Source organism: Microcoleus sp. N9_A1 (genome assembly GCF_036701795.1).
Classification (GTDB): domain Bacteria; phylum Cyanobacteriota; class Cyanobacteriia; order Cyanobacteriales; family Microcoleaceae; genus Microcoleus.
In genome coordinates this window covers 1-57,671 of record NZ_JAUBRI010000022.1, presented here as the reverse complement: position 1 = coordinate 57,671, position 57,671 = coordinate 1, and the positions used below count along the sequence as shown (strand labels likewise).

The 57,671-nt window shown below is 45.9% G+C and carries 36 protein-coding genes and 1 tRNA gene (1 of these 37 running past the window's edge); 27 read left to right on the top strand and 10 right to left on the bottom strand.

Annotated features, from left to right (window positions below):
- The 5 genes from QUA58_RS12945 to QUA58_RS12925 all read right to left on the bottom strand — a co-directional run.
- Positions 1-124 carry the 5' portion of a response regulator gene (locus tag QUA58_RS12945; RefSeq protein ID WP_333394380.1) on the bottom strand. 1,151 nt of this gene lie to the left of the window's left edge, so only the first 124 of its 1,275 coding nucleotides appear in the window; it begins with the start codon at positions 122-124; the stop codon falls past the left edge of the window.
- 18 nt (positions 125-142) lie between these two features.
- Complete coding sequence (locus QUA58_RS12940; RefSeq protein ID WP_333394379.1) at positions 143-2,890, bottom strand: ATP-binding protein; 2,748 nt, start codon at positions 2,888-2,890, stop codon at positions 143-145.
- Positions 2,891-3,504: 614 nt separating this feature from the next.
- Entirely contained in the window at positions 3,505-8,988 is a 5,484-nt protein-coding gene (locus QUA58_RS12935; RefSeq protein ID WP_333394378.1) for an AAA family ATPase, read from the bottom strand.
- A gap of 153 nt (positions 8,989-9,141) precedes the next feature.
- Positions 9,142-10,635, bottom strand: coding sequence for a UDP-N-acetylmuramoyl-L-alanyl-D-glutamate--2,6-diaminopimelate ligase (locus tag QUA58_RS12930; protein ID WP_333394377.1), 1,494 nt, complete (start codon positions 10,633-10,635; stop codon positions 9,142-9,144).
- Positions 10,636-10,666: 31 nt separating this feature from the next.
- Positions 10,667-10,972, bottom strand: a complete 306-nt coding sequence (locus QUA58_RS12925; RefSeq protein WP_332970331.1) for a glutaredoxin family protein — start codon at positions 10,970-10,972, stop codon at positions 10,667-10,669.
- 439 nt (positions 10,973-11,411) lie between these two features.
- Here QUA58_RS12925 and QUA58_RS12920 point away from each other — a divergent pair, with 439 nt between their 5' ends.
- The 3 genes from QUA58_RS12920 (at position 11,412) to QUA58_RS12910 (ending at position 15,029) form a co-directional block, all read left to right on the top strand.
- The gene (locus tag QUA58_RS12920; protein WP_333394376.1) at positions 11,412-12,686 is read left to right on the top strand and encodes an ATP-dependent DNA ligase; all 1,275 of its coding nucleotides are present in this window, start codon (positions 11,412-11,414) and stop codon (positions 12,684-12,686) included.
- Positions 12,687-13,063: 377 nt separating this feature from the next.
- Complete coding sequence (locus tag QUA58_RS12915; protein ID WP_333394375.1) at positions 13,064-13,708, top strand: SMI1/KNR4 family protein; 645 nt, start codon at positions 13,064-13,066, stop codon at positions 13,706-13,708.
- Between the two features lie 67 nt (positions 13,709-13,775).
- A complete protein-coding gene (locus tag QUA58_RS12910; protein WP_333394374.1) occupies positions 13,776-15,029 on the top strand; it encodes an exonuclease SbcCD subunit D in 1,254 nt (417 codons plus the stop codon).
- A 128-nt stretch (positions 15,030-15,157) separates the two neighbouring features.
- On the opposite strand, the gene fmt is transcribed toward QUA58_RS12910, so the two are convergent.
- Both fmt and QUA58_RS12900 read right to left on the bottom strand, forming a co-directional pair.
- Positions 15,158-16,168, bottom strand: coding sequence for a methionyl-tRNA formyltransferase (fmt, locus tag QUA58_RS12905; RefSeq protein ID WP_333394373.1), 1,011 nt, complete (start codon positions 16,166-16,168; stop codon positions 15,158-15,160).
- Between the two features lie 482 nt (positions 16,169-16,650).
- Positions 16,651-19,845, bottom strand: a complete 3,195-nt coding sequence (locus QUA58_RS12900; RefSeq protein WP_333394372.1) for an SUMF1/EgtB/PvdO family nonheme iron enzyme — start codon at positions 19,843-19,845, stop codon at positions 16,651-16,653.
- A 50-nt stretch (positions 19,846-19,895) separates the two neighbouring features.
- Here QUA58_RS12900 and QUA58_RS12895 point away from each other — a divergent pair, with 50 nt between their 5' ends.
- The 15 genes from QUA58_RS12895 (at position 19,896) to QUA58_RS12825 (ending at position 40,732) form a co-directional block, all read left to right on the top strand.
- Positions 19,896-20,033, top strand: coding sequence for a hypothetical protein (locus tag QUA58_RS12895; RefSeq protein ID WP_333250585.1), 138 nt, complete (start codon positions 19,896-19,898; stop codon positions 20,031-20,033).
- Positions 20,034-20,715: 682 nt separating this feature from the next.
- Positions 20,716-21,210, top strand: a complete 495-nt coding sequence (locus tag QUA58_RS12890) for a hypothetical protein (protein WP_333394392.1) — start codon at positions 20,716-20,718, stop codon at positions 21,208-21,210.
- 184 nt (positions 21,211-21,394) lie between these two features.
- Positions 21,395-22,735: an ABC transporter substrate-binding protein gene (locus QUA58_RS12885; RefSeq protein WP_445243655.1), complete on the top strand. Its 1,341-nt coding sequence runs from the start codon at positions 21,395-21,397 to the stop codon at positions 22,733-22,735.
- Positions 22,736-23,456: 721 nt separating this feature from the next.
- A complete protein-coding gene (locus QUA58_RS12880) occupies positions 23,457-25,970 on the top strand; it encodes an MASE1 domain-containing protein (RefSeq protein ID WP_333394370.1) in 2,514 nt (837 codons plus the stop codon).
- 1,123 nt (positions 25,971-27,093) lie between these two features.
- Positions 27,094-30,813, top strand: coding sequence for a response regulator (locus QUA58_RS12875; RefSeq protein WP_333394369.1), 3,720 nt, complete (start codon positions 27,094-27,096; stop codon positions 30,811-30,813).
- A complete protein-coding gene (locus QUA58_RS12870) occupies positions 30,806-31,180 on the top strand; it encodes a response regulator (protein WP_015177895.1) in 375 nt (124 codons plus the stop codon). The genes QUA58_RS12875 and QUA58_RS12870 overlap by 8 nt, the downstream gene beginning before the upstream one ends.
- Positions 31,177-32,235: an adenylate/guanylate cyclase domain-containing protein gene (locus QUA58_RS12865; RefSeq protein WP_333250575.1), complete on the top strand. Its 1,059-nt coding sequence runs from the start codon at positions 31,177-31,179 to the stop codon at positions 32,233-32,235. Before QUA58_RS12870 ends, QUA58_RS12865 begins: the two co-directional genes overlap by 4 nt.
- A gap of 309 nt (positions 32,236-32,544) precedes the next feature.
- Positions 32,545-33,063, top strand: a complete 519-nt coding sequence (locus tag QUA58_RS12860) for a Ycf51 family protein (RefSeq protein ID WP_333394391.1) — start codon at positions 32,545-32,547, stop codon at positions 33,061-33,063.
- A gap of 180 nt (positions 33,064-33,243) precedes the next feature.
- Complete coding sequence (locus QUA58_RS12855; protein ID WP_333394367.1) at positions 33,244-35,418, top strand: tetratricopeptide repeat protein; 2,175 nt, start codon at positions 33,244-33,246, stop codon at positions 35,416-35,418.
- Positions 35,419-35,567: 149 nt separating this feature from the next.
- The gene (locus QUA58_RS12850; protein WP_333394366.1) at positions 35,568-35,930 is read left to right on the top strand and encodes a type II toxin-antitoxin system Phd/YefM family antitoxin; all 363 of its coding nucleotides are present in this window, start codon (positions 35,568-35,570) and stop codon (positions 35,928-35,930) included.
- 263 nt (positions 35,931-36,193) lie between these two features.
- Positions 36,194-37,396, top strand: a complete 1,203-nt coding sequence (locus QUA58_RS12845; protein WP_333394364.1) for a tetratricopeptide repeat protein — start codon at positions 36,194-36,196, stop codon at positions 37,394-37,396.
- Positions 37,397-37,475: 79 nt separating this feature from the next.
- The gene (locus tag QUA58_RS12840; protein WP_333250567.1) at positions 37,476-38,999 is read left to right on the top strand and encodes a carboxypeptidase M32; all 1,524 of its coding nucleotides are present in this window, start codon (positions 37,476-37,478) and stop codon (positions 38,997-38,999) included.
- A 128-nt stretch (positions 39,000-39,127) separates the two neighbouring features.
- A complete protein-coding gene (locus QUA58_RS12835; RefSeq protein WP_333394361.1) occupies positions 39,128-39,292 on the top strand; it encodes a hypothetical protein in 165 nt (54 codons plus the stop codon).
- Positions 39,293-39,728: 436 nt separating this feature from the next.
- Positions 39,729-40,439, top strand: a complete 711-nt coding sequence (locus tag QUA58_RS12830; protein ID WP_333250565.1) for a peptidoglycan-binding protein — start codon at positions 39,729-39,731, stop codon at positions 40,437-40,439.
- A 211-nt stretch (positions 40,440-40,650) separates the two neighbouring features.
- Positions 40,651-40,732 (top strand) — tRNA-Leu (locus QUA58_RS12825).
- A 565-nt stretch (positions 40,733-41,297) separates the two neighbouring features.
- Here the strand turns inward: QUA58_RS12825 and QUA58_RS12820 are convergent.
- From QUA58_RS12820 to QUA58_RS12810, 3 genes are all read right to left on the bottom strand, one after another.
- Positions 41,298-43,607: a DNA phosphorothioation-associated putative methyltransferase gene (locus QUA58_RS12820; protein ID WP_333394358.1), complete on the bottom strand. Its 2,310-nt coding sequence runs from the start codon at positions 43,605-43,607 to the stop codon at positions 41,298-41,300.
- A gap of 207 nt (positions 43,608-43,814) precedes the next feature.
- Positions 43,815-47,231, bottom strand: coding sequence for a response regulator (locus tag QUA58_RS12815; protein ID WP_333250561.1), 3,417 nt, complete (start codon positions 47,229-47,231; stop codon positions 43,815-43,817).
- 125 nt (positions 47,232-47,356) lie between these two features.
- Positions 47,357-47,788 carry a response regulator gene (locus QUA58_RS12810; protein WP_333076249.1) on the bottom strand — a complete coding sequence of 144 codons (432 nt, stop codon included), beginning with the start codon at positions 47,786-47,788 and terminating at the stop codon, positions 47,357-47,359.
- A 257-nt stretch (positions 47,789-48,045) separates the two neighbouring features.
- Here QUA58_RS12810 and purC point away from each other — a divergent pair, with 257 nt between their 5' ends.
- The 9 genes from purC (at position 48,046) to QUA58_RS12765 (ending at position 57,526) form a co-directional block, all read left to right on the top strand.
- Positions 48,046-48,774 carry a phosphoribosylaminoimidazolesuccinocarboxamide synthase gene (gene purC / locus QUA58_RS12805; protein WP_333250560.1) on the top strand — a complete coding sequence of 243 codons (729 nt, stop codon included), beginning with the start codon at positions 48,046-48,048 and terminating at the stop codon, positions 48,772-48,774.
- Positions 48,775-48,964: 190 nt separating this feature from the next.
- On the top strand, positions 48,965-51,346 hold the full coding sequence (locus QUA58_RS12800; RefSeq protein WP_333394356.1) for a BamA/TamA family outer membrane protein: 2,382 nt from the start codon (positions 48,965-48,967) through the stop codon (positions 51,344-51,346).
- A 20-nt stretch (positions 51,347-51,366) separates the two neighbouring features.
- Positions 51,367-51,489 carry a hypothetical protein gene (locus QUA58_RS12795; RefSeq protein ID WP_333394354.1) on the top strand — a complete coding sequence of 41 codons (123 nt, stop codon included), beginning with the start codon at positions 51,367-51,369 and terminating at the stop codon, positions 51,487-51,489.
- Between the two features lie 240 nt (positions 51,490-51,729).
- Positions 51,730-52,584: a UDP-3-O-acyl-N-acetylglucosamine deacetylase gene (gene lpxC / locus QUA58_RS12790; RefSeq protein WP_333394352.1), complete on the top strand. Its 855-nt coding sequence runs from the start codon at positions 51,730-51,732 to the stop codon at positions 52,582-52,584.
- Positions 52,585-52,666: 82 nt separating this feature from the next.
- Positions 52,667-53,188, top strand: a complete 522-nt coding sequence (fabZ, locus tag QUA58_RS12785; protein WP_333250552.1) for a 3-hydroxyacyl-ACP dehydratase FabZ — start codon at positions 52,667-52,669, stop codon at positions 53,186-53,188.
- Positions 53,189-53,437: 249 nt separating this feature from the next.
- On the top strand, positions 53,438-54,232 hold the full coding sequence (lpxA, locus tag QUA58_RS12780) for an acyl-ACP--UDP-N-acetylglucosamine O-acyltransferase (protein WP_333250550.1): 795 nt from the start codon (positions 53,438-53,440) through the stop codon (positions 54,230-54,232).
- Between the two features lie 41 nt (positions 54,233-54,273).
- Positions 54,274-54,873, top strand: a complete 600-nt coding sequence (locus QUA58_RS12775; protein WP_333250549.1) for a Uma2 family endonuclease — start codon at positions 54,274-54,276, stop codon at positions 54,871-54,873.
- Between the two features lie 22 nt (positions 54,874-54,895).
- Positions 54,896-56,053: a lipid-A-disaccharide synthase gene (gene lpxB, locus QUA58_RS12770; protein WP_333250548.1), complete on the top strand. Its 1,158-nt coding sequence runs from the start codon at positions 54,896-54,898 to the stop codon at positions 56,051-56,053.
- Positions 56,054-56,260: 207 nt separating this feature from the next.
- The gene (locus QUA58_RS12765; RefSeq protein ID WP_333394350.1) at positions 56,261-57,526 is read left to right on the top strand and encodes a DNA cytosine methyltransferase; all 1,266 of its coding nucleotides are present in this window, start codon (positions 56,261-56,263) and stop codon (positions 57,524-57,526) included.
- Positions 57,527-57,671 lie beyond the last annotated feature (145 nt).

Below are 57,671 nucleotides of genomic sequence, written 5' to 3'. Positions count from 1 at the left end.
CATCTTCGCCATCCACTGCCATGCGAACTTTGTAATTTGCTGATTTTAAGGTTTTGGAGAGGACAGACAAGTTAGTTGCATTGTCATCTACAATCAAAATAAAGGGATCGGTTGAGTCAACCATAGTTTATATTCCTTTTAATTAAGCGAGATATTGCTGAATAAATGCCCGCAGTTTTTTGATCTCGAACGCTTCAGTAATCTGGATGACTTCTCGGACAAAAGCGACATTATCCCCATCTGGGATTTGCTGGGCGACTTCTATTACTCCATCTAGATCGCCGGCTTTGGCCAGTTCCGAAAGTTGGGTCAAGATGGCGTGAGAGGGTGGCTTAATTTCTTGAGCGACACCATACTCATTTAGCCGATCGCCTTTTTGATCCTTGTATAGCCAATCCAACTTTAAATATTTTTGTATTTGTTCTAGCAACGTTTCAGCTTGGATGGGTTTGGGCAAGAAATCATTGCCGCCTGCCTTAATACTATTGTGGCGATCGATCTCAAAGACACTAGCGGAAGAAACCAGCACGATGTGATGTTGTAGTTCTGGTTGCGATCGCAACTTCTTCACAAATTCAAACCCATCCATTACGGGCATTGCCAAATCGGTAATAATCAAATCCGGCGCTGTCTGTAAAACTTGTTCTAGTCCTTCGAGTCCGTTGCTAGCTTCAATAATTTTAAAACCAATCGGTTCTAAAAGATTGAGCAACACCGAACGATTTTCCCAGCGGTCATCGATCAATAAAATTTTACGCCGTTCTCCTGCATAGCCGACAATCGCCGCTTGTTGCACCACCAGCAAAGACTCCGCCCAATCCTTAGCTTCGGGCAATTTCAGCTCAAAGGAAAAGGTGCTACCTTCGCCTGCAATGCTCTGTACCTGAATTTCACTATCCATCAAGGAGACAATTTTATGGCTAATTGCTAGTCCTAATCCAGTACCTTCTGATTGTTTATTGATATTACCTACCTGTTCAAATGGTAGGAAGATTTTTTCGACTTGTTTGGGGGTCATGCCTACGCCGGTATCTGCGATCGTAAAGCGAATATGTGTCTTCTTCCCCTCATCTATTATATCGAGGATCTCTACTCTGAATGTCACTTTACCCTGTTCTGTGAATTTAATGGCATTGCCCAACAAGTTAACTAATACCTGACGCAAACACTTTTCATCGGCAATGACTCCGATAGGCAAGTTGGCATCTGGAAGGAAGTCGAAGCTAATTCCTTTTTGTTCTGCCCGAATAGAGTTGATTTCTACAACGCTTTGGAGAAAGGAAGGGAAGTAGAATGACGCGGGATAGAGTTCTAATTTGCGGGCTTCGATTTTAGATAGGTCAAGGATATCGTTAATCAGGGTGAGAAGGTGGGAGCCGCACTGGTAGATGATGTCAACGCCGTTATTCTCTTTGGAGGTGAGGGATTCGCTGCGTTGCAGGATCTGAGCATAGCCGAGGATGCCGTTGAGGGGGGTGCGGAGTTCGTGGCTCATGTTGGCGAGAAATTCGCTTTTGGCTTGGTTGGCGTTATCGGCAGATTCCTTAGCCATTTGTAACTCAGTTGTGCGCTTTTCTACTCGATATTCGAGTTCTTGATTGGTGTTTTCAAGGGCTGTAAATGAATCACGCAACTGTTGAGACATACGATTAAATGACTTAGCTAATATTCTTAATTCTCTTACATTCGAGAGTTGAACTGTTTGTTCTAAGTTGCCTTCTGCAATTGCTTTTGATGCTTGACTAAAACGGAAAATGGGAAGCGAAATCCAGCGAGAAGTGTAAATTCCTAAAGCTATAGCTAATAGTAAGGCGGCAATACACAGCAAGATGGTAGTACGAGTATTGGCATTGATTTGTGCCATGAATTCTGATTCAGGGATTGCCACCACAGTCAGCCAGTCAAGCCCTGGTTTTTCTTGAAATGGAGAAACTTGCACAAACTGCCTAGCACCTTTGAGATCGAAGTCCAAGATTTGAGAGGAGTTGATTTGACTCAGATTACCAAATTTACGAATTAAATACTGGGTGGCAGCTTTTGTAAGCAAGTCATTGCTATCGGCTGCGGCAACTCGTTCTAGTTTACCTTGCCGATCGCGAAACAGCGATTCATTAGTTGAGGTCGCAAGCAATTTACCAGTTCGTTCAATGATGAAGATTCTCCCCTGTTGACCAACATCGAGCTTTTGCAGAAAATCTCCGACAGTCGATAGGGTTAGTCTAGCGATCAGGATTCCTTGAAATTGTTTAGTTTGATTATATATAGGATGCACATTCAGAAAGATCAGCTTTGGCTGATCTTTATGTTTAATCACATTTGTCCAGTAAGGTTTATCTGTGCTTTTAGCTTGCCGATACCAAGGCTCAGGGCGGAAGTCAACATTTTCGGTGCGCTTCAACAAAGTGATGCGATCGCCTTTTTCGTCCAAGCTATAGGTCGAAAATGCAAAATCAGTCGATCGATCGTAAATAAATAAAGTGGGGCGATCGCCTTCGTGTGGAGATACCGTAATAAATTCTCGTTCCTCGTTGAGAATTCCAATGGAATCAATTGAATCAAATACCTGAGTTTGAGCGAAGAGGTGTCGCTGCCAGTCTTTTAAGGAAGTTGTTTTGAGCCATCCAGCATTAATGGCATCTTGGTTAATTTGGTTTGCCTGCTGTGGAGCTTTTAGATAAGTTTGTAAATTTTGATTAACACGTAACGTAATTTCGTTGCGTAACTGCGTTGCTACGTCATTAACCGCCCGTTGTCCATTTCGCAGCGACAGATAGCCAGTCAGTCCCACTGCGCCAAAGATTTGCAACACGAACGGAACTATTAGTAACGCTTGTAGGGGTAAACGATGGGTAAAGGCGCGATCGTTATGTGTTTTTGCGTCGGCGGACATATCGGCATTCCTTCCCAAAAGTTAAATTAGATAAAAATATAGTCTATTTAATATTTTTTAAGACAGATTTTGATGGCAACGCTGTAATTTAGGTCACAAGCCAACCTGTGCGATCGTCTATTTCCAGATTCTTGACACTTTTGCTAGGAGAGAACTACCCAGAATAGGGCTAACGCCTAGGTTTGACTCTTAGGCGGTTTCAACCCTAGTCTTATCTAGGGCTTACTGAAAAAGTCCACAAATCGAATCTAGGTGCCAAACAGCTTGAAAAATGGGAGATTCGGAGATGGGTTCCCAAATTTACTCCACAATTTTCCACCGAAATCCAAGGATTTTGAGCCGACAAAGGTCATAACCTTACACTTTTTTATCTTTAAAAATCTTGAAATCCTTGGCAGTCATAGCTTCTAATTCTATTCATCAAGCCCTCAAGTAGGAATACGAATGATGACTGCGGACTAAAGTCCGCACTACGAACCTGAATTAAATCGGTCAATCGACCGGACACGAACTCAAAAGTAACCGTACAAAAATCCAGAATTTTTGTAAATAATAGTTTTGGGCTTTGTATATTTAGCTGTTCATATTCTAACTCAGCAACGCCAAATTATTTACTAACTTTTTTTATAAATAGGAATGACGATCGTAAATTCTGTTCCTTCTCCAAGCGTTGAATTAACTTCGATCTTACCTCCATGCTTCTCGACAATAATCGCATAGCTGACTGAGAGCCCTAAGCCCGTACCCTTGCCCACAGGTTTTGTGGTAAAAAACGGTTCAAATATCTTATTGAGCGCCGACGGTTCTATCCCTATACCATTGTCTGCGATACGAATCACTGCATTGCGATCGCGATCGACCGAAGTCTGAAGCATCAGAGTCAGTTTTTTCTGATTTTTCTTAAAATTAGCTCCGTTCTCCTGTTGTCGCAAAGCGTCTATGCCATTACTCATAATATTCATAAACACCTGATTGAGTGCCGATGCGTAACAGTTGACTAAAGGCATTTTGCCATAGTCTTTAATTACTTGGATTTCCTGATGTTTTTCGCTAGCTTTCAGTCGATGCTGCAAAATTAATAAAGTGCTATCAATTCCTGAATGAATGTCGATCGGTTTAATTTCAGATTCATCAAGGCGAGAGAAGTTCCGCAGAGATTCGACTATTTGGCGAATGCGCTCGGTTCCTGTGGTCATCGAAGCTAGGATCATCGGTAAATCTTCAATGATAAACTCTAGGTCGATTTCATCAATTTTAGCTTGAATTTTGGGTTGGGGTTGAGGAGAAAGTTCTTCATATAACCCAATTAACTTAATTAAAGATGTAATATATCCATGAGCATAGGTAAGATTGCCGTGAATGAAGTTAACAGGATTGTTGATTTCGTGAGCAACTCCGGCAACCAACTGTCCTAAACTTGACATTTTTTCTGTTTGAATGAGTTGGGATTGAGTCGCGTAAAGTTTTTGGAGGCTGGCTTCGAGTTGAGTGGCTTTTTCTTGTAACTGCTGGGTGCGTTCTTCCACCTTTTGTTCTAGGGTGTAGGAATAATCCTCTAATTGGCTGTAGAGTTGGGCGTTTTCTAGGGCGATCGCCGCTTGGGCCATCAGCAGTTCGATCACTTGCAGGCGATCGCGATTAAATACCGCTTGGGTTAAGCGATTTTCTAAATAAAGAATTCCAATTAATTTGCCTTTATTGACGATCGGAGTACACAATAAGCTTTTGGGCTTGTGCTTTTGAATATAAGCATCGGAGGCTAGATCACTCTGAGTAGCATCATCAATGACTAAAGTTTCCTGAGTGCGAGAGACATAGTTAATGAGAGAATGAGGGATATTTTTACTTGATTGAACAGGAATTTCTCGCCTTACAGAAAAATTATTATCTGTCGTTCGATCGCCTAAATCAGCCGTGGCTTCTATAACTAAATTCTCATCCTTTAGTAAAATTAAATCGCATTTATCTGCTCCGGCATTTTCCATGACTATTTTCACTAAGGTAGAAATCAATTGCTCCAGTTGAATTTCACGAGATAAAGCTTGGGAAGCTTTGAGGATGCTGGCAAAATCTAGACACTCAGAAATGCTACTGCTGCTAGAATGAGTGCTTGGGATAGTTTGATGAGAAATAGACGAGCGATTGCTGTTTGAAATCAGAGTTTCCTGGAGGATCAATTGATTTTGTGGGTTCTGCAAGATAGCAGTCAAAAGCTGGGGATAGCGTTTTTTTAAGTCATCTGTTTTGGATTTTGCTCCCCAATGGGCATAGCAATAGTAGGCTTCTTGTAGATAGCCTGTTGCAAATTTTTCTTTACCCCAGCCGAGGTAGAACTCGGCCGCTAGTTCGTTGGCGAGGGCTTCTTCTTGAAGATATCCCGTATCTTTTGCACCTTGAATTGCTTGGTCATAATACTCTATTGCCTCAAGCACATTCCCAAATACTCGTGCTTGTTCTGCCTTAATCAACAAATACTTATGCAGAAAATTATGCGGAGCACAATCAGACCATTCTCGGAGGTTTGCTTGATTCTGTTCGATCGCCAGCATATATTGTTTCTGCTGGCTCGGTTCAGCTTGAGGGTAGACGGCGAGCAGAATCAATGAGTGATAAAAATTATAAACACCGCTCGCGAGCGATCCGATCGCAGCTTGTATGTATTTGCCAGCCAGCACAGTACAATCTAAAGCACTCGCATATTCCTTAAATAAATATAAAATATTTGCTTTGGCAACACATAGCGCAAATAAGGACATATAATTGTTCGTATTTTGCCAAAGTGGCAGGAAGTGCAATTCATCAAAATGCTCTCCAATCAATAGCAGCTTGTCAGCCGATTTGCCTTGTAAGTTCAAGGTAGCTTGCGCCCAGATTTTTGCGTAAGACAAGGCAAAATCATGCTTGTTTTTGAGTAGTAATTCGAGGTAAGGAGCTTGTTTAGACTCGACTATTTCTAGTCTCTCTCCAGTTAAAAAGAGATTCTTACAATAGTGCATGGAGTTATAACTAGCCCACTCCAAATCCCCAGTCTCTAAACCACTTTGGCATCCTTCTATATAAGCGGGTAGTGTAGCTTGGGCTGGTTCTTTCCACGATCGAATCAGAGCATTAAATAAATTATAAACTCTAGCTTTAAGTGCGGTTTCCTGAAATTGTTCTAACAACTTCAATGCTAATTTTCCGGCATGATATCCTTGATCGATGCCTCCAGGTTCGACGCAGAGAATCGTGCCATAGAGCACATAAGCATAAGCTGATAATGCAGAATGTCCACCTTCAATGGTAAAATTTACTATCGTTAAGATCAGGGGACGAGTCATATCGGGTCTGGCGATATAAATGGAAGGAAAAAGTGCCATGAGAATCCGCAACGTGGCGAGTTTCTGCGGATCGGTCATTTCTGGAATCTTGTCTAAATCTTCAAATCGTGGTAATTCTGGCATCGCGCGATCGCCGATACTGGCATCGATGTTAATTCCCAACTTTTGCAATGCTTCCAAACCTGTATCAATCGCTTTTATCATCATACTTTGTGACTGAAGAGATTGAATTTGCAACTCATATATTTTGAGACTATCTAGTAAATTTAGAGCTTGGGATAAAATCATTTGACCCAATTTTTCCACCCGATTAAAGTTACCATTCAGATATTCTACTTCTGCTGTTTCGAGACAAACAGCCAGGGTCAAATCGTACTGATTTTGCCAACTATCAGATTCTAGTAATGCCCAACTAATATTTAAATATCTAGCAGCATCTGCATAGGCTGTAGCAGCTTTGGCTTTCTTTCCTGCCAGTAGATTTAGTGAGATGAGATGATTTAATTGCTCTGAATCTGTTATTATTTCAACACCCCTATTGAGTTGATTAACAATATCAAAAATATGGTCTTTCTGGGTTGATTGAGGTGTTTTTGTCAACAAAAGCTGACCAATTTTAAAATGTGTGGCTTTTTTATGTGATTCTGGAATCAGGGAATAGGCAGCTTGCTGAATCCGATCGTGTAAAAATCGATATACTACGGATTCATGAGTAGTATCGGTGGTCTGAACTGTTCCTAAATAAAACTTATAAACTTCATTTTGGGGTAGAATCAGCCCTTCTTGCAAGGCTTTCCATAGGTGAGTGGCAGCCTCGGCTTCTGTTTGCTCTGAAACGATCGCCAAAGTAGACAAATCAAAAGAGTTGCCAATACAAGCTGCTAGTTGGAGGATAGTTTGGGTCGCTGTTGGTAGTTTCTGTAACTGCAATGCCATGAATTCCACGACATCATCGGTCAATGCGGCCGATCGCACTTTGGCGATATCGCATTCCCAATGCCCTAATTGAGCATCAAAGTTAATGAGGCAATCTTGATGCAGAGCTTTCAGAAATTGGGTAGCAAAAAAGGGATTACCTTGGGTTTTTTGAAATACCAAATCCGTGAGTGGTTGCGCTAATGCACTCGAACAATTCAGCGTATTGGCTACCAACTGATTCAGGCTGGCATGACTCAGGGGTTGTAACGTAATTGTATTAACTATCGAGTCGCTTTGGGCGATCGCTTCCAAAGTCAGCATCAACGGGTGCGCTGCAAACACTTCGTTATCCCGATAAGCACCTATCACTAACAAGTAGCCTGCTGTAGATTCAACCATCAAAAGTTGCAGCAACTTAAGAGATGCCGCATCGGCCCATTGTAAATCGTCCAAAAATATTACCAGAGGATGCTCTTGGGTTGTAAAAACTTGGATAAACTTTTGAAATAGTAAATTGAAGCGATTCTTAGCAGATGTTCCCGACAGTTCCACCGCTGGCGGCTGAGGACTAATAATCCGTTCTAATTCGGGAATGACTTCAATAATGACTTGTCCATTTTCACCAATAGCTTGCAGAATCTGCGTTTTCCAAACCTGCAACTGAGCATCACTTTCGCTCAGCAATTGTCCCATTAAATCTCGAAATGCTTGGACAAAAGCGGAGAAGGGAATATTGCGGTTAAATTGGTCGAATTTGCCTTTGATGAAATAGCCGTGCGCTCCGACAATTGGTTTGTGGACTTCGTTGACAACGGCGGTTTTTCCAATGCCGGAAAACCCGGCGACTAGCATCATTTCGCCCCCCCTGTGTACCCCCTTGGTAAGGGGAGATGAAAGGGGGTACGCTATGCGATTAAAGGCCTTGAGTAGGGTTTCTACTTCCGTTTGGCGACCGTATAATTTTTCAGGAATGGTAAAGCGATCGCTTAAATCTCGTTCTCCCAATTCAAATAAAACAATGTTTCCTATTTTTTGCCACTGAGACAGACATCTTTCGAGGTCATGCTTTAATCCTAATGCGCTCTGATAGCGGTCTTCAGCATTCTTCGCCATCAATTTGCTGACAAGTGCCGAAAGTACCACCGGAATTTCTGGATTAATTTCATGCAGTGATGGCGGTTGTTTTGCAAGATGAGAGTGTACCAATTCCATCGCATCGTGAGATTGAAACGGCAATTCTCCTGCTAGCAATTCGTAAAAAGTCACGCCCAAAGAATAAAAATCTGTACGGTAGTCTACGCCGCGATTCATCCTGCCCGTTTGTTCGGGAGACAAATAGCCGAGTGTGCCTTCTAATAAGTTGGGACTCATCAGAGTTTGAGTGTCTCGCGGCAGCAAAGATGCGATGCTAAAGTCAATTAGTTTGACTTGTTTTGTTTGGGGATTAATTAAAATATTGGCTGGTTTAATGTCTTTGTGAATTATCCGGTGATGGTAAAGTAAATTTAATGTATTGCTAATGTCGATCGCAATTTGGAAAAACTCAATCAAAGATGGCACGGTTTTCCCTTTCCCCGTCCATTCTTTCAGAGAAATTCCCCCGAAGTCTTCGACTATCAGCGCATAGCCGTTGCGGTAGGGTTCCAAGCTGTAAGTTTGGATGATTCCGGGCAAATCCAGGTTTTTAGCAATGGTATACTGATTGCGGAATTGCAACAGTTCGCTGAAGCTGGGATACTCGTTCCGCAAGACTTTGATGATGACTGGTTTTCGATCGCAGAGGCGAGTTCCGCGATAAACTAGGGTGCGAGTGCCGGAATAAATGCGATCTAGAATTTGATACCCTGTTAGTTCGATCATAGCGATAGCTATTTTTTTAGTAAAATATTTAGCGTTACTATTATAGTAGTGCAAATCAGATTTTGCCATCGTATAAATACTCAAAAATATAACAAATTTGCTACCCAACGAACAGGTAACGGTTAACGGTTAACCGTTAACCGTTAAGCGAAATTAATTCATTCGGGCTTTTAAGGCATCTCGCGCTTGTTCTCGATCGTCAAAATGGACTTTTTCGGTGCCCAAAATCTGATAATCTTCGTGTCCCTTTCCGGCAATCAGCACGCCATCTCCGGGTTTAGCGTCCATAATAGCAGTACGAATTGCTGCGGCGCGATCGCACATCACGACGGGCTTTACGGTGGCGGGGATACCTGCTAGAACGTCTTCTAAAATGCGATCGGGATTTTCGGTACGCGGATTGTCGGAAGTAACAACGGCTAAATCGGCAAATTCTGCAACGATTTTACCCATAATTGGGCGTTTCGTGCGATCGCGATCGCCACCGCAACCAAACACACAAATCATTTTACCGGGAATAAACGGCCGCGAAGCCTTCAACAAGTTCTCCAAACTATCAGGAGTGTGCGCGTAATCAACAATAACGCTAATATCTTGATCGGGACTAATTTGCACCCGTTCCATCCGTCCCGGTACTCCCGAAAACTGAGATAAATTCTCCACAATTGCGGACAAATCTAAACCCAATTCCAAAACAGCACCGACAGCAGCCAACATATTTGATAAATTGAATTGACCGACTAAAGGCAAAACAAAAGCAATTTCGCCCTTGGGAGTGTGCAGCATTCCCTTAACTCCGTCTGGCTGATATTGTAAATTTGAAGCATACAAATCAGCAGTTTTATCGGTTGTGCTGTAACTCCAAATTTTCTCCGATTTTAAGCTTTCCACAATCCGCCGTCCGTAGGCATCGTCAATATTAATTACAGCGCGATTCTTGAGATAATCGGAACCGAACAACAGAGATTTTGCCTCAAAATAATCCTCCATATCCCGGTGATAATCGAGATGGTCTTGAGTCAAGTTTGTAAACACAGCAACTTCAAAAGTACAGCCCAAAACTCGCTGCTGCGCTAAAGCGTGGGAACTGACTTCCATCACGCCGTATTTGCATCCGGCGGCGACAGATTCTGCTAGTTGTTTTTGCAGGTCAACCGCAAAAGGTGTGGTGTAAAGTGCAGTTTGTTGGAAACCGGGCCAGCGAGTGTAAAGCGTGCCAAAAATCGCGGTTGGCAACTGCATTTGATTGAGCAAAAATTCGATTAAATGAGTTGTGGTAGTTTTGCCGTTGGTACCGGTAACGCCGACAAGTTTTAATTTGTTAGCTGGATTGCCATAAAATGCGGTTGCTATTTGACCGCAAACTTGAGACATATCGGCTGCTGCGATGACGCAGGTACTCCCGTCTTTGGGTGGTGTTTTCTCGGCTGCTTGGGTGGAAATTATGGCGGCAATTGCACCACTGGCGATCGCGCTTTGCCAAAAATCTCCCCCATCGACGCGAGTTCCCGGCATTCCCAAAAACAAATCTCCCGCCCCACAAGCGTGGGAATTAGTCGATAAACCCTTGACTTCTGCATCGAGGGCGGGATGTTGGGTGTCAAAGGAAATGCCGGGAATTGCTGCTAATAATTCTCTCAAATTCATGTCGATCACTCCTGGCAAAACTGGGTTGAATCTATTTTGACTGATCGGTTTGCAAATATTTCTGTAACATTTGCTCCAATTGTCGGACTGTGCAGCGGGGAGAAGGACGAGGTAATTGTTCTTCTGGGGAGAATGCAGCATCGCCAGCAGAATTTATTGGCTGAGGCTGCACTTTAAACAAAACTGGCACTTCGTACTGATAAGCTTGAAACCAGTCATCGCGTTCGGTAATGTCTCGTACTTCCAATTGAAACTTGATGCTTTCAATCAGTTCGAGTTTTTCTTGCAACCCTTCGCACAAGTGGCATCCGGGTTTGCTGTACAAAATTAATCGCATCATAACAGTACAATTAGACTTGATCTTAAATGCTCGATCGTGCGATCCTCTTCGAGGGCTTCGCTAACGGAAGTTGGCGAACCAGACTTCGCAAGCCGCAAGCCCCGGCATGATTGGCATGAATGCGCGATCGACGTTATCTTAGCATTGGCGGCGAACCGATTACTGCAATTTGCCATCTCAATGTAAATACCAGCCGATGGATCTCTTGCTTCTCTTCCTCTGTGCCCTCTGCGCCCTCTGCGGTGAAAAACTAAATCTAGTTCACAAATCAAATAGTTAGGTTTATTTCTTAATAGTGCTGCATAATTAAGAGAAATCACAGAATCTCTGCGATTGCTTCACTCCACTTCGTTTCATTCGCAATGACATCTATTTACTTGACTCATGAATCAAGCTTGATTATAGTGTACAAATAGCCCTACCAAAAGGAGGCATTATGGACTGCACCGAATACGCCGAAGCCAAGCGAAAAGCAGCCAAAAAAATTAGCGCCGACATTCGAGAACGCTGGAACAATCGCATTGTTCAGCGGGAATTGCACTTGATGGGTGAAGCGGGGGCGGTGCAGTATTTGGCTGATTACGGGCGCAGCATCGGTACGGCAAAAGTTATTGGTTTTGCACTGTGCGCGGAGTCGGAAGGATACCCGGAAATGGCGCTGGGATTTTGGCAAAAAGCGTTTGAGTTGGAAACTGGAGAAAAGCCGACTAACAACACTAAAAGCAAGTCTATCACCAATGTTGTTCCTGCGGCAAAATCAAAGGCTGCTGCCAAAATAGAGACTGCAAACAATCCGATTGTTCCCGAATTGCCTGCGAATTTGCAGCCGGGAAGGATTGTGACGATGCAGCCGGTTGATGCGCCGGTGGAACGTTCTTATTACATCGAAAATCCCGATTATTGGGGACAGCCAAAGCGGGACGGCAACCGAGTTGTGGTTGTGGCGACGCCAGATAAAGTATACTATCAATCGCGATCGACTAACCTGCGACAACAAGCATCAATTGCGATCGATCGCGCCTTAACAGACACAGCCGCTCAAATTGGCACCTTTGTTTTAGACGGCGAACTGTATTACAAAAGCTGTACCGGTAGCGAACACCGCACGGGCGCGCAAGCTGCTACAGTTAATATTGAAATGGGTTTCCCGACGACCCAACCAACCGCCGTTTATGCGATTTTCAAATGTTTGTTTTCCCACGGCAAAGACTTGACTGGGTTGGCAGAATCGGAACGAATTGCCGCCGGGGTTGCAGTTGGTGAATTGCTGGTAAGTTTATCTTCAGAATTTGAAATTGTACCGACTTATCGCACCGCCGCTGAAAAACTTTTATTAGCAAATCAGCAGGAATCTGAAAACAGAGAAGGCGAAGTTTGGATTTTGCACAACTGCTGTTATGTCGGCGGGAAAGATGTTAAGAAGTTTCCGATGGTGCGGACTAAATACTGTCAGGAATACGAGTTGTTGATTGTCGGGCTGACACCGACAAAAGTTGCGGGGCGGCCCTTTAGTGCGATCGAAGTCGCGCAAGAAGTTGGGGGCAAATTACTGCGGGTAGGAACAGTGGGAACGGGCTTTAGCAGCGGGGAAATGCAGGAAATTGCCCGACTCTACGAGGCTAACCCTCGCGGAGTTAAAATTAAAGTGCGATCGCAGGGATTGACGGAAAGTGGCAAATTGTGGCACGCGCGATTTCTAGAAATTTGTTAAAATAGGACGGCGGTTGAAACCGCGTCTACATAAACGATGTCTGCCTCCGCAGACTGAAGAAAATAAGACGAATCAATGTTTTTCAGCAAAAACAATTTCTACATCCTTATCAATCAATCTGAAATCAAAATTGAATGTTTTCGACTCAATGCTGAGGGAACTTGGGCAAATCGGATTTACAGACAAGGAGATGGGTTATATCGTTTCCGGTTGCATCGGAATCATTTAACCACAGAGAACACAGAGAACACAGAGAGGTCAGAGAGAAATGAATAATTCCGATGCTAACGGAATTGATATTAGAGTTAACAAGTATAGATTTTGGCTGCCCGATCGCCCAAATTTATCAAAAAGTTCCTGGCATGATATTATGATGTATGAAACAACTTTTTCAGCCCCGCAATCCTCTGGTTCGTACCTTCGCACAAAGCTTAAAGCGCTACTGTCCCGACGCGCAAAATTTGCTAAATTCCGGTGCAATCGAAACGGAAATCGACTTGTTTAAAAAACGTTACCAACAATCGCTTCCCGAAACTTTTTATGATTTTTATCGCTGGTATAACGGTTCGGCTTATGAGAGTTCAGAAAATAAGTGGCTGTTGCCTTTTGAACATGGCAGGAGTATTTTATCTTTGGCATCTATTGTGAAGGAGAAAAAATCTTGGGACACCCAGAGTCAAGTTAATTTTCAAAAATGGCAGCCCGGAGAATATTGGAACAAAGCATGGATTCCGTTTATGAAAGTAGATAATTTGTGGCTGCGGGTTGTGGATACAAAAGGCTGTTTTGACGGCACTCCCGGACAAATTATCAGTTTTGAGTGCAAAAACGAACCTTTGAGAAGCATTGAGTGCGATTCATTTGATAAGTGGCTGGAAACTGTTATTGCAAAAATTGAGTTAGAATGTTTGTTTAAAGAGTTTCACGAAATCGGGTTGGAGGAAGAAAAGGCAATTTTTGCGATCGATAAACGCATCAATCCCAATCGACACAGCGTCGAATTAGCACCTATAAAAACATAAAATACTTGGTAAGCTGAGGACTGAAGTCCGAACGATAGAACCTCAATTACAACTCACAAAGAAAACAATGATTAAAATTCTTCACCTTTCAGATATCCACATGGGAAGTGGCTTTTCTCACGGCCGCGTCAACCCAGAAACAGGCTTAAATACGCGGCTGGAAGACTTCGCAGCTACCTTGAGTAAATGTATGGACAGGGCAATTTCTGAACCCGTAGATTTAGTCATATTCGGCGGCGATGCTTTCCCCGATTCAACGCCACCACCGTTTGTAAAAGAGGCTTTTGCGCGGCAATTCAGCCGCTTGGTTGACGCGCAAATTCCCACGGTTTTGCTAGTAGGAAATCACGACCAACATTCCCAGGGACAGGGCGGCGCGAGTTTGGGGATTTACCGGACTTTGGGAATACCTAAGTTTATTGTAGGCGATCGCCTGGAAACTCACCTCATACAGACCCGTAATGGCCCCGTACAGGTGGTTACACTGCCTTGGTTGACGCGATCGACCTTAATGACGCGTTCAGAGACTGAAAGCCTTTCTGTGGGCGATGTTAACCAATTATTAACCGAAAAACTGACGATCGCAATGGAAGGCGAAATCCGCCGCCTCAACCCCGAAATTCCCACCGTACTTTTAGCGCACTTAATGGCAGATAAAGCAAGTCTGGGCGCGGAACGTTTTTTAGCAGTTGGTAAAGGTTTTAACATACCCGTTTCCATGCTAACCCGCCCTTGTTTCGACTACGTAGCCCTTGGCCACGTTCACAAACACCAAAACCTGAATTTATCCAACAATCCGCCCGTAATTTATCCGGGAAGCATCGAACGAGTTGATTTTAGCGAAGAGAAAGAAGACAAAGGTTTTGTGTTAGTTAATTTAGAACGAGGGAAAGCTGAGTGGGAATTTTGCGCGTTACCCGTGCGAGTGTTTCTGACGATTAAGGTAAAGGTGTCTGAATCGGAAAACCCGCAAGCTGACTTGGTTAAAGCCATTGGGAAGAAGCAAATCCAAGATGCTGTGGTGAGATTAGTTTACCAATTGCGATCGGAACAATTAGACTTAATAGATAACGTTGAATTGCACGCACTTCTGGGCGAAGCCCACAGCTACACAATTCAACCGGAATTAGTCAGTCAGCTAGCGAGGCCGAGGTTGCCAGAATTGAATGCTAATAATAGCATAGAACCTTTAGAAGCTTTGAAAACTTATTTAGCAAGTCGGGAAGATTTGAAAGATTTTTCTGAGAGTATGTTAGAAGCCGCGCAGGGTTTGTTGGGCGGGAAAGAGGAAGTTTTGGAGGAAGTTTTGGTTGGATTTTAGGTAATATCCGGTAATATTCGGTAGGTAAATTATCCTTATTACACAATCTCAGAAACCGGGTTTCTTCCTATATTTTTCGTACTCAACCCAAATGATTCGCAGAAACCCGGTTTCTCCCTACCACTCATTTATTTAACTTCAACCATCCCAAAAACCTCGCCCGCCACCAACCGAGTTCCATTGGCAAAATCCACCCCAGACTGCACCTTTTTCCCCGCCAACTGTACCTCTCGCAATAATAGCAAACCATCACCGGTTTGGACGATCGCCCCCAAGCCCTTCACAACCCTGACAACCTCCCCATTTACGCCCGACAACTGGGCTAAAAGCGGCCAATCGCGTTCCAAAACCCTCAACTCCGGCGGCATTTGCAGCCAATATTCCGGCCCTAGTGGCACAGTAGCAATCACCTTCAAAGAATTACCGCGAAAAGTCGTAGTACAATCCGGGAAAAAGCCCCTAACTTGATTATGAAGGGCGATCGCACTTTGCGACCAATCCAGCACAAAATCCGCCGTTTTAATCATCGGCGCATAAGTCGCCTCAGCATCATCTTGAACAACAGCATCAACCTTTCCATCTCTCAATAATATCAAAGTTTCCACCAACAAATCCGCCCCAACATCCGCCAACCTATCCCCCAAAGAATCAGCATTATCCAACAGCGAAATCCCAGCAAAACTCTTCAACAACATCGCCCCAGTATCCATCCCAGCATCCATCAGCATAGTAGTAATCCCAGTCTCCTTTTCCCCATCAAAAAGACAGCGCTGAATCGGTGCCGCCCCGCGATACTTCGGCAAAATTGAACCGTGAACATTAACGCAAGCCAAACTAGGAATATCGAGAATTTCTTGAGAAAGAATCTGCCCGTAAGCCACCACAACAAAAACATCCGCCTCCGCTTCCCGCAACTTAGCAATAGTTTCCGCATCCTTCTTAATGCGGCGCGGCCCGAAAACCGGGAGACTGTGATTTAAAGCCACATCTTTAATAGGTGAAGGCATCAATTTATTGCCTCTTCCCCGGCGTTTATCCGGCTGAGTCACCACAGCCACCACCTCAAATTCGGGATGACTCAGTAAACTGGACAAAGTAGGAACAGCAAAGTCGGGAGTGCCAAAAAAAACAATTTTCATAGATTTTTAGTTAAGTAGAACTGCCCGAAAAAACCATAACATATTATAGAGGCGTGTTGAGCCAAAATCTATACAAGCCGGCCGTTTATAGTGAGGTGGGAGCGGGTTTTGATGTTTGTCGATGAGTTGTAAGTATCAGGCGTGAACCCCCCCCTACATAGATGGTCAAATTTTTGATAAAATCTTCAATAAAACCTGTAGGAGCGGGTTCACCAACAATATCTAATTGACCCCCCAAATATCTATAAACCCGCCCCCACCCAACCAATAACCCCAAACAACCCTTAAATTCCCTCAATTATTTAACATCTCGGTGGGGTGGGGGCGGGTTTGATAATTTGTCGATTGGTGACAAATATTTGGGTGAACCAGGGTTGATGGACTTTTGCTAGAGACTGACTCTCTAGTTTTTGCCTAACACCCTAAATTAGAGAGTCGGGTAAATCATACCATTTTAGTCACCATTAGTTATGGTATTGCTATCACCCGAAAATGAGATGAAAAAGAAAAGAAAAGATATTAAAAATAAAAATAGTGGGAATAAAAAAAATCAAAAAACCAACTGAAAGACCAATGAATAAGTCTCGCATCTCAGACGGAGACGGAGGGAGATCCGAAGCCAACACCACAGCCGAAGACGAAGACGCAGGAAGATCCGAAGCCAACGCCACGCGAAAACCGTAGTTGATGAAGCGAGCGGGTGGCGCATCGCTGAAGGAACGAAACGCAGAGCGGCAACTGATGCGATCGTAGGCCCACGAAGCACCGCGCAGCACCCGAGAGCGGTTATCATTCTTAATATTGACTAATAAATCATAGTTTCCATAACAATTATTATTATTTTTTTCATCCCAGACACTACCATCGGTAGGTGCGCCATTATAATTGCCATGCCAAGGATCAGCACACCATTCCAAGACATTACCGTTCATTTCGTATAAACCAAAAGCATTTGGGGGAAAAGTCCCCACAGGCATTGTTGTTGTTGTTCCCTGGGAATAAAGTTCTTTGGATGCTACACCGTAGGAATAATTGCCCTGATAATTAACTAAATCGGGGGTAATTGTTTTGCCAAAGTAGAAAGGCGTTGTCGTACCTGCACGACAAGCATATTCCCATTCCGCCTCGCTCGGTAAACGATAGCTTTTTCCTGTTTTCTCAGATAGCTTCTGACAAAAATTTATAGCATCATTCCAGCTAACATTTTCTACAGGTCTTTTTGCACCTTTGAAATGAGAAGGGTTAGTTCCCATTACTGCTTGCCACTGTTCTTGAGTAATGGAATATTTCCCCAAGTAAAATGGTTGAGCAATCGTAACTTTATGTTGGGGACGTTCCCTATCCTCACCTTTTCCAAACGGTGAACCCATCATAAAGCTACCTGCTGGAATATACACCATTTCTAACTTAACTTCCTTCCCCAAATTTTCGTCTTTTTGATAAGCTTTCCCCGCCTTCTTACTACTTGGTTTCCCATTCCAGCCCACTGTAATGATTTCAAAGGTAAATTCTTTACCTGTACTCGCTTTTTCCTCCCGGCGCAAACGTTCGGCTTCGGCTTCCCGCTGCTGACGTTCGCTTTCTTCTGCCTCCCGGCGTTGAATCTTTACTTCCGCTTCCTGTTTTATATCCTTTAATACACCCAAAGCAACATCGCGAATATGCAGTACACCCGGTAAACTCGGATCAATTTGCAAAGCGCGATTAAAATCTTCAATGGCCTTTTCTAACTGTCCTAATTTATGATAAACTAGCCCGCGATGATGGTAAGTATGAGCATCATTAGGATTTAATCGCAGTACCAGGTCAAAATCTGCGATAGCGCCCTGATAATCGCCAACTTGATAATAAGCCAAACCGCGCTGAATATTCGCGTCTAAGCGAGAACTATCTAACTGTAAAACTTGATAAAAATCTGTAATTGCCGAGGAATATTCCCCATTGTTTGCCCGTTGTAAACCCCGTTGCCAACAAGACTCAATGACGCTTAGTTGTAAATCCGCCCCCAAACCTTGCAAACATTGATTTAGCTTGGTTAAATAGGGCAAATCATCAATGGTTAAAGCCGCAGCCAAAGCATTTAATAACTGACTTTGTTCTGGAATCGGCAAACCATGCAGTTTTAACCAATCTTGGACAGACAAATATAACTGTGCTGCGGCCCACTGCTTGTCAGCCAAACTCAACAGAGATACAGCTAAATCCAAACGCAAATCAGGAATTAATGCCGACTGTTCTTCAGCCAAGTTGTCATATAATGCCTGATAATAACCCACTGCAATTTCTATGACAGTCTCCTGTTCCTCTGCGGGCATTTTTGCCAACATTTCCGGGAGTAACTGCGGCAGTAAAGGTGTTTTCCGCTCATCTGGAGGCAGAAACATCAGACAATATTCATCAACAATTAACCCGGCGATTAAAGCATGGAATATCCCGATAAATTCGGCCAAATCATTGTAATCATTTTTGTGCAAATGATAAGGGCGATGAATTTCGCTTAAATCTTCTCCTTCCTCTAGAGCACGGCGTTCAATTTCCGAAATTCGTAAATTTTGCTGATAGCCTTGAACTGTTTCCTCACCATAACGGCTATCAAAATCAGCCACAGGCTTACCAGAGTCAATATACGCTTGTCGTTTCCCTTGCCAATTCACAGCCCGTTGTTTGGCACAATCATACAATACCTCAACCCAAGGTAACTTATTAATTGGGGTTTGGTAGCGATATTTTTTAAAGTTAATATGCCAAAAGCCAAAGCGCAAATAAAAGTCATCGGGCGTGGCGGATGAGTCTAAAATGAGTGTGGGAATTACCCGCAAACCTGCAAATAAGTTTTCCGCCGCCGCTTCTTCCCGAAAAACATTACTCCGCCAATAACCGCCCATAAATTGTACTGGCCGGCCGTCGGTGATATACTTGTCTAGGAAGTTTCGCAGATAATTGCTTAAAAATTCCTCAGATACCGGAAAGTTTTGATTTGGTCTAGCCGCATCGTGAGTCAAGACTGGCGGTGATAAGAAAACTCGTAAAATGGGTGTATCTTCGGGGTTGATGTTGGCAATAAGGTTTTCGGCGGTGACGAAAATTGGGGAATTTTCTAAGTTTTTTTGTTTGACAATGGTGGCCATTGCTGTTTCGCGATTTGCCTGAGCAATCTCTCGTGCTAATAGAGCATCTAACTGTTTTAATTCTAGTTGGAGTTGACGCTGTTCGGCGATGCAGAATTTTTGCAATTCGGCGCGCAATACTTCTAGTTGGGCGCTGTGTTCGCGGTTGAGTTGGCCTTCATTGGCTTGAAAAGCCCAATTTAAATCCGCTAATTTATCTTGTAACTCGCGGTTAAGCATACCTTCATTGTGTTGACAAGCACCATTCATTTCTGCGAGGTATTGCTGTAAATCTCGGTTTAATTCGCCTTCTTCCCTTGTGACATCAAGGGTGGCTTGATATTGCAAGGCTTGGAGAAGAGAAATATTTTCTTGTAGTTTTATTTGTTTGTTAGCGTTTCCTGAATTAATCTTGGCAATAGAAATCGCAGTATCTGCATTGATATTAGCAATAGATAGGGCGGTTTCAGCTTGGATATCTGCTTGATATTTTGTCGAAAAAAGTTTCGTATTAGCATCATCTCTAATCTGAACCAAAACACTTTTTTTCCCTGGTAATACTTTCGTCATAAAAAATTGCTCCTATTTTGTATGGTTAAGGTTTGATCAACCAGATATTGATGGAATCTAAGCGTTATTTGGGGCTGTTGCTGGGGTGGGGGCGGGTTTATTCAGATGATTGGTGGGCGGCAAAATTGAGCGGTGAACCCGTCCCTACGGATTTTATTGAAGATTATACCCATAATTTTACCATTTAGAGGCGGGTTCATCCACATATTTGCTACCCATCGACAAACGATCAAAACCCCCTCCCCCCTCTTTGGGATTTTTAATGGCGACGCACCCTAGGACTGCTTTATTAAACTGAGAGAGGGGTGTTCCGAAGGACGATCGCCTACAATCTATAGGTGGTAAAGTTGTCAAAAGTGTGATCATATCTCCTCGAACATGGAAAAGCCGTCTAATCTCCCGCTTAAACTCAGCCGCAGCTTATTTGGAGACACCGCCGCACAATAAAAGTTTATTCATTCTGTCACAAATCCCCAAGCTTTTAATCCTGCTATCTTGTGGATGCAACCCAAACCCACAGAAAACCCATTTACTGTCGAAATTCCAGTTTTTAGGCAACCGCAATTTGTAGATAGACTAGCCTGAGAATCCCAGCCGGGAAAACATTCCTTACCTCAAGGACGACATTACTACTGTCTCGACTTTTCCTCAATCTTCGCCGCCTCCACCTTATTAACAATACCCCAACCAATCAAACTAATATTAGATATGTGAGCCGCCCCCGGAGGCAAAAGTGTATTTGCCTGGAAAACATTAAACCCAGAATTGCTCTTGTGCAACGAAGCCATAGGCAAACGCATGGGAATGCTTATCTCTAATTTAAAACGCTGTTAAATTCAACCATCCGCCACCGCGAACCTCGATTAAAAAATATTTGCCGAAAAGATACCAAAAACTGCTAATTTAGTAATAGTAGACGCTCCTTGTACAGGTCAATCACTCTTAGCAAAAGGAGACAAAGCACCCGGATGCTTTCATCATGTCACCATCAACAGCAATGCCAACCGCCAAAAAAGAATCTTAGCCAATTATGCTAAAATTGTAGCGCCGCAAGGTTATCTTACATACATGACCTGCACTTATTCAACCGCAGAAAACGAACAAGTCAACGAATGGCTGTTAAGCAGGTTCCCCGAATTTCAGCCTGTCACAGTTCCTGATTTAGCAAAATATCGATCGCACCTGACAGAAATTCCTTGCTATCGGATGTGGCCGCAGGATAAACTAGGAGCCGGAGATTTCACAGTTTTGTTTCAAAATACCTCAGAAGGAGAGACAAATCAGCTACCCGCCGATTTTATAGATTTAGCCAGTTTTACCAGAAAAAATTGGTTTAAAGCCTCTCCCTTAAAGGCGAGAAATTAAAAGAAGACGATTCATTACTTCAATCCTCTTCCTTCTAGGTAGAGGTAGCTGTCAACTGTCAACTGTCAACTGTCAACTGTCAACTGTCAACTGTCAACTGTCAATTGAACAACCTCTAACTATCCGCGTGCATCCGTGTTCATCTGCGGTTAAAAAAATCTTCTTCCCTAAATAAAACTAAAAAATGATTTTATCTAAATTATCCAAAACAATAAATATGAAACTAAAACTAGCTGTCGGCATTTTACTTATCTTAAATTTGCTAATATTAAACGGCTGTCAAAACAGCACAACCCCAGCATCCAAAAACGGCGAACCCATCGAACTCACACTGTGGCACGGCATAAATCCCCCGCCAAATCGCGACGTATTTAAAACTCTCACAGATCAATTCAATAAAACACATCCCAACATCCAGATAAAACCAATTTACATCGGTCAGCCCGACCAACAACTGCCAAAAATACTAACAGCAATAGTTGGAAATGCACCGCCAGATTTGCTTTGGAATGCTGCTACAATTTCAGGAAAACTAGCAGAACTCAACGCAATTGAACCCTTAGAAAACTGGCTCGATAAATCACCCCGGAAAGCGGAAATCTACCCGGCACTCTTCGAGTCAATGGAACTCGGCGGACACACTTGGTCAGTTCCCCTAGCGACAAACAACGTCGCCATCTTTTACCGTCCCAGCTTATTTGCAGCGGCAGGAATCAAAGAAGTGCCGCAGAATTGGGCGCAATTAAAGCAAGTAGCCCGATCGCTCACGCGAGACACCAACGGAGACGGCCGCACAGACCAACACGGCATAGTGCTCCCCCTAGGCAAAGGAGAATGGACAGTATTTACCTGGCTGCCATTCATGTTCAGCGCAGGCGGCGAACTCAAAGGCAAAACACCTCAAAGTCCTGTACCCCAAATAGATAATCCCGGTTCTCACGCCGCCTTAGAATTGTGGAGCGACTTGTTAAAAGAAGGTTCAGCAATATTGTCAGCACCCGAACGCGGTTACGAACTCGACAACTTCATCGCCGGGAAAGTCGCCATGCAAATCACCGGGCCGTGGACGCTAGCACAGTTGCAGCAAAGTGCGATCGACTACGCAGCAATGCCTTTACCGATTCTCAAACGCCCCGCAGCCGTCGTAGGGGGTGAAAACCTATTTTTAATGAAAACCTCGCCAGAACGAGAGCGAGCAGCCCTAGTATTCTTAGAATACGTTATAGGTGAAGAATTCCAAACAGCATGGGCATTGGGAACAGGTTACTTGCCCATTAACTTAAAATCGAGACAGAGCCAAGCTTATCAAAGCTTTGTGGAAAAAAACCCTGTTTTGCAAGTATTTTTAGAGCAAATGAACTCAGCCAGAGCGCGACCGATTATATCAGGTTACTCTCGCCTATCAGAAAACCTCGGTCGCGCCATAGAGGCAACCCTTCTCGGCCGCAACCCCCAAGACGCCCTTAAAGAATCTCAAGAGCGTTTGACACTAACCTTAGATATTGCAATAGCCAAGGACAAATAGACAAGAAAAAATATTTTTCTTAGCTGTAAATTATCCGCTTTCACTGTATTCGAGCGAAAGACTTAAAGCCTCGATTGATTGGTTAAAAATAAGCGTGAAAATCACTCCAGCCTGCACTTCTAATCAGAAACCGTGTTGCTGGCCCCAAACAGACCTAAAAGCAGAGATTTTACCAGAAATAATTGGTTTAAAACCTCTCCCTTGTAGGGAGAAATTAAAAGAAGACTATTCATTACTCCAATCCTCTTCCTTCCATGTAGAGGTCGCTATCAACTGTCAACCCTTCGACTTCGCTCAGGGCAAGCTGTCAACTGTCAACTGTCAACTGAAGTCGCTATTATTGGTATTTTAGGTATTTTAGGTATTATTGAGCATGATGCAAGATGTTAGGGTGAATAGAGTTACGATCGCCCGACACAAAAAGACACCCGCTGTCGCTCGGTAATAAAATTTTAACAAAAACCAAAAAATTACAAACCAATTGCTTAGCCATTAGAGATATATTTACAAAAAAGCGATACTCCCGAAATTCATGGGCAGATTTGATCGAACAAAAAAACCGCTCCCTCAACGGCACCACAAAAAGTGAGATCAAAAGCTTCTCCCAGTACCTACCACCCATGACCTACCATCACCTAATAGAAACATTTTCTCTACCCTCTGCCTGTCCCGTGCCACCTACTGAGACCCCAACAACCGTCCACCTTTTCCCCAAACGACCATGCAGACAAAGTTCCTTAATGCAATCAAAGGACATTCCTGGCGGTACTTCCTCGCAGTAGGCGCGATCGCCCTAATCTACTATTTGGCATCGCAATTCGCAATTTCCACCCTCACCCTGAGTTCAGAAATCTACCCCATGTGGCCAGCAGCAGGAATTGCCCAAGTCGCCCTGCTGCTGTTCGGGCGGCAACTGTGGCCGGGAATTGCGATCGGAGGCTTCCTGTTCAGCATGAGCGTACCGTCGGCCAACATCGGCACGGCATTGATCTCGGCCGGCGCCAGAACCCTGCAAGCCTGGACGGGAACTTATCTACTCCAGGGCATTAACTTTAACCCCGGGCTCGATCGGCTCAAAGACGTTTTAGGAATAGTCGGACTAGCAGCCTTGGGCTCTACCCTGATCAACTCCACCATCGGCAGCATCCTCGTATGCCTGACCGGTTTATCTAGCTGGAGCAATTTTGGCACGATTTGGGGGACTTGGTGGGTAGGAGACGCTATGGGAATTGTGCTCGTCGCCCCGCTGCTGCTGACGTGGCAACAATTGCCCAAAGTCCCCATCCATCGCAAACAGATAGCTGAACGAGCGATTTGGCTGCTGCTGCTACTAGCAGTCGGGTGGCTCGTCTTTTGCTCCCGCACCCGCGCCGCCTACGCCCGCTATCCCCTCGAATACTTACCATTTCCCCTAGTAGTTTGGGCTGCCTTTCGATTCGGTCAGCGCTACACCGCCCTCTCCAACCTCATCCTCTGCGGCTTCGCCATCTGGGGCATCGCCCGAGGCAGCGGCCCCTTTCTCAAACACGCCAGCAGCATCCCCCAAGCACTGTTATCCCTGCAAGCCTTCATCGCCGTCATCGCCGTCACCGGCTTAGTCTTAGCTGCCACCGTCGCCGAACGCCACCAAGCAGAAGCCTCCCTGCGCGCCAGCGAAGCCAGCCTCGCTAACGCCCAGCGCATCGCCCAGCTAGGCAACTGGGACTTAGACCGCAACGCCCAGCAATTGCGGTGGTCAGAGGAAATTTACCGCATCCTGGGACAGCAACCGGGAAGTTTTGAACCCAGCCTGGAAGCCTTCTTGGAATACGTGCACCCTGAAGACAGAGAATTAGTCAAAACATCGATCGAAGCCGCTTTATTTCAGCAACAGCCTTACAGCATCGACTACAGGCTCATACTCCCCGACGGCAGCAACCGCACAGTCTACGAACAAGCCGCCATCACCTCCCTCTACATCACCAGCACCGTCCAAGACATCACAGACAGAAAGCAAGCCGAAGCCGCCCTGCGTTCTTCAGAAGAAAGATTTTCCAAGGCCTTTCACGCCTCCCCAGTCGGGATCAGCATCTGCACCCTCACAGACGGATGCTTCCTCGATGCCAACGAAAGCTTTTTGCGCTCATTAGGCTGGCTGCAGCACGAATTTATCGGCCGCACTGCCAGCGACTTAGGAATATTTGTCAATTCAGAAGACGGGAGGCGGCTCGCCCAGATTTTGCAAGCACAAAATTCAATCAGCAACCAAGAAATCAAAATTCGCACCAAAGCCGGCGAAGTGCGCGACTGGCTGCTGTCAGTGGAACTCATCGACCTTGGCAGCACTCAGTGCGTTTTAATCATGACCACCGACATCACCGAACGCTTGCGTTCCGAAGAATTCCGCCGCGCCGCATTAGCCGCCGAAGCTGCCAATAGATCCAAAAGCATTTTTCTCGCCAACATGAGTCACGAACTCAGAACCCCCCTCAATGCCATCATCGGCTACAGCGAGATCCTGCAAGAAGACGCCCGAGACCTTGGTGCCGAAGAGTTCATCGACGACCTCCAGAGAATTAACACGGCCGGCAAGCACCTACTAGACCTGATTAAAGATATTCTCGACTTGACCAAAATTGAAGCAGGCCACACCGACTTGCACGTCGAAACCTTCACCATTTCAACTCTGGTTGAGGAAGTAGTTGCCACGATCGCGCCGATGGCAGACAAAAATAACAATATCTTAGAAATACAATGCTCTGAGGATATTGGCTCGATGCAGACCGACGTAACTAAACTCCGGCAGTCCCTGCTCAACCTGCTCAGCAATGCCTCGAAGTTTACTTCCTCCGGCGCAATTACTTTCGCCGTCAGCCGCTCCCTCCAAACCCCCGCCGAGGCTGCCAAGAGACGCAAAAAACTTGGAGCTTATACAGGAGGTGACCAAGCTGAAAATAGCTCGTCTCTGTTATCTTCCCCTCAAGATTGGATCGTTTTTACGGTCAAAGATACCGGCATTGGCATGAGTCCAGAACAGTTAGCCAAAATCTTTGAGCCTTTCACCCAAGCCGATTCCTCAACTACTAAAAAGTACGGCGGCACTGGTTTGGGGCTGACGATTACTAAGAAATTCTGCGAAATGATGGGCGGAGACATTACCGCATTCAGCGAGGTGGACAAAGGTTCTACTTTTACCATTCGGCTGCCAGCTATTTTCACAGACCTTTCGATCTCAACCGAAAAGTCTGACAACTAATATTTTTTTGACAGTTATTTTCGATGCCTGCAACTTTTATTTATAGCAACCGCCACATCGGTGAGGACATAAATAACTTCATGAATAGAGCCGATACCCGTACTGCATCAATGGTTTGATTCCCGTTATGCAACTGTCAACTGTCCACTGTCAACTGTCCACTGCTATACCTCCGCAATTGGCCGATCATTTTGCTAGCAGTTAGAGAGATTTGACACATAATTTATCACATTATTAACTCAGCTTTTTTCCTAGGTTTTTTTAATATAGAGTAATCTTAAATGAGTCGTAAAAATTTTACCCCACCTCAACCATCCCCTTGGTAAGGGGAGGGAGTAATAAGTTCACAAATGATGCGAAGATTGCTATAGAGCAATACGGTTTACTTAAGGCTTTTTGACGAATTTCTTAAGTCAACCATATTGCGGTAGGGGCAGCTTGGGCGAGCGAATTTATGAAATAATCGACTGTATCAAGGCAAAACCCGCCCTCTTAAGTAAACCGTATTGTGCTATAGAGGTAGAAGATTAGGGCGGGTTAGAGCACCCTAATTAATTTATGAGTAAAGACGAAAAGTGCTGAAATCATTTCCGCTGGCATGGGAATAATAAATTTTCCTGTCCAGTACCCGCGTCCGCGATCGTTTTTTGGCGGCCACCTAGTTTTTGAGGCTAAGTTCACTTGATTAATATTCCGAACAGTTTTTCTATAGCCCAATGGCGGATTCTCGCTTGACTTTGATCGACTGTGGATAATTAAATCAATGTCAGATCCACCCCGGGATTGAATTTAATTCGATTTTTTTATGCTCCTTGCCCTGTAAAGCTTGTAGTATCGTTACCCAAACTTTCCTGAGTATTGACTTGATAAGATGATATTATTATTTTTGAGCGTGCTGCCGACATTCAGAGGATTAATTGGTTGACAACCCTTAAAAGTTCTGAGAATTAATATAATTAGTGCAGTTTGAAAGATTTTGGAGAGGAGAGATGATCCCTCGGCTTCTCAATAAAACCTGTGATAGACTTTGATCGCGTACTTGTCCCCTACTGTATACCTACGTATATATACTATTAATTAAAAAGATATACTGTAGAAAGTTGCCTACAAAGCGCCAGAAAATATGCACCCCCACCTCCAGCGCCAACTCGAACAGCTCGGTTTAGTCGGCGAGTCTCCCCTTCCCACTGCTGAGCAGTGGCAGCTTTTATTAGAGCAGGTAAGTGGTAGCTATGACCGAGTTCAGAGTCAGCAAGAACTTCAGCAGGAAGATTGTTTTAACTTGGAGACGGTGGCATTAAAGGATTTAACTGACTCGCCCCAGTCCACTCAAGACTCTCCAACAGCTTCAGAATTCGATCGACTGCGGGCGAGTGTCAACAGTTTGGGGGCGGGATTGTGTATCCTTGACGCGAAGGGCTGTGTAATCTCGGTGAATCCAGAGGCAGAAAGCTTGCTGGGGTGGCGAGAGTCGGAACTTGCAGGCGTTTCCCTGCTAGAGCGCATCGGGAAGCAAAAGAAAGGCAACAAATCCCCACTTTTGACATATCCGAAACAGTCGCCAAGCAAGAGTGAAGATGCGACGATCGCACCTACACTAGATTTACCAGAGGCGATCGCCTCCGGTCAACCTTGCAGCAATTGGGACGACGAGTTTTTGTGTCGCGACGGCAAGATTTTACCAGTTTCCTATTTTTTCCATCCCGCAGTTGAGGGCAGCGAAATATCAGTCTTGGTGTTTTTTGACATTTTTGACATTAGAGAACACAAGCAATCGCTCTCGATGCTGCAAGCAGTTCTAAAATCTACAGATGCAGGAATTCTGGCGGTTGACAAAAACGGCAATATATGTAATTATAATCAGAAATTTGTAGAGATGTGGGGGTTGTCAGCCAGCCAAGGAAAGTTGAGCCGATCGACCTTGGACACACTCAAAAACACGATCAAAACAGGATTCCCCTTCGACAGGGAACAATTAAAATACCCGCAAAGATTTCTCCAAAACGTGATAAAAGTGTTGGCAGATTCAGATATTCAAATCAGCGAATTATTAGAATTTAAAAACGGAAAAATTCTGGAATTAAATTCGTTGCCCTCAAAAGTCGGAGCGAAAACAGTCGGTAGATTCTGGAGCTTTCGAGACGTTACCGAAGTCAAAAAAATAGAAGAATCTTTGCAGTATCGAATAGAATTCGCTCAGTTGATTGCCCGTTTGTCAACCCATTTCATCAGCCAGCCCTTATCAGAAATAGACAAAGGCATCGCTCAAACCCTGGAAGCGATCGCCACCTCGATCGGGTTTGACCGCAGTTACATCTACCTGTTATCATTCGACAAAACCCGCGCCAACAAAACCTACGAGTGGTGCGGCGAAAGCATTTCGGCAATTAAAGACAGCACCAATAAACAAATAGACATCGCACAAATCCCTTGGATCGCAGAAAAACTCGATCGCGCAGAATGCCTTTATATTCCAGAAATCGGCGAACTCCCGCCCCCAGCCAAAGCCGAAATTGGGTATTTTATCGGTCAAAATCCAGCCCAATTCCCGACAGACTCCCCATCCCAAACAGTCAATCAAACAGCAACCGCCTTAATACCTTCGATGGGCGCTTCCCTAAATAATTTAGAATTTAAAAAACAGCTAAAAAATATTCAATCGCTGATAATTATTCCCATAATTTGTAGTAAAAACCTAGTAGGATTTCTCGGATTCGATGGCAAACAGCAAACAGCAGGTCGAGCAACCGAAATATCCACACAGCTAAAAATGGTAGGAGAAATGCTCGCCAATGTCCTAGAGCGCAAGCGAGCAGAAGCAGCCTTGAGACAATCCGAAACAAAATACCGCAGCATCTTTGAAAACGCAGTCGAAGGCATATTCCAGACAACGCCGACCGGACACTACCTCAGCGGCAATAGCGCACTAGCCAGAATTTACGGCTACGAATCCTGTACCCAAATGCTTGCCGAGCTCACCGATATCAACCGTCAATTTTACGTTAACCCCAATCGGCGCGCCGAGTTTATGGCCCAATTGCGCGCGCGCCACCAAGTGTCAAAATTTGAATCCCAAATATACCGCCGAGACGGTAGCACGATTTGGATTTCCGAAAACGCGCGCAGCATCTGCGACGAAAACGGCAGGGTTTTGTACTACGAAGGCACAGTCCAAGACATTACCGATCGCAAACAGACAGAATCCGCCATGCAGTTGGCCCTAGAAGCAGCAGAATCCGCCAACCGGGCAAAAAGCACATTTCTCGCCAACATGAGCCACGAACTTCGCACACCCCTCAACGCCATCATCGGCTACAGCGAAATGCTTCAAGAAGAAGCAGAAGAATTGGGTAGTTGCGAATCCGTCCCCGACCTCGAAAAAATATGCAGCGCCGGCAAACACCTGCTGTCCCTAATTGACGACATCCTAGATATTTCTAAAATTGAAGCAGGCCGAATGGATCTCTACTTAGAAAGCTTCGACATCCATAACTTAATTGAAAGTGCTGTTGCCACGGCCAGGCCGCTGGTCGAGAAAAACGGTAATACCCTAGAAGTGTACTGTCCAGACAACCTCGACACCATGCACGCGGACATGACCAAAGTGCGGCAAGTGCTGCTTAACTTGCTCAGCAACGCTGCCAAGTTCACACAAAACGGGAGAATTGCGATCGGAGTGGAAAGAATTAAAAATGAACAATTAAAAATGAAAAATCAAGAGGAATCTTCCCAAATTTTAATTTCTAACTCCGAATTTTTAAGTTTCCGCGTCGCCGACACCGGCATCGGCATGACACAAGAGCAATTGCAGCGAGTTTTCCAACCTTTCACCCAAGCTGATGCCTCGACTACCCGCGAGTACGGTGGCACCGGTTTGGGACTAGCAATCAGCCAGCGCTTCTGTCAGATGATGGGTGGCAGCATTGAGGTCAGCAGCAGCTTGGGCGCAGGCACCACTTTCACCGTGCTCTTGCCCCGCGCCATCAAACAGCCGGAAATCCCCAACAAAGTCCACGACAGCACGAGCCCTCCGGATGCCCCCGCTGTCGGCACGGTGCTGGTAGTGGACGACGACCCGATCTCGCGGGATTTAATTCAGCGCACCCTCAGTCGCCAAGGACTGCACATAGAAGTCGCCGACAGTGGCGAGCAAGCTCTCCGGCTCGCTAAGCAATTACGGCCAGACGCCATTACCCTGGACGTGATCATGCCCGGAATGGACGGCTGGGCGGTACTCTCAGCGCTGAAGGCAGATCCTGACCTTGCCGAAATTCCCGTAATCCTGCTATCCTTTGTGGGCAACAAAAGCCTCGGCTTTGCATTGGGTGCCTCGGACTACCTCACCAAACCAGTGGACGGCAAACGGCTGGCTGCCTTGTTGAACAAGTACCGACGCGACCAAGACGGCTTTGCAAGTAACAATTTGACCTGTCAGATTCTAATTGTGGAAGACGACGTTGCCACGCGCGAAATACTGCGATGCGTACTAGAAACACAAGGCTGGGCAGTAACGGAAGCTGACAGCGGACGTGCTGCTCTCGATCGGCTAAAAGTTGCTCGCCCGCACCTGATATTACTGGATTTGATGTTGCCAGAAATGGATGGTTTTGAGTTGATCGGGGAAATTCGCAAATCCCATTCGGGAGATCCTATACCGATTGTTGTGATCACGGGGAAAAACTTGACACCGGCAGAAAGCCAGCAGCTAAACGGCTACGTCGAGCGGGTGCTACAAAAGGGAGTCTACAGTTGCGATACTTTGCTGCGCGATGTTCGCTCTATAGTAAATGAAAGGCTCGATCGCAGGTACGACTCGAAAGGCAAGGAGAAAACCAATGGCTAAAATCCTGTTGGTCGAAGATAACGAAATGAACAGGGATATGCTTTCCAGGCGTCTGGCCCGCAAGGGACACGAGGTCTTTATTGCTGTTGACGGTGCTGAGGGAGTGTCGATGGCACTCGCGAAAGTACCAGATTTGATTCTGATGGATATGAGTCTGCCGGTTCTCGACGGGTGGCAAGCAACGCAGCAAATTAAGGCGGCTCCTGAAACTAGCAGGATTCCGGTGATTGCCCTGACGGCTCACGCAATGGCGGGCGATCGTGAAAAGTGTCTTGCCGCCGGCTGCAATGACTACGACACCAAACCGGTGGAGTTTCCCCGACTTTTGGGTAAAATTGAAACGCTTCTGAAAGAGGCCCTGACATGAAAGGTGACGAGGGCAGCGTGCTGGTTGTTGACGACAATGAGGTAAACCGCGATTTGCTGGCCCGCCGACTTCAGCGTCAAGGCCATTTGGTGACTGTTGCTGAAGATGGTCTCCAAGCTCTGGAAATGTTGCGAAGCGATCCTTTTGATTTGGTTCTGCTAGACATTATGATGCCGCAAATGAACGGCTATCAGGTGCTGGAAAATCTCAAGGCTGACGAGAATTTGCGCCACATCCCGGTGATTATGATTTCGGCGGTGGACGATATCGACAGTATTGTGCGCTGTATTGAGTTGGGGGCGGAGGATTATCTTTCTAAACCTTTCAATCCTGTATTGCTCAAGGCTCGGATTAGTGCTTGTCTGGAAAAGAAGCGGCTGCGGGATAAGGAGCAAACTTATTTGCGGGAGTTGGCAGAGGAAAAGGAAAAGTCGGAACGTTTGCTGTTAAATATTTTACCAGGCCCGATCGCGCAGCGCCTCAAAGAAGGGGAAATTACGATCGCCGACAGTTTCGCTGAGGTAACAGTAATGTTTGCCGATTTGGTCGGTTTTACGAAGCTTTCGGCTCATTTGTCGCCGGCGGAGTTGGTAGAATTGCTCAACGAGATTTTTTCAGCTTTTGACGAGTTGGCCGAGCGCTACGGACTTGAGAAAATTAAGACGATCGGCGATGCTTATATGGTGGTTGGCGGTTTGCCTAAGCCGAGCGACAACCACGCCGAAAGCATTGCCGAAATGGCGCTCGACATTCAAACAGCAATCGGTAAGATGCACGCCAAGGGAGGTCAACCCCTCAGCATCCGCATCGGCATCCACACGGGCCCGGTGGAAGCTGGGGTAATCGGTACTAAAAAATTTACTTATGATTTGTGGGGAGACACAGTAAATACAGCTTCGCGGATGGAATCTCAAGGGGTACCGGGCGGCATTCAGGTGACAGTTGCTACCTACGAACGCCTGCAGGACAAGTACGTTTTCCAAGAGCGCGGCGTGATTCCAGTGAAGGGTAAAGGCGATATGATGACTTATTTGCTTGTGGGCCGAAAGGCTTAATTGGTCATTGGTCATTGGTCATTGGTCATTGGTCAACAGTCACTGGCATTGGTTGTTTGTGATGTCGTTCTTGGTTGAATTGGATTTTTTTAACCGCAGAGAGCGCAGAGGACACAGAGAGAGAGAATGGAGAGATGAATGCAGGAGGATGCTACCGGATTTGATATTATTTGTAGGTTGTTATTTGTCCCGTTTTAGTTGTTAGTTGTTAGTGACTACCAATAACTAATGCTAACAGTTAACAGTCAACAGTCAACAGCCAACAATCAACAGTCAACAGCCAACAGTCAACAATTACATAATTCTCAAATGAACGTAAATTCTAACCTATTAATGTATGCCCAATGGGCAGGAATTCTGACAGCGGCTTTGCTGGTTTTAACAGTTATAGCATTTATTTTTAAATGGGGCTTTCGCTTCCGTTTGGTCGGAGTGACTAGCTTTATGGCCGTAATTGCTGCGAGTATATTTGGTCTTGGTTTGGGACTGTTTGCGCGCACGGAAATTCCCGGCGCGGTGCGCTATTCTTTAGTTTACGATACTGGCGGCGCTCAAACAGTTGTTACGGTGCCGCCTTCGATTACTGAATCGGAGTTAGAAGCAACGATGCAGCAAGCGGCGGCGGATTTGTACTCCCCAGGGCGTTCTGGACGCGGAAGAGACTACATGACAATCCGCGTTCGGACGATCGTACATCCAGAGCCGGGGCTGTCGCAGCCGCTGTTTTTGGGTGAGGTGAGGCGATCGCTGGCGGTTAGGTATGATGAGAAAATGGCGATCGACATCTTCCCCGAAAAAGTTGCTATTCTGAAAAAGTATCAAGCCTGATAAATCCTGTGGGGGCGGGTTTTACCAACAAGAATTGCCTCAAACAGACAATCTCGTAAACTGCCCCCACCACTAGATAATTCGACGATTGAAATCGCTTCTTTTCAAACAAATTTCCTCTCTAAGAGACTAGAATAGCCGACAAAAAATACTTTAAAATTATCAAAAAGCTATCTAATTATGACTCAAGAATCTGAAAAAAGGCAAGCTTGTTGGAAAAGATGGAACCGAGAAGATGATCTCGCTTTGACTCCTCAAGAACGGAAACGGGAATTGGTGAGAATTCAAGTTTTAATTGATGAGTATGAGCCAACACCAGAACAAAAAGCTGATTTGTTTTTAGAACAAGGTTTATTGTATAGCTTTGGTGAAGAATACGCAAAAGCGATCGCCTCCTACGACAAAGCCTTAGAAATCAAACCAGATAATCACGAAGCCTGGAACAATCGGGGCAATGCACTGCGTAATTTAGGCAGGCATGAAGATGCGATCGCCGACTACGACAAAGCCTTAGAAATCAAACCAGACTTTCACAAAGCCTGGTACAATCGGGGCAATGCACTGCGTAATTTAGGCAGGCTTGAAGATGCGATCGCCGACTACGACAAAGCCTTAGAAATCAAACCAGATTTATACGAAGCCTGGTACAATCGGGGCAATGCACTGGGTAATTTAGGAAGATTTGAAGATGCGATAGCCTCCTATGACAAAGCCTTAGAAATCAAACCAGATTATCACGTTGCCTGGTTCTATCGGGGCAGTGTACTGGGTAATTTAGGTAGGCTAGAAGAAGCGATCGCCTCCTACGACAAAGCCTTAGAAATCAAACCAGATTTTCACGAAGCCTGGAACAATCGGGGCGTTGCACTGTATAATTTAGGCAAACTAGAAGATGCGATCGCCTCCTACGACAAAGCCTTAGAATTCAAACCAGATTATCACGTAGCCGGGTCGAATCGGGGCATTGCACTGGATGATTTAGGGAGGCTTGTTGAAGATGAAGATGCGATCGCCTCCTACGACAAAGCCTTAGAAATCAAACCAGATGACCACGAAGCCTGGTATAATCGGGGCCTTGCACTGGGTAATTTAGGAAGATTTGAAGAAGCGATCGCCTCCTACGACAAAGCCTTAGAAATCAAACCAGATTATCACGAAGCCTGGAACAATCGGGGCAATGCACTGGGTAATTTACGCAGGCATGAAAAAGCGATCGCCTCCTACGACAAAGCCTTAGAATTCAAACCAGATTATCACGAAGCCTGGAACAATCGGGGCAATGCACTGGGTAATTTACGCAGGCATGAAAAAGCGATCGCCTCCTACGACAAAGCCTTAGAAATTAAACCAGATGGCCACGAAGCCTGGTACAGTCGGGGCATTGTACTGCGTAATTTAGGCAGGCTTGAAGATGCGATCGCCTCCTATGACAAAGCCTTAGAATTCAAACCAGATAATCACATTGCCTGGAAAGATCGGGGCATTGCACTGGGTAATTTAGGAAGATTTGAAGAAGCGATCGCCTCCTACGACAAAGCCTTAGAATTCAAACCAGATAATCACATTGCCTGGAAAGATCGGGGCATTGCACTGGGTAATTTAGGAAGATTTGAAGAAGCGATCGCCTCCTACGACAAAGCCTTAGAATTCAAACCAGATTATCACATTGCCTGGGAGAATCGGGGTATTGCACTGGGTAATTTAGGAAGATTTGAAGAAGCGATCGCCTCCTACGACAAAGCCTTAGAATTCAAACTATATAAACACGAAGCCTGGAACAATCGGGGCACTGCACTGTATAATTTAGGCAGGCTTGAAGATGCGATCGCCGACTTCGACAAAGCCTTAGAAATCAAACCAGATTATCACGAAGCCTGGTACAGTCGGGGAACTGCACTGTATAATTTAGGCTGGCTTGAAGAGGCGATCGCCTCCTACGACAAAGCCTTAGAAATCAAACCAGATGACCACGAAGCCTGGTATAATCGGGGCATTGCACTGGGTAATTTAGGCAGGTTTAAAGATGCGATCGCCTCCTACGACAAAGCCTTAAAATTCAAACCAGATGATCACGTTGCCTGGTTTAATCGGGGCGTTGCACTGTATAATTTAGGCAGGCTTGAAGAAGCGATCGCCTCCTACGACAAAGCCTTAAAATTCAAACCAGATTATCACGAAGCATTTTATAATAAAGCTTGCTGTTATGGGTTACGGAGTCAAATTTACCAAGTAATTCAAAATTTGCAGCGTGCGATCAATCTGAATCCTGACACATACCGAGAAATGGCAAAAAATGACTCGGATTTTGACAGCATTCGATCTGATATTCGGTTTCAAGCCTTGATTCAAGGATAGGGATTTGCCGCCCAAGTGCGGGCGGGTTTATGAAATTGTCGGTTTGAGGCAATTATTGTTGGTAAAACCCGCCCTTACAGCATCACAAATACTCTTCAACCGAAGCTAGCGGACACGATATGATAGAAGAATTAGTAGCGAGGTAAAAGATGACTCAACTAAATGTAACCGTAACCAATGACAGATTTCCCGAACTCATCGCCCATGTCGAGGATACTGGAGCACGAATCGTCATAGAACAGGAAGGAAAGGCGATCGCTGCTATCATTACTTATGCAGATTTCAAGCGACTCGAAGCACTAGAAGCAGCCCTAATTAACAAATCAAAACTAGAAGAATATCAATGGCTAAAAGCTGCGATCGCAAATCCAGCCTTTGATTCTCTGAGAGACTCAGCAGAAGATATCTACACTTTAGCTGATGGCTTGCCCTTCCACGACTCAGAATGGATTAAAACAGTAGCGATAAAGCCTAATTTTGGTTCGATTCTCGACCCTGAAAAAGACATTTAAATCTTGGGTGAGGTTTGTGATACCTGAGTGCGATCGCCCTTTTTACGCTTCTACGCAATTTATGAAAAAAAATAGTATTAATCTATACCTTGAAACCAGAGAGTTGCGTATAGATTAGAAAAGGTTGAAAAAATTGCAGAGTTACTATAAAATTGCCATAAATAACCAAATATAGGCGATCAATCAATTGCGATCGGCAGCGAAAACTTAATCAATATAAAGAAAAAGCGACAATTTTACAAAAAATAATGAGGTGAAACCCCTTGCAAAAATTAGCCAGCATAGAAAAGCCGATCGACTCAGGGGAAAAATCCATAGCAGTCAACACCCAAAAGGCTCAAACATTGTACGAACGCGGCAACGCCCTAGAAGCAATGGGACGATTCCAAGCTGCGATCGAATCTTGGGAAGAAGCGATCAAACTTGAACCAAAATTTTATGAAGCCTGGTATAACCAAGGCGTAGCCCTCAAAAAATTGGGAAAGTTAGAAGAAGCGATCGCAGCCTACAACAAATCCCTACAAATCAAACCCAACAATCCCGAAGCGTGGTATAATCGGGCCAACGTTTTGCGGAAGCTCAACAGACTCTCCGAAGCGATCGCATCCTACGAAAAGGCGATCGAACTCAACCCCAGCTACCCCGAAGCTTGGACGAACCGCGGCAACACCCTCGTCAGCTTAGAGAAATTATCAGAAGCCATCGCCTCCTACGAGAAAGCTATAGCCATCAAACCAGACTACTGCGAAGCTTGGTACAACAAAGCATTTGCCCTGAGAAAATCTGACCAAAATACAGCGGCGATCGCCTCCTACGATAGGGCACTGGAACTAAGACCAAACTTGCATCAAGCCTGGTACAACCGCGGCTTAGCCCTAGCCGATGAAAAACTCTACCCGGAAGCCGTCGCCTCCTACGACAAAACCCTGCAACTGCGGCCGAATTCCGCCGAAGCCTGGAACAAACGCGGCAGGGCGATCGCCCAAATAGGACAATTTGAAGAAGCGATCGCATCCTGGGACAAAGCCCTCGCACTCAAGCCAAACGACAGCGAAACCTTTTACAACCGTGGCTTAGCCTTCGCCAACTTACAACGCTTTGAAGAAGCAATAACCTCTTGGGACAAAACCGTAGAGTTGCAGCCAGACAACACGGAAGCCTGGTACAACCGCGCCGTCGCCCTCAAAAAAATCCAACGATTTACCGACGCGATCGCCTCCTACGATAAAATCATCGCACTCAAACCCGACGATCCCAACCTGTACTATCAAAAAGCTTGCATTTACGCCTTGGAAAAACAAGCAGGCGAGCTCACAAACAGCCCGGAACTTGTAGCCACCAGTATCGCGCGGGCGATCGAAAACTTATCCAAGGCGATCGAACTCAATCCGCATAAATACCGGAAATTGTGCAAAAATGACTCTAAATTGCGTACAATACGGGAAGAAGTGCGGTTTTTAGCTTGATTTCAGGGTAGCTATGATTGATGGATACGGATGCCGCACTGCAACCTTTGTAGGCAAAACAGCACCATAAACCCCAATCATGCAAACCCTAGACAAAACTCAAGCAAAATTCGCTCAACTGGCAGCCCACCTCAGAGAAGTTAACGACATCGAATCAGCCTCGTCGCTGCTGCATTGGGATCAATCAACTTATATGCCGGCCAAAGGTGCAAATGCCAGAGGCCGCCAGTTGGCTACTCTCAAACAAATATCCCACGAAAAATTTACAGATCCAAAAATAGGTGAACTCCTAGAAGACTTGCGTTTCTACGAACAAACCCTCCCCTACGACTCCACCGCAGCCAGCCTGATTCGCATAGCCCGCAGAGACTACGATCGCGCCTCCAGAGTCCCCGCAACCTTCATGTCCGCACTCTGTCGCCACCAAGCCGACAGCTACGAAGCTTGGGCCGCAGCCAGGGCAGCCAACAACTTCGCAGCCGTTGAGCCGTATCTCGAAAAAACCCTAGAATTAAGCAGGCAATACGCGGACTTTTTCCCCGGCTACGAACACATCGCCGATCCGTTGATCGATCGTAGCGACTACGGCATGAAAGTATCCCTGCTGCGCCCGCTTTTCGCCAAACTGCGTGAAGAATTAGTGCCGATAGTCGAAGCCATCACCTCGCAACCTCCCGCCGACGACTCCTGCTTGCACCAAGACTTCCCAGAATCCCAGCAACTAGAATTCACCCGCAAAGTCGTAGAACGCATGGGGTACGACTTCCAACGGGGACGGCAAGACACCACCCTGCACCCGTTCATGACCAACTTCTCCATAGACGACGTGCGAATTACCACCCGCGTCTACGAAGATCACTTGGATCAAGCTTTGTTCAGCAGCATCCACGAAGCCGGACACGCCCTCTACGAACTCGGCAATTCCCCGGAATTTGAAGGCACCCTGCTTGCAGGCGGCATTTCCTCCGGCGTGCACGAAAGTCAGTCGCGACTTTGGGAAAATATGGTCGGCCGCAGCCGCGGTTTTTGGGAATGTTTCTACCCGCAACTCCAAGGCGTATTTTTGCGACAGTTGGGACACGTATCCACTGACGCATTTTACCGGGCAATTAACAAAGTCTCGCGATCGCTCATCCGCACCGACGCCGACGAAGTAACCTACAACCTCCACGTCGCCATCCGCTTTGACCTAGAATTGGCAATGGTAGAGGGAAAACTAGCAGTGCGAGACCTCCCCGAAGCCTGGAACGAACGCTATAAAACCGACCTTGGTGTTGTCCCTCCCACCGATAGCGAAGGCGCGATGCAAGATGTTCACTGGTATGTTGGTACGATCGGCGGAATGTTCCAAGGTTACACCCTCGGCAACTTGATGAGTGCCCAATTCTACGAAACAGCAGTAAAAATCAATCCTGAAATTCCCGTAGAAATAGAACAGGGCAATTTTAGCGTACTCCACGACTGGCTAAAACAAAACATCTACCAGCACGGCCGTAAATACACCGCTGTCGAATTGATAGATCGCGTTACAGGTTCACCTTTAACTATCGATCCCTTTATCCGTTACATTCGCCACAAATACGGGGAGTTTTATGTCATTTGAGGGATAGCAACTTCACTTTGCAGACTTTAAAATTACAAAAAAAGTAGCTCCTTAAAAAAAGGGCGATACTGTTTGAGTATCGCCTAATTTCACAGCGGAAATCAAAAGTCTTAAATAAGGGAGTATGTATGTCTGAACTCTTTCAGGAGACTTCTTGCAAAAGTCCTTTTAAGCAAATTTTAGGACGGGTTCTCCGGCCCATCCCACAAGAGAAAAAACTTTTTGTGGGATGGGCCGGAGAACCCGTGCCAGCTATTTTTGCAAGAGGTCTTTTGTACAAAATCCGCCTGTAAAGATTTGTGAATAACGGCAGGTTTTGTACCATAAGACTGAGGATAAAAGACGTGGTTTAGACGAGAATATCAGCTTTAGTAACGAAATATCTCAAAATCAACCGGGTTTATTAGAAATAGTGCGAACCGGCCCCTACTTCTAACAGGCAACTTCCAACTCGCAACTTCTGAGTGCTGGTGTCCCCATTGCCGAAATTGTAGAGACCGGGGCGGATATAGCAACCGCGCCAGAAGGTTAGAACTTTCTTAATGGCCCAAACCAATGCGGTCTATTACCCCTTCTCTCGGACTTCTTGTTACCCGATCGCGAAGTCGAAGGGCTTTCTTCCTTCTTCATTCTGCTATATGTCTCAGAAAGCTGTCCGGGTAATACAATTAGATTTAGAAACATGAAAACAGGGAAACCTTGTCAAACCTCACTAATAGGATGAAATTTATGCGTGTGACTACTGTTACGATTTTCAGCTTGATCGCTCTGCTCGCTCCCGGCTTAACCCGAAAGGCAACTGCTGCTTTTGACTCCGAACCATTTGTGCAGGAACAGTACCGCAGAGACTTTACGGCTCCCGCCGATCCGGGCGCGTCAGCATCGCCCGAAGGAAATTCCCAAGGAGATATGTTTAACAAGCCTTTTTACGCGGGCGAGCAGCCGCCAGTGAAAAAGGAAAAAACTATCTCGGCGGGATCTGACGGGCCAGAAGTTGCAGCCATACAGCAACGGTTGCAGGTGCACAGTTTCAAGGTGGGGACGATCGACGGTTCCTATGGCTCTCGCACTACATCGGCTGTGAGTGCCTTTCAGCAGTCTAAGGGTTTGAATGCCGACGGCATTGTGAACAAAGAAACTTGGACAGCTTTAGCAGCAGATCCGGCATCAGCTCCTGAAACTGTGCAGAGCAATGCTCCAATTCTGAACGATGCTGCTGTTCCCGGCAATCCTCCAACTCTTCTAAATAAAGGCGCTGTCGGTTCCAAGGTGAAGACGCTACAGGTGCGTTTGGAAATACAGGGTTACGATCCGGGCCGGATCGACGGCATTTTTGGCGCTCGCACTGCTACGGCTGTCAAGAGCTTTCAGGAGTATAAGGGTTTAACGGCTAACGGCATGGTGGACGAAACAACCTGGAAGGCGCTGGGCCAAAAGTAAGTGACAAGTGAAAAATACGGAAATTTGCTGTGGCGATAACTAATGATTGAACCCGGTGTCCAAAAATGACCGGGTTTCTCGATGTTGGGCGATCGAGCAATTTGGTCATCACCCTGCGGATTTATCAGTGGGTCGCTTCCTTCAATCTAAAATCTAAAATCGATGTTGACCGATCGCTTTGTTGTGTGCTATAGTAGTAAAATGTCAAAATGCGGATATGGCGAAATTGGCAGACGCGCCAGATTTAGGTTCTGGTTCCGAAAGGAGTGAAGGTTCAAGTCCTTTTATCCGCACTACTCTCAACGCTTTGTACATCAATAGTTTCAGGTTTGTTACTGTACAGTAACAAATTATTTGTCACTAATAATCGATCTCCTCATCATTAGCACCAGGTCTGAGATTTTTGATCACTGGAGGTGCATTGGCCGCCAGCCAATTATGAATTCTTTTCCAAATTATTTTCATGAGAAAACCTCCTAAGCCTGTTTGTTTAAGTGCAGTTCTTTTTCGCCATACTTCCGCAACACCCTGCCCTGGCTGTAGGCAAGAATTGGGAAGGTATCGAAACAGTTCGTTGTGCGGTCATTTGCACTTCACTTTTCAATACGCTCAAGTTCCTCCCGTACAACTCTTCGTAAGGTTTCTTCCAAAGGATCACAGCTCTGCTGGATATATTGACGCAACGCTTCATTAATCAAGCTTGGGTAGTTCCCTCTATCTGCTACATGAACTTGCTCGCGAAACCACGCTAAAACCTCATCTTATCATCTAACCAAATTGCGATCCGAGTTTTCCTAGGTAATGTTAATTCGATCGCCCTTTGCTTACCCTGACTAAAATCATACTCTGCTTCCATGACTATTCCTCTCCCTCTTCTTTTTCCTCCTCTGCGCCCTCTGCGCTCTCTGCGGTTTGTTCAATCTTTCCTGCATTAAACTCAATCTTTTTCTGTTGGCGTTCCGACGCTGCTTTTTGCAGCATTTTCAACCTTTCTGGGTCAGAATTCGATCGCCAAAACAACTTATGATCCTTAATTTTAACGCAGTTTTCCTCCAAACACTTCACCCACTCGCGATGTTTCTTAACTGCGCCACGATCGAGAATCCCTAACTTTTCTTCTTGGCGGGTGAGTTTCACAAACTTTTCGTAATGGGGATAAGTAGCAGTAACAAAAGCTTCTTTTCTAACTAAAATTGGCGGATTATACAAATCAGAATAGTCTTGATAGCCCACAGAAAGGTCGCGCAAACTTATGTGCATGGAAGTGTGGAGGGCTGGATGCGGGTTAGTGTCAAAATCGGGATAAAATAAATAGGAAATTTTTGGTTTATGAGCGTAAAATTTGATAATTGTAGCGCCATCAAGCCTGCCAATTGTGCGGTTGGCGCAGCCTTCGTAGAGCCGCAGCAAAGGGTCTAGTTCTTCTAATGCAGAGACGTGAACGGAAAGGGAACCATGCTGTTTGTAGCCGATCGCACTATCTTCACAGCAGTCAGCCACAATATCAGGTTTGCTCAGACTATATAGCATTAAATCTGCCAAAGTGCAAGCTTTTTGATAATTGTCAAACAAACCTTTGATATCATTGCGGATTTGAGCCGGGAGTCGGCGGAGTGAAGGCCGATCGCCCAAACCGTTGAGAGCGAGATATACCAGCAAATCTTGGCGACGCTTGTCGGCGATTGTTTCCCAATCATCCGCATCCGTTGCTTGCAAAATCACCCTCCAAGCGCGATTAAAACTGTGGAATTCCCCCTTAATTGGCGATTCTTCAGCTAATTCGCCTTTAACAGGAAGGCGGCCCCGATCACTAACAAAAGCCATCAAAGGAGCCAACATTTCCGCATAATCCTCAAACCGCTTAACTTGCGATCGCACTCTGGGAGTCGATAAGTGCGATCGAAACCGAGAAGCACGAAAACCTTCACCCTCCGCAGCATCCCGAAACACAAAATAAATCCCCAAAGCAACAGGAATTGCATCAACACTCAAAACTTGGTCAATATAAACCTTCAACTCTTCTTGTTGGTAATACTTCTGAAAAGTATTCCGAGAAGTAATCACCCCATCCCCATAAGCAATTTGGCCTCGATCGCTATCATCAATCAAAACCTGAGCCGCCACAACTAATAAACTCTTAGTTAATTCCCAAGCATTCAGCAAAGCTTCTCGGCGTTCACCCAAAGATTCAATGACATTAATCACATAACCAATATTCACAATATCAGCACAAATTCGCGGATTTTGCGGCTGATAGTATGGGTCCCAACCAGAAATAGCATAACCCTCTTGTGCAATATATTTAATATCCCCGCCGTAACCGCAACCGTAGTCAAAAAAAGTCGCCCCGTCCCTCACTAAATCATCTTCTAAAACCAGACGCAGAGGTTTAGAAAGCGAATTACGTACCATTGCAGCTTTGTGTCGCTCGATCTTAGGAATTGATAGCTCACTATTCTCCTGTTTCAAACGCTCGACAACAGTATGATCTTTGATTTCTACACCGCAATATCCCAAATATTTGAGCCAACCCTCGCGAGTGCCGATAACGCTAGTATTGTCAAGCAGTCCCCACTTTTCCTCGCAGCGAGTCAGCCTCGCAAACTTTTCGTAATGGGGATAATCCGCAGCTACAAAAGTTTCCTTACGGTGCAAAACAGGGGGATTTTCGCTGTTGCTGTAATCAAAATATTTAACTTCCCCGGTTGCTAGATTAATCTGGATGCTGGTTTGCAAAGCAGGATGAGCATCTGTATCGAAATCAGGGTAAAAAAGATAAGATATTTTAGGTTGATGGAGCAAAAATTTAACTAAAGTTGCTTCATCAATATTTTTGAGAGTGCGTCTGGCACAATTTTCGTAGATTCCGAGGACAGGGTTGAGTGTCTGCAAAGCTGAAACGTGAACGTAAAAAGCCGTCGGTAATTTTTTTCCCACCTTGCTTTCCCGACAGCAGCGAGCCGCCTTTGCCACCAGATTGTCAACACATACATTATTGATTTCATCGAGCGGGTACGGCACAGCATTTGCCGAATCTTGCTCAGAGATAGCCTCGTTTTCGTACAATAAAACTTCCTGAGCAAAAGCCATCAAAGGCGTTAGCAGTTTTTCATCATTTTCTAATGAATCGCTATCTAAAATAGTGTTTGTACTGGTATCGTAATTCATAGCTAAATTAATTATTTTTTTAATTAACCGCAGAGAAAGCAGAGGACACGGAGTAAATAAATAAACAAAATTTTCCTAAAATTTCTATATGTTAGGATGCACACTCCGTACCGTACCGCTTTATTTCTTAGTCTTTTAGAGAGGGACTTCGTTTGTGTAATGGCGATTTTAATCGCCGACTAATATCGACTACGAGCGAGTAAGATATTAACCAAACATTCGAGTTTCCACAAATTCTTGAACGCGGGCTAAATGACTGGACAAACTCACTAATATGTTCTCAACCCTCTCAATATTTAACAATTCCACCTCTGATGGTTTAGATTGAAAGCCTCGCGCTTGATGCTCCAATTGTGCGGCCAAATCCGACATCATAGCAACTCCCACATTAGCAGAAGTTCCCTTGAGACGGTGTGCTTGATATTCCACAGCTTGCCAATCTTTAGCTTCTACGGCTATTTTGGCAGCAGCCACATCAGCTTGCGCGCTTGCCACAAAAGCTTGCAAAAGTCGCTCTGGCAATTTAATATTAACTCGTCCGAGTTGCTCCAATCTGCTCTTGTCGAACAGTCCGTCGTCGTCTCTATGTTCCCAAGTTTGAAGTGCGATCGCCCTTGGTGCCGGCACAGCCACAACCTGCACTTTTTCCAAAATTTCTGTATAATTTGTTACTAATTGAGATTGATTTTCTGAATTAATACTTTTAACTCCATACTTATTTTCAAACTGAACATTTCGGGCTTCATACTTTTTCAGGGCCGCCGCCAAAGCATCTAAATCTACAGGTTTGCTGAGATAATCGTCCATCCCCGCCGCCAGACACTTTTCTCGTTCCCCCGGCATAGCATGAGCAGTTAAAGCCATCACAAAAGTATGCCGATCGCTTCCTTCGATTTCCCTCAACTTTTGCGCCGTTTTGTAACCATCAAGTACCGGCATTTGACAGTCCATCAGCACTAAATCATAGCTTTTTTTTGCCAGCAAATCCAGCGCTTCTTGACCGTTGACCACGCAGTCAGCTTGATAGCCTAAAACTGCCAACTGTTCGACAAGAACTTGTTGATTGATCGGGTGGTCTTCCGCCACCAAAATTCTCAACGATAACGGCGAATTGGAAGTAACATATTGAGAATTAACTGGTGGCAACTTGCAAGTATTAGCAGCCTCCACTCTCCCAAAATCTCCCGTTCCCTTCACCGGCGCAAGCATTGCCTCAAGCAGGCGGCTTGGCCGCACTGGCTCGATCAAATATCCGTTAAAACCCTGACGGCAAAGCGCTTCAGCCTTCGGCTGTTCCCGCAAAGGAGTCATGGCGATTAACGAGCCAACTATAGAGGTCGATCGCACTTTTATCGCAAATTCCTCCGCATCCAACTCCGGCATTTGCAAGTCCACAAGCACTACATCCCAGCTTTTCCCCCCCTCTCCCGAATTCTGAGAAATCCCGCCCTGGGAATTGTTCAACCAACTCAAGGCCTCAGCAGCAGTTTCTGCCTCATCGCAGCGGGCACCCCAACTTTGAGCGAGCGATCGCACTGCTGCCCTCCTCAAAGCGCTTCCAGACACTACTAACAGCTTCTTTCCCGCAAGTTCGGGTTCATGAGGCTCAACTTGCAACTGTTTTTCCAAAGGTACAGCAAACCAAAAAGTCGAACCGCTGCCTAGCAAACTGCGAACTCCAATCTCGCCTCCCATCATATCCACTAACTGCTTGCAAATCGCCAAACCCAAACCCGTGCCACCGTAAGGCCTAGTAGGAGAATCGTCTACCTGAGAAAAAGATTGGAACAGCTTTGTTTGCCCTTGGGCCGAAATTCCAATGCCAGTATCCCGCACCGAAAATAGCAATCTTGCTTCTTGTCTACCGTCTGCCAGCCGGTTGCCCTGTTTCACACTTACGTGAACTAGAACTTGACCGCGATCGGTAAATTTTATGGCATTCCCCGTCAAATTCAGCAAAACTTGCTTCAATCTGCCCGCGTCGCCCACCAACTTTCTCGGCACCGAACTGTCAACTAAAATATTCAATTCAATACCTGTTTCCTCTGCCCAATGCGCTATAATTTCTATCACCGACTCAACGCAACTATCCAAATCAAAATTAGCCTTTTCTAGCCGCATTTCTCCCGCTTCAATCTTAGAGAAATCGAGGATATCATTAATAACATTCAGCAAATGTTCAGCACTGCGGTAAATAGTCTGAGCGCAGTCCCGCTGTTTCTGTTCCAGAGGAGCGCGCAGCAGCAATTGAGCCATTGCCAAAACCCCATTCATCGGAGTGCGAATTTCGTGACTCATGTTCGCCAAGAATTGCGACTTCACCCGGCTCGCTTCTAAGGCAGTTTCCCGGGCTTCCACCAACTCATTAATCTTGTCGGCAACCATCACAATTCCCGCCACTTTCCCGTCGGGATTGTACCAAGGATGAGCGGCCCAGCGCAGGTAGATAACAGAGCCGTCTGCTCGTTCCCACGCATCTTCGCTCATAGAAACTACCTTGCCTTGGAGCACTTCTTGGTACATTACTTTCCAGCGATTCGGCGTATCTGGAAACAATTCGTAATGACTGAGGTTGTTCAAGGACTGCCACTCCAAATTAAATTGAGTCAGCCATTTGTGAGAGTTAGCTAAATAGCGCATTTCCGTATTGAACATCGCCATTGCTACGGGCACGCAGGTAATAATTTGTTTCAGTTGCTGCCGTTCTCTTTCTAGAGCATCTTCGGCTTGTTTGCGATCGGTAATGTCGCTAATCATGCCGGCCATTCGCAACGGTTTTCCTTGGGAATTGCGCTGAGCTTTTCCCTGAGAAGTGCAGTAGCGGTAAACACCGTTCGAGTGTAGCAGCCGGAATTCTACATTATAGTCTATTTCTTGTTCCAAGTGAGCCGCGATCGCCCCGACGATTCCCTCCTTGTCATCTGGGTGCAGGCGGTTGTAGAGATCTTCCATAGTCCTGCCAAATTGCTCTCGCGACAAACCGATAATTTCCAAAAGGCGATCGTTCCAATAAACCTCATTTTTACTTAAATCCCAATCCCAAATTCCATCGTTCACTCCCTCTAAAACTAACCTGTAGCGTTCCTCACTTTCCTTAAATTTTTGACTGGTATGAAACGCCTGATATTCGGCGCGGTAAACGCGCATGGCATTGTACAAACTGCGGGACAAACTCTCTGGAGAAAGCTTGCTTTTAGGGATATAATCAGAAGCTCCAGCCTTCATCAATTCCACAGCAATTTGTTCGTCCCCTTGACCTGTGAGCACAATTAAGGGAACTTTCAGCCCAGCTTCTCGTACATTTTGTACCAAACTCAATCCGTCTCCGTCCGGCAAGCCGTAGTCGAGGAATACACAGTCAAATTTGCACTCAAATATTTGATTTAATAGCAGCCCATTTTCTATCTCCTCAACCTCGCTTAAAGGTTGAGATTTATTTTGTTTGGATAGTTTAGCGGTAGCCTGAGTATAATTTTTACTGACCGAAAGTTGGGCCAGCGCATCCGCGCAGTCTTCTGCTTCAGTAACTTCTGCCGAAACACCAGCGGATTTGAGCGAACGTTTGATCGCCATTCTATCGACTGCATCGTCATCAACTATCAGAATTGTGAGAATTTTGTCCATAACAAAGGAATTGTGGATTACTCCGAAAAAGCTGCAGTCTGGAAAAAGGAATTAAAACAACTGCATCGCTGAAAAAAACACCAAGCCACATTAAAAAATTTATTTTTTATTAAATTTCCCCTATGTTAGGGAATTTCGCTCAGCATCCAGTATCTGTTTAGGGTAGCCATCACTTCCACAAAGTTAGAAAAAGTAACAGGTTTAAGAATATAGCCAGCTACATTCAAATTATAAGCTTTTACTTTATCTCTATCTTCATTAGAAGTCGTGAGGACGATTACCGGAATCGACCTCAAACATTCATCCAGTCGCAATTCTTGCAAAAACTCGATCCCGCTCATTCTCGGCATATTCAAGTCCAGCAAAATCAACCTGCGCGCTTGAGGCATGGGAGGATCAATTTTTCCTTCTCCACGTAATATAGCTAGGGCTTCTAATCCATTGGCAGCAATGTAGAGGGGGTTGACGATGTTATTTTTTTTGAAAGCTCGCCGGACGTTCATCACATCAACCTCATCATCTTCTACCAAGAGAATATGAATTTTTTTGTCTTGCATAAATCAGCCATTTTATAGATGTTTTTTAAGCGCCCGTCTGGTTGGGGAGCTTTAGTCAGCACGGATCGCGAACCCAGCAGGTTTAATCTCTATTGTCCTTTGTCCAGAATCATTTATGCCTGGGCAGATGACAGTATCTACCTACAGGTGTACTCGCCCCTCATGCTCTCAGGGGCGCGGCCGAAATCTAAAAACTCGCCAATAACGCCCGATCGAGCTACGGTAAAATCTAAAACTCATCTACATTATTAATCGCCATGTCAGCCGATCGCAAACTCTACGAAGGCAAAGCCAAAATCCTCTACTCCACCGAAGACAGCGAAATTTTGCTGACCCACTTCAAAGACGACGCCACAGCCTTTAACGCCCAGAAACGTGGCAGCATCCTCGGCAAAGGCGAAATCAACTGCGCCGTATCCGCCCACCTGTTTCGGATGCTAGAAGCCAAAGGCATTCCCACCCACTTCATCGACACGCCGGCCCCCAACCAAATGCGAGTCTGCCGCGTCAAAATCTTGCCCTTGGAAGTAGTCGTCAGAAACATAGCCGCCGGTAGTCTCTGCAAGCAAACAGGACTCGCCCTAGGCACAATTGTCAATCCGTCGCTCGTGGAATTTTATTACAAAAACGACGATTTGGGAGACCCGCTGCTGACCCGCGGCCGACTTCAGTTAATGCAGCTAGCCACCCCCGAACAAGTAGACCAACTAGAAATCGCCGCCCGCGAAATTAACGAAATACTCAAAGAATTTTTCACCCAGTGCGGCATCACCCTAGTAGACTTCAAACTAGAATTCGGTATCGACCAACATCAAAATCTAATCCTGGCCGACGAAATCAGTCCTGACACCTGCCGCCTCTGGGACAACGCAGAAACCGACCCCGACGCCCGTGTTATGGACAAAGACCGATTCCGCCGCGACTTAGGATCGGTGGAAACCGCTTATCAGCAAGTTCTCCAGCGGGTTCTCGCTCAGAAAGTCTAGAGGCTTTAACAATGCGCTACAATTGCACAGTTTGTCACCCTTGTGCCTTTGATGTCAGCAATCAGCGGTCAACAGTCATCAATTAGCGGTCAGCGCGAGATTCAACCGACTTAATAACTAATGACTATGACTAATGAATAATGACTAATGACTAATGTGGTGTGTGGATTGCCCAAAAAAGTGAACAAAAATGCGTTTATCTGCTGTATTGGTGGCAGTTTTTACTGCCTCAGCAACATTCGGGTTATCAAATTCTGCAAGTGGCCAAACATCCTACTCTGAATCAGCAGAGGAAACTTTGGCCGCCGTTACCCCCGCCCCGTCGATCGAATTACCCGATCGCCCCATTCCAGAATTAACCCAAAACCCTCCTCAAAACCGCAAAGCCGCTAAAACCGGCAAAGCGGAAGCCCTAAAAATAGTTGTGGCCCCTGCCAGAGGAGAACCCAACGACCAACCCCCAGACCGAGTAACAGACCCGCCTTCGCCGGTTTCACCTCTGATCCTTCAACTCAAACCCGAGCTAGCATCCAACCCCTCCCCCGCCTCTAGCAGCCAAAACGCCCTGCCAGAGGCGCAACAGGACAGCTCGCTCCCCCCCGAGGAATTGGCGGTAACGCCCGCCTGGATCGCAGCAGAGCTAGGGAAACCAGAGGAATCAGGGACGATCGCTCAAAACGCCCAAGTTACCCCCAGACAGGCCCCGACCAGACCGCCGACTAACACCGTTCCCCCATTGCCCCCTGGCCCAGCACCGCAGCCCAGACAAACCCCCGCACCCGCCGGGGCGGCAGAACCGCAAGTGCTAGTTGCAGAAGTTACAGTCACCGGGGCGACGGAAGACCTGGAAAGCGAAATTTACCGAGTCATCAGCACCCAACCTGGACGCACGACCAACCGCAGCCAACTGCAACAAGACATCAACGCCATTTTTGCCACAGGCTTTTTCAGAAACGTGCGGGCAGTACCGGAAGACACTCCGTTGGGCGTCCGGGTGACTTTTATTGTGCAGCCAAATCCGGTATTGCGGGGAGTGACAATCACCGGCCAGCAAGTGCTGCCCCAAAGCGTAATTGACGAAAGCTTCCGCGATCAATACGGCAAAATTCTCAACCTCCGCCGCTTTGAGGAGGGAGTGAAAAAAATTAATGCGTGGTATCAAGAGAACGGCTATGTTTTGGGCCAAATCACTGATGCCCCGCAAGTAGCAGACGACGGCACTGTCACCCTGGTAGTGGCAGAAGGCCAGATCGAATCCGTTGATGTCCGCTTCCTGAACAAGGAGGGAGAGGCAACAGATGCCACGGGTCAGCCGATCGGAGGCAACACCCGTCAGTTTGTCATCACCCGCGAAGTAGAACTCAAGCCCGGAGACATCTTTAACCGCACCAAGGCGGAAAGAGATTTGAGACGGGTGTTTGGTTTGGGAATTTTTGAAGACGTGCGACTTGCCTTGGAACCGGGAACGACTGACCCCCGCAAGGCAAGGGTAATTGTCAACGTCATCGAGAAAAATACTGGTTCTCTGGCGGCGGGTGCGGGTTTGAGTTCGGCGACGGGTTTGTTCGGTACGCTAAGTTACCAGCAGCAAAACTTGGGTGGTAGGAACCAGAAATTGGGGGCTGAAGTACAAATCGGCGAACGCCAAACGCTGTTTGACCTGAGTTTTACTGACCCCTGGATTGCAGGCGATCCTTACCGCACTTCTTTCACCGCTAATGTTTTTAGAAGACGATCGATCAGCGTGATTTTTGACGGCGGCGAACGGGAAGTCAGATTGCCCAACGACGATCGACCCCGCATCGTCCGCACAGGCGCCGGCATCAATTTCACCCGTCCCCTGTCGCGCAATCCTTTTGCCGATTCTGAGTGGACAGCTTCAGTCGGCTTGCAGTACCAGCGAGTCTCAATTACCGATCGCAAAGGCCGTCGCGAATCCGAGGACGAACTCGGCAACCTGTTAAGTTTTAGCGATTCCGGCTCCGACGACTTGACAACATTGCAAGCAGGTGCGGTGCGCGATCGGCGCAACGACCCCCTCCGCCCCACTAGCGGTTCCCTGCTCAGGTTTGGGATGGAACAATCGATTCCTGTAGGTTCCGGCAGCATCCTCTTAAACCGCCTGCGGGCCAGCTACAGCTTGTACCTACCAGTCAAGTACACTAGCTTTGCTCCCGGCCCTCAAACCCTGGCATTTAGTGTTAAAGGCGGCACCGTATTCGGAGATTTGCCTCCCTACGAAGCTTTTGCCTTGGGCGGCGCCAACTCGGTGCGCGGGTACGCCGAAGGCGACCTCGGAGCAGGTCGCAGTTTTCTAGAAGCCAGCGTAGAGTACCGTTTCCCGATTATTTCGTTTATCGGCGGAGCACTATTCTTGGATGCTGGCACTGACTTGGGCACAGGCAAAGATGTCCCCGGCGACCCAGCCGGTATCCGCGAAAAGCCCGGTAGCGGTTACGGTTACGGCCTCGGCGTGCGGATTCAATCTCCTTTAGGGCCGATCCGGATCGATTACGGTATCAACGACACTGGGGACAATCAAATTCACTTTGGGATTGGCGAGCGGTTCTAATGACAGTTGACAGTTGACAGTTGACAGTTGGCAGTTGGCAGTTGGCAGTTGACAGTTGGCAGTTGACAGTTGGCAGTTGGCAGTTGGCAGTTGACAGTTGTCAGTTGACAGTTGGCAGTTGGCAGTTGACAGTTGGCAGTTGACAGCTTGCCCTGAGCTTGTCGAAGGGTTGACAGTTGACAGTTGTCAGTTGTCATTAGTTACGAGTAATGGGTAATTGCTAATTGCTAATTGCTAATTACTAATTCTCCCAATCTCCCCTCTCCCACTCTCCCACTCTCCCACTCTCCCACTCTTCCCTCTTCCTTCGGTCAAGTGTCAACTCTTCTCTAAGCGAGCCGGCAAGCTGTCAACTGTCAACTGTCAACTGTCAACTGTTCCAAATGACTCAACATACCTTAAAATCTGAATTTGAACTGTCAGGAATCGGTTTGCACAGCGGCGAACAAACTCGCGTCCGAGTTTTGCCGGCGGAGGTTGGGCAAGGCCGCTATTTTGTCAGAATAGACTTGCCCGGTGCTCCGATAATTCCTGCAAAAATTGAGGCAGTTTGTCAGACTGCACTTTCCACTGAACTGGCAGGTATCGATGCTCAAATTCGCACTGTAGAGCATCTATTAGCCGCTTTGGCGGCGATGGGAGCAGATAATGCTCGAATTGAGGTTGATGGGCCGGAAGTGCCGCTGCTGGACGGCTCGGCTCTGGTTTGGGTAGAGGCGATCGCCCATACCGGCTTAGTTCCTCAAGAATCGAAGCAATACCCCACTTCCTCCTGCGTCCTAGAACAGCCTATTTGGGTGCGTCACGGGGATGCTTTTGCAGCAGCTTTACCCTCAGCCGAAACTCGATTTAGTTACGGAATTGATTTTGAGGAACAGGCGATCGGCAATCAATGGTACAGTTGGTCGCCAGAGGCAGAAAGTTTTGCTAGCGCGATCGCCCCAGCCCGCACTTTTGGACTTGCTCGCCAAGTTGACCAATTGCGACAAGCGGGTTTGATCAAAGGTGGTACCCTAGAGAACGCCTTAGTTTGCGATCGATCCGGCTGGCTCAACCCGCCTTTGAGATTTGCCAACGAGCCGGTGCGCCATAAAATCCTAGACTTAGTAGGCGACCTCAGTCTGCTGGGAACTTTGCCAAAAGCTCACTACTTGGCTTACAAAGCCAGTCACAACCTGCACGTCCAACTCGCCCAAGCCCTGAAATCGGAAGCTCTAGCCACCCTAGATAAAAGTTAGGAAAAAACAGGTGATCTGTTAAGATTGCATCTGCCTTCTGCCTTCTGCCTTCTGCCATACCACACTCAAAAGTCTTCAAGCAATGTCTACGCTGACTGAAGTTAACACCCTCAATACTGCTAATTCTGAATCCGTCCCCACCGAGAACGGTGAAGATTCTCCAGCGGTTAAATCTACTTTTACTCTCGAAGAAATTCAGAAATTATTGCCTCACCGCTATCCTTTTGCACTGGTAGACAAGATTGTTGATTACGTGCCGTCCGAGAGGGCTGTAGGAATTAAAAATGTGACTTTTAACGAACCACATTTTCAAGGGCATTTTCCCGAAAGGCCGATTATGCCAGGAGTATTAATTGTTGAAGCGATGGCTCAAGTTGGCGGTATTGTCCTCGTTCAGTTGCCCGACATCGAGCAAGGATTGTGGATGTTTACGGGAATTGATAAAGTCAAGTTCCGCCGTCAGGTTGTACCGGGCGATCAGTTGCTGATGACTGTAGAATTGCTGTGGGTGAAACGCCGCCGCTTCGCAAAAATCCAGGCTCTCGCTGAAGTAGACGGACAAAAGGTTTGTGAAGGAGAATTGATGTTTTCGATGGTAGATTAAATTGGGGAATTGGTAAGATTTTGCGGGTAATTGTGAGTTGTGATTTTTGAGTTTTGAATTTTACTTGAAACCGCCAAGCGTTGCTAGGAACCAAGCAATCTTAAAATTAAAAAGTTTCCTTCTTCCCTCTTCCCTCTTCTCTCTTCCTTCTTCCTTCTTCTTTCTTTTTTCTTTTTACCCTGAGCGAAGCCGAAGGGCCTTCTTCCTTCTTCCTTCTTCCTTCCCACTTACCAGCAAAAAAACTGACAAATGCTTACTTTGATTCACCCAACTGCTGTGATTCATCCCCGCGCCGAACTGCACCCAACTGTAGAAGTGGGCGCTTATGCTGTAATTGGGGAAAGAGTGAAAATCGGGCCGGAGACTAAGATTGGCGCTCATGCAATTATCGACGGGCTAACAGAAATAGGCGCTGGCAATCAAATTTTCCCCGGTGCTGCGATTGGTTTGGAACCTCAAGATTTGAAATATGAGGGTTCTCCCACTAGGGTAACAATTGGCGACAGCAATGTGATTCGGGAATACGTGACAATTAACCGCGCTACTGGAGCCGGGGAAAGCACCACAATTGGCGATCGTAATCTGTTGATGGCTTATGTTCATGTGGGACACAATTGTGCGATCGCCGATCGAGTAATTATCGCCAATGCTGTAGCCTTAGCCGGACACGTTAAAATCGAGTCTCAAGCCCGCTTGAGCGGTGTTTTGGGGGTTCACCAGTTTGTCCACATCGGCCGCTTGTCTATGGTGGGCGGCTTGAGCAGGATCGATCGAGACGTACCTCCTTATATGCTAGTCGAGGGGAATCCTTCGAGAGTGCGAGCTATCAACAAAATAGGCTTAGAGCGCGCCGGTTTTACCGCAGAAGATTTGCTAGTTTTGAAGAAAACTTTTCGGATTTTATACCGTTCTGGCTACACTCTAAATCAAGCTTTGGAACAGTTGGATTTGTTGCAGGAAAACCCCCATTTGCAGCACCTGCGGAGATTTGTGCAGCAGTCTATAACCAAAGGGCGGCGCGGTTTGATTCCTGGTAAGAAATGAATGAGGTAGAGTAAACCTATGAACTAAGCGACTGTTGCCATATGAATGTATATACTTCAGTCAAATCTACATCCTATAAAACAGAACAAGATGGCTGCATTACGTTCTCAGATGTTAGTTGGGAGCAATTTGAAGCGATAGAAGCAGCTTTTAAAGATGTCAGAGGTGTGAAATTTTTCTATCTCGATCGCACACTGCAAATTATGACTGTCTCGCCCGAACAGGAAATAATCAAAAAAACTCTCTGTATGCTGCTAGAGGCATACATGAGAGCCAGCGGAATTCGATTTTACAAGGGCGGGCCGACTCTGGGTAACAGAGAGTTAGGAGGTAGAAAAGAGCCGGATGATTCTTATGACATAGGAGTCCCAAAAACAATCCCAGATATTGCTATTGAAGTAGTAATTACCAGCGGCGGGATAGACACTCTAGAATTTTACAAAAGATTGGGCGTGCGGGAAGTTTGGTTTTGGCAAAACCACCAGTTATCTCTCTACTGCTTGAGAAGTGAAAATTACGAGCAAGTTACCCGCAGTACATTTCTGCCTGACCTAGATTTAGAATTACTATTGCGCTGTGCTAATATGCCAGATAAATACGATGCTATAACTGAATTATTACAACAAATATCACCGGTTTAAAGTCAGAGTTTAATTAACTAAGATGAAAATTTTTATCAGCACTGGTGAGGTTTCTGGCGATTTGCAAGGAGCTTTGTTAGTTGCAGCCTTAAAACGTCACGCTGTCGCCGCTGGTTTGGAGTTAGAAATAACCGCATTGGGCGGGGGGCGCATGGCGGAAGCTGGGGCTACTCTTTTAGGCGATACTGTGGGCATTGGTTCTATGGGCATTATAGAATCAGTACCCTATATTTTGCCGACTATCAAAGTTCAGCAAAAAGCTAAACAATATCTCAAAAAGTTTCCTCCTGATGCCGTTGTATTGATTGATTATTTGACTCCCAATCTCGGTATTGGTAGTTACATTCGCCGCTGTTTGCCGAATTTGCCTGTGGTTTGGTACATCGCACCTCAAGAATGGGTTTGCTCGATTTCTCCTCGCAATACTGAGCTGATTGTCAATATTGCCGATCGAATTTTGGCGATTTTCCCCGAGGAAGCTAGTTATTATCAGAAAAAAGGAGCTCAAGTGAGTTGGGTTGGTCATCCTTTGGTGGATAGAATGCAATCTGCGCCCAGCCGGGAAGTTGCCCGCAAAACTTTGGGAATTGTGCCGGAACAGGTGTCGATCGCCCTAATTCCCGCTTCTAGACACCAAGAACTCAAGTACCTGATGCCGGTTATATTTGAGGCTGCTCAAATTATTCAAGCTAAATTGCCGCAAGTTCATTTCTGGATTCCGCTTTCTCAAGCAGCTTTCCGCAGCAAAATCGAACAGGCGATCGAGAATTACGGTTTGCGGGCTACTTTGTTAGAAAATCAAACTTTGGAAATTTTGGCTGCTGCCGATCTGGCTATTACTAAATCTGGTACTGTTAATTTAGAGCTGGCTTTGCTCGACGTTCCGCAAGTTGTCGCCTACCGCGTTAGTCGAATTACGGCGATTATTGCTCGCCACGTGCTGAAATTGTCGATTCCTTTTATCTCTCCGCCCAACTTAGTACACATGAAGCCGATCGTCCCTGAGTTGCTGCAAGACGACGCCACAGCAGAAAATATAGTGAACCATGCACTGGAATTGCTGCAAAATCCCGATCGACGCCAGCAAACTTTGGCAGGTTATCGGGAAATGCGCGAAAGTCTCGGAGATGTTGGTGCGTGCGATCGGGCCGCTGCGGAAATAATGAAAAATTTCAGTTGACAGTTGACAGTTGACAGTTGACAGTTGACAGTTGACAGTTGACAGTTGACAGTTGACAGATGAGTGCGACCTCTACCTGGAAGGAAGAGGATTGGAGTAATGAATAGTCTTCTTTTAATTTCTCCCGATCAGGCTTGGGGCTTTAAACCAATTCTTTCTGGTAAAATTAAATACAGCAAATTAAAGCAACTTTGTTATTGAAATGTTATGCCAAGCTATCGGAAAAAGCGACCGATCGCTGTTGATTTATTTGCAGGTGCAGGCGGCATGACCCTGGGCTTTGAACAAGCAGGTTTTGATGTACTTGCATCAGTCGAAATTGACCCTATTCACTGCGCCACACACGAGTTTAATTTCCCGCTGTGTTCTATTTTGTGCAAAGATGTCGCAGAGCTTCGGGGATCGGAAATTCGGAAAAAATCGGCGATCGGGCGGCGCGAGATAGACGTAGTAATCAGCGGTTCGCCCTGTCAAGGATTCTCCATGATGGGCAAGCGCGAGGTGGACGACCCACGAAATTCTTTAATTTTTCACTTTCAGCGCTTAGTTTTGGAGCTAAAACCCAAGTTTTTTGTAATGGAAAATGTAGCGGGAATTGCATCAGGAGAACACAAAGAACTCCTGAATCTTTTAATTAGCTCTTTTCTGAAATGTGGCTATAAAGTAGAAGAAAATTATCAAGTTCTCAACGCTGTTAACTATGGAGTTCCGCAAGCTCGCAAACGATTGTTTTTGATTGGGTGCAGAGCAGGTTATGAGCTACCCAAATACCCTGAAAAAACTACGATACTGCCGAAAATTAAAATTCCTAAACGCTATAAAAAAATTAATTTACCTGCTGTCCCGACAGTTTGGGATGCGATTGGAGATTTGCCGGAAGTGGAAAAGTACAGCGAGTTGCTGCACCGAGATTGGGTAATCGCGGAGTACGGAAAGTGCAGCAGCGATTACGCGAGTTTTTTGCGCGGATTGGATGATTTTGAAAATGATTATGCTTACGATCGCCAGTACGATCGACAAATCCTCTCTTGTAGTTTGCGAACTAAACATTCTCAGGAATGTATGGAAAGGTTTCATGCGGCTAAACACGGCGAAAAAGAGCCGATCAGCCGTTTTTACAAGCTTCACCTCGACGGAGTTTGCAACACTCTCAGGGCTGGAACCGACCGGGCTAGGGGGGCTTATACTTCGCCGAGACCGATTCACCCGATCGCGCCTCGGTGCATTACAGTCAGAGAAGCTGCGCGACTGCATTCCTATCCTGACTGGTTTAGATTTCACGTCACAAAATGGCACGGTTTTCGCCAAGTAGGAAATTCTGTACCGCCGCTACTGGCGAAAGCTGTAGCAGCGCAGATTATTAGCGCTTTGGGCGTGGAAGCAATTAAGCCGAGTCTCAAGTTGACCTGGGGAGATGATTCGTTGCTGCAACTGAATTGGTCGGAAGCAGAACAATATTATCTAAAAAGTTAAGAGTTAGATTAAATTATCTCTAACGGGGAATTGGTGAGTAGTAATTGGGAATTGGAAATTGGTAATTGCTCATAAAAATTCATACGGGATGCGGGAAACTCAGCGGCTTTAGCCCTGAGAGGTAAGCGACACGGGGGACTTCAGT

Coding starts and splice junctions, on each gene's coding strand:
- QUA58_RS12940 (WP_333394379.1), bottom strand. CDS start 2,890: ATGTCCGCCGACGCAAAAACACATAACGATCGCGCCTTTACCCATCGT.
- QUA58_RS12935 (WP_333394378.1), bottom strand. CDS start 8,988: ATGATCGAACTAACAGGGTATCAAATTCTAGATCGCATTTATTCCGGC.
- QUA58_RS12930 (WP_333394377.1), bottom strand. CDS start 10,635: ATGAATTTGAGAGAATTATTAGCAGCAATTCCCGGCATTTCCTTTGAC.
- QUA58_RS12925 (WP_332970331.1), bottom strand. CDS start 10,972: ATGCGATTAATTTTGTACAGCAAACCCGGATGCCACTTGTGCGAAGGG.
- QUA58_RS12920 (WP_333394376.1), top strand. CDS start 11,412: ATGGACTGCACCGAATACGCCGAAGCCAAGCGAAAAGCAGCCAAAAAA.
- QUA58_RS12915 (WP_333394375.1), top strand. CDS start 13,064: ATGAAACAACTTTTTCAGCCCCGCAATCCTCTGGTTCGTACCTTCGCA.
- QUA58_RS12910 (WP_333394374.1), top strand. CDS start 13,776: ATGATTAAAATTCTTCACCTTTCAGATATCCACATGGGAAGTGGCTTT.
- fmt (WP_333394373.1), bottom strand. CDS start 16,168: ATGAAAATTGTTTTTTTTGGCACTCCCGACTTTGCTGTTCCTACTTTG.
- QUA58_RS12900 (WP_333394372.1), bottom strand. CDS start 19,845: ATGACGAAAGTATTACCAGGGAAAAAAAGTGTTTTGGTTCAGATTAGA.
- QUA58_RS12895 (WP_333250585.1), top strand. CDS start 19,896: ATGGAATCTAAGCGTTATTTGGGGCTGTTGCTGGGGTGGGGGCGGGTT.
- QUA58_RS12885 (WP_445243655.1), top strand. CDS start 21,395: ATGATTTTATCTAAATTATCCAAAACAATAAATATGAAACTAAAACTA.
- QUA58_RS12880 (WP_333394370.1), top strand. CDS start 23,457: ATGCAGACAAAGTTCCTTAATGCAATCAAAGGACATTCCTGGCGGTAC.
- QUA58_RS12875 (WP_333394369.1), top strand. CDS start 27,094: ATGCACCCCCACCTCCAGCGCCAACTCGAACAGCTCGGTTTAGTCGGC.
- QUA58_RS12870 (WP_015177895.1), top strand. CDS start 30,806: ATGGCTAAAATCCTGTTGGTCGAAGATAACGAAATGAACAGGGATATG.
- QUA58_RS12865 (WP_333250575.1), top strand. CDS start 31,177: ATGAAAGGTGACGAGGGCAGCGTGCTGGTTGTTGACGACAATGAGGTA.
- QUA58_RS12860 (WP_333394391.1), top strand. CDS start 32,545: ATGAACGTAAATTCTAACCTATTAATGTATGCCCAATGGGCAGGAATT.
- QUA58_RS12855 (WP_333394367.1), top strand. CDS start 33,244: ATGACTCAAGAATCTGAAAAAAGGCAAGCTTGTTGGAAAAGATGGAAC.
- QUA58_RS12850 (WP_333394366.1), top strand. CDS start 35,568: ATGACTCAACTAAATGTAACCGTAACCAATGACAGATTTCCCGAACTC.
- QUA58_RS12840 (WP_333250567.1), top strand. CDS start 37,476: ATGCAAACCCTAGACAAAACTCAAGCAAAATTCGCTCAACTGGCAGCC.
- QUA58_RS12835 (WP_333394361.1), top strand. CDS start 39,128: ATGTCTGAACTCTTTCAGGAGACTTCTTGCAAAAGTCCTTTTAAGCAA.
- QUA58_RS12830 (WP_333250565.1), top strand. CDS start 39,729: ATGCGTGTGACTACTGTTACGATTTTCAGCTTGATCGCTCTGCTCGCT.
- QUA58_RS12820 (WP_333394358.1), bottom strand. CDS start 43,607: ATGAATTACGATACCAGTACAAACACTATTTTAGATAGCGATTCATTA.
- QUA58_RS12815 (WP_333250561.1), bottom strand. CDS start 47,231: ATGGACAAAATTCTCACAATTCTGATAGTTGATGACGATGCAGTCGAT.
- QUA58_RS12810 (WP_333076249.1), bottom strand. CDS start 47,788: ATGCAAGACAAAAAAATTCATATTCTCTTGGTAGAAGATGATGAGGTT.
- purC (WP_333250560.1), top strand. CDS start 48,046: ATGTCAGCCGATCGCAAACTCTACGAAGGCAAAGCCAAAATCCTCTAC.
- QUA58_RS12800 (WP_333394356.1), top strand. CDS start 48,965: ATGCGTTTATCTGCTGTATTGGTGGCAGTTTTTACTGCCTCAGCAACA.
- lpxC (WP_333394352.1), top strand. CDS start 51,730: ATGACTCAACATACCTTAAAATCTGAATTTGAACTGTCAGGAATCGGT.
- fabZ (WP_333250552.1), top strand. CDS start 52,667: ATGTCTACGCTGACTGAAGTTAACACCCTCAATACTGCTAATTCTGAA.
- lpxA (WP_333250550.1), top strand. CDS start 53,438: ATGCTTACTTTGATTCACCCAACTGCTGTGATTCATCCCCGCGCCGAA.
- QUA58_RS12775 (WP_333250549.1), top strand. CDS start 54,274: ATGAATGTATATACTTCAGTCAAATCTACATCCTATAAAACAGAACAA.
- lpxB (WP_333250548.1), top strand. CDS start 54,896: ATGAAAATTTTTATCAGCACTGGTGAGGTTTCTGGCGATTTGCAAGGA.
- QUA58_RS12765 (WP_333394350.1), top strand. CDS start 56,261: ATGCCAAGCTATCGGAAAAAGCGACCGATCGCTGTTGATTTATTTGCA.